This window comes from Saccharopolyspora sp. NPDC002578, from assembly GCF_053592695.1.
This window is the reverse complement of the sequence record NZ_JBSFWJ010000028.1, coordinates 1-57,671: the sequence shown is the minus strand read 5'-3', so window position 1 is coordinate 57,671 and position 57,671 is coordinate 1. Positions and strand designations below refer to the sequence as shown.

At 71.9% G+C, this 57,671-nt stretch carries 48 protein-coding genes and 1 riboswitch (1 of these 49 running past the window's edge); of the genes, 29 read left to right on the top strand and 19 right to left on the bottom strand.

Going from position 1 to position 57,671, the window contains the following annotated elements; genetic code table 11:
- On the top strand, nt 1–576 hold the 3' end of the coding sequence (locus ACWD38_RS15590) for a cytochrome P450 (protein WP_184481043.1). Its footprint begins 714 nt before the window's first position; the window shows 576 of its 1,290 coding nt (coding positions 715–1,290); its start codon lies off the left edge, out of view; it ends in the stop codon at nt 574–576.
- On the opposite strand, the gene ACWD38_RS15585 is transcribed toward ACWD38_RS15590, so the two are convergent.
- The 5 genes from ACWD38_RS15585 to ACWD38_RS15565 all read right to left on the bottom strand — a co-directional run bounded on the left by ACWD38_RS15585 (nt 577) and on the right by ACWD38_RS15565 (nt 7,481).
- Nucleotides 577–1,104 carry a cyclodeaminase/cyclohydrolase family protein gene (locus ACWD38_RS15585; RefSeq protein WP_450124308.1) on the bottom strand — a complete coding sequence of 176 codons (528 nt, stop codon included), beginning with the start codon at nt 1,102–1,104 and terminating at the stop codon, nt 577–579.
- A gap of 11 nt (nt 1,105–1,115) precedes the next feature.
- Nucleotides 1,116–2,813: a formate--tetrahydrofolate ligase gene (locus tag ACWD38_RS15580; protein ID WP_450124307.1), complete on the bottom strand. Its 1,698-nt coding sequence runs from the start codon at nt 2,811–2,813 to the stop codon at nt 1,116–1,118.
- On the bottom strand, nt 2,810–3,652 hold the full coding sequence (locus ACWD38_RS15575; protein ID WP_184481036.1) for a methylenetetrahydrofolate reductase: 843 nt from the start codon (nt 3,650–3,652) through the stop codon (nt 2,810–2,812). Before ACWD38_RS15575 ends, ACWD38_RS15580 begins: the two co-directional genes overlap by 4 nt.
- A gap of 19 nt (nt 3,653–3,671) precedes the next feature.
- Complete coding sequence (locus ACWD38_RS15570; protein ID WP_184481034.1) at nt 3,672–4,871, bottom strand: glycine cleavage T C-terminal barrel domain-containing protein; 1,200 nt, start codon at nt 4,869–4,871, stop codon at nt 3,672–3,674.
- A 123-nt stretch (nt 4,872–4,994) separates the two neighbouring features.
- Nucleotides 4,995–7,481, bottom strand: a complete 2,487-nt coding sequence (locus ACWD38_RS15565; RefSeq protein WP_450124306.1) for a GcvT family protein — start codon at nt 7,479–7,481, stop codon at nt 4,995–4,997.
- Nucleotides 7,482–7,815: 334 nt separating this feature from the next.
- Between ACWD38_RS15565 and ACWD38_RS15560 the strand changes: the two genes are divergently transcribed.
- The 5 genes from ACWD38_RS15560 (at nt 7,816) to ACWD38_RS15540 (ending at nt 13,837) form a co-directional block, all read left to right on the top strand.
- A complete protein-coding gene (locus ACWD38_RS15560) occupies nt 7,816–9,075 on the top strand; it encodes a sarcosine oxidase subunit beta family protein (RefSeq protein WP_450124305.1) in 1,260 nt (419 codons plus the stop codon).
- A 12-nt stretch (nt 9,076–9,087) separates the two neighbouring features.
- Complete coding sequence (locus tag ACWD38_RS15555; protein WP_184481028.1) at nt 9,088–9,330, top strand: sarcosine oxidase subunit delta; 243 nt, start codon at nt 9,088–9,090, stop codon at nt 9,328–9,330.
- Nucleotides 9,327–12,137: a glycine cleavage T C-terminal barrel domain-containing protein gene (locus ACWD38_RS15550; RefSeq protein ID WP_450124304.1), complete on the top strand. Its 2,811-nt coding sequence runs from the start codon at nt 9,327–9,329 to the stop codon at nt 12,135–12,137. The genes ACWD38_RS15555 and ACWD38_RS15550 overlap by 4 nt, the downstream gene beginning before the upstream one ends.
- Nucleotides 12,115–12,717: a sarcosine oxidase subunit gamma family protein gene (locus ACWD38_RS15545; RefSeq protein ID WP_184481023.1), complete on the top strand. Its 603-nt coding sequence runs from the start codon at nt 12,115–12,117 to the stop codon at nt 12,715–12,717. Before ACWD38_RS15550 ends, ACWD38_RS15545 begins: the two co-directional genes overlap by 23 nt.
- Before the next feature lie 373 nt (nt 12,718–13,090).
- Nucleotides 13,091–13,837: an IclR family transcriptional regulator gene (locus ACWD38_RS15540; protein ID WP_450124314.1), complete on the top strand. Its 747-nt coding sequence runs from the start codon at nt 13,091–13,093 to the stop codon at nt 13,835–13,837.
- 222 nt (nt 13,838–14,059) lie between these two features.
- Here ACWD38_RS15540 and ACWD38_RS15535 read toward each other — a convergent pair whose 3' ends face one another.
- On the bottom strand, nt 14,060–14,545 hold the full coding sequence (locus ACWD38_RS15535; protein WP_184481021.1) for a YkgB family protein: 486 nt from the start codon (nt 14,543–14,545) through the stop codon (nt 14,060–14,062).
- Between the two features lie 233 nt (nt 14,546–14,778).
- Between ACWD38_RS15535 and ACWD38_RS15530 the strand changes: the two genes are divergently transcribed.
- Nucleotides 14,779–15,408, top strand: a complete 630-nt coding sequence (locus tag ACWD38_RS15530; RefSeq protein ID WP_343071508.1) for a TetR/AcrR family transcriptional regulator — start codon at nt 14,779–14,781, stop codon at nt 15,406–15,408.
- 46 nt (nt 15,409–15,454) lie between these two features.
- Here the strand turns inward: ACWD38_RS15530 and ACWD38_RS15525 are convergent, their stop codons facing one another.
- Entirely contained in the window at nt 15,455–17,026 is a 1,572-nt protein-coding gene (locus ACWD38_RS15525) for a Na+/H+ antiporter (protein WP_450124303.1), read from the bottom strand.
- 141 nt (nt 17,027–17,167) lie between these two features.
- Nucleotides 17,168–19,060, bottom strand: a complete 1,893-nt coding sequence (locus ACWD38_RS15520; RefSeq protein WP_450124302.1) for a S9 family peptidase — start codon at nt 19,058–19,060, stop codon at nt 17,168–17,170.
- Nucleotides 19,061–19,280: 220 nt separating this feature from the next.
- Between ACWD38_RS15520 and ACWD38_RS15515 the strand changes: the two genes are divergently transcribed.
- A complete protein-coding gene (locus ACWD38_RS15515) occupies nt 19,281–19,547 on the top strand; it encodes a UBP-type zinc finger domain-containing protein (protein WP_450124301.1) in 267 nt (88 codons plus the stop codon).
- Between the two features lie 7 nt (nt 19,548–19,554).
- On the opposite strand, the gene ACWD38_RS15510 is transcribed toward ACWD38_RS15515, so the two are convergent.
- Complete coding sequence (locus tag ACWD38_RS15510; RefSeq protein WP_184481015.1) at nt 19,555–20,700, bottom strand: hypothetical protein; 1,146 nt, start codon at nt 20,698–20,700, stop codon at nt 19,555–19,557.
- A gap of 194 nt (nt 20,701–20,894) precedes the next feature.
- Here ACWD38_RS15510 and ACWD38_RS15505 point away from each other — a divergent pair, with 194 nt between their 5' ends.
- The 3 genes from ACWD38_RS15505 to ACWD38_RS15495 are packed head-to-tail and all read left to right on the top strand — an operon-like array spanning nt 20,895 to nt 22,842.
- Complete coding sequence (locus tag ACWD38_RS15505; protein ID WP_450124300.1) at nt 20,895–21,524, top strand: DUF4383 domain-containing protein; 630 nt, start codon at nt 20,895–20,897, stop codon at nt 21,522–21,524.
- Complete coding sequence (locus ACWD38_RS15500) at nt 21,521–22,195, top strand: DUF1990 family protein (protein ID WP_450124299.1); 675 nt, start codon at nt 21,521–21,523, stop codon at nt 22,193–22,195. The genes ACWD38_RS15505 and ACWD38_RS15500 overlap by 4 nt, the downstream gene beginning before the upstream one ends.
- Nucleotides 22,192–22,842 carry a DUF1990 family protein gene (locus tag ACWD38_RS15495; RefSeq protein WP_184481009.1) on the top strand — a complete coding sequence of 217 codons (651 nt, stop codon included), beginning with the start codon at nt 22,192–22,194 and terminating at the stop codon, nt 22,840–22,842. The genes ACWD38_RS15500 and ACWD38_RS15495 overlap by 4 nt, the downstream gene beginning before the upstream one ends.
- Here the strand turns inward: ACWD38_RS15495 and ACWD38_RS15490 are convergent.
- The 6 genes from ACWD38_RS15490 to ACWD38_RS15465 all read right to left on the bottom strand — a co-directional run bounded on the left by ACWD38_RS15490 (nt 22,763) and on the right by ACWD38_RS15465 (nt 27,987).
- On the bottom strand, nt 22,763–23,191 hold the full coding sequence (locus tag ACWD38_RS15490) for a hypothetical protein (RefSeq protein WP_184481007.1): 429 nt from the start codon (nt 23,189–23,191) through the stop codon (nt 22,763–22,765). The two genes, ACWD38_RS15495 and ACWD38_RS15490, sit on opposite strands and share 80 nt — an antisense overlap.
- Nucleotides 23,192–23,514: 323 nt before the next feature.
- Entirely contained in the window at nt 23,515–24,339 is an 825-nt protein-coding gene (locus tag ACWD38_RS15485) for an SAM-dependent methyltransferase (RefSeq protein WP_184481005.1), read from the bottom strand.
- A gap of 173 nt (nt 24,340–24,512) precedes the next feature.
- The gene (locus ACWD38_RS15480) at nt 24,513–24,698 is read right to left on the bottom strand and encodes a DUF397 domain-containing protein (RefSeq protein WP_184481003.1); all 186 of its coding nucleotides are present in this window, start codon (nt 24,696–24,698) and stop codon (nt 24,513–24,515) included.
- Nucleotides 24,695–25,552 carry a helix-turn-helix domain-containing protein gene (locus ACWD38_RS15475; protein WP_184481001.1) on the bottom strand — a complete coding sequence of 286 codons (858 nt, stop codon included), beginning with the start codon at nt 25,550–25,552 and terminating at the stop codon, nt 24,695–24,697. Before ACWD38_RS15475 ends, ACWD38_RS15480 begins: the two co-directional genes overlap by 4 nt.
- Nucleotides 25,553–26,050: 498 nt before the next feature.
- Nucleotides 26,051–26,737 (bottom strand): biliverdin-producing heme oxygenase, encoded by a 687-nt coding sequence (locus ACWD38_RS15470; RefSeq protein WP_450124298.1) that lies wholly within the window; start codon nt 26,735–26,737, stop codon nt 26,051–26,053.
- Between the two features lie 323 nt (nt 26,738–27,060).
- Complete coding sequence (locus tag ACWD38_RS15465; protein WP_184480993.1) at nt 27,061–27,987, bottom strand: siderophore-interacting protein; 927 nt, start codon at nt 27,985–27,987, stop codon at nt 27,061–27,063.
- Between the two features lie 73 nt (nt 27,988–28,060).
- Here ACWD38_RS15465 and ACWD38_RS15460 point away from each other — a divergent pair, with 73 nt between their 5' ends.
- The 3 genes from ACWD38_RS15460 to ACWD38_RS15450 are packed head-to-tail and all read left to right on the top strand — an operon-like array spanning nt 28,061 to nt 29,782.
- Nucleotides 28,061–29,059 (top strand): ABC transporter substrate-binding protein, encoded by a 999-nt coding sequence (locus ACWD38_RS15460; RefSeq protein WP_450124297.1) that lies wholly within the window; start codon nt 28,061–28,063, stop codon nt 29,057–29,059.
- Nucleotides 29,060–29,117: 58 nt separating this feature from the next.
- Nucleotides 29,118–29,264, top strand: a complete 147-nt coding sequence (locus ACWD38_RS15455) for a hypothetical protein (RefSeq protein WP_184480989.1) — start codon at nt 29,118–29,120, stop codon at nt 29,262–29,264.
- Complete coding sequence (locus tag ACWD38_RS15450; protein WP_343071507.1) at nt 29,261–29,782, top strand: flavoprotein; 522 nt, start codon at nt 29,261–29,263, stop codon at nt 29,780–29,782. Before ACWD38_RS15455 ends, ACWD38_RS15450 begins: the two co-directional genes overlap by 4 nt.
- Before the next feature lie 38 nt (nt 29,783–29,820).
- On the opposite strand, the gene ACWD38_RS15445 is transcribed toward ACWD38_RS15450, so the two are convergent.
- Complete coding sequence (locus tag ACWD38_RS15445; protein ID WP_450124296.1) at nt 29,821–30,204, bottom strand: hypothetical protein; 384 nt, start codon at nt 30,202–30,204, stop codon at nt 29,821–29,823.
- A gap of 134 nt (nt 30,205–30,338) precedes the next feature.
- Here ACWD38_RS15445 and ACWD38_RS15440 point away from each other — a divergent pair, with 134 nt between their 5' ends.
- The 3 genes from ACWD38_RS15440 (at nt 30,339) to ACWD38_RS15430 (ending at nt 31,994) form a co-directional block, all read left to right on the top strand.
- Complete coding sequence (locus ACWD38_RS15440; protein ID WP_450124295.1) at nt 30,339–31,232, top strand: helix-turn-helix domain-containing protein; 894 nt, start codon at nt 30,339–30,341, stop codon at nt 31,230–31,232.
- Complete coding sequence (locus tag ACWD38_RS15435) at nt 31,192–31,389, top strand: DUF397 domain-containing protein (protein ID WP_450124294.1); 198 nt, start codon at nt 31,192–31,194, stop codon at nt 31,387–31,389. Before ACWD38_RS15440 ends, ACWD38_RS15435 begins: the two co-directional genes overlap by 41 nt.
- A gap of 131 nt (nt 31,390–31,520) precedes the next feature.
- Nucleotides 31,521–31,994 (top strand): hypothetical protein, encoded by a 474-nt coding sequence (locus tag ACWD38_RS15430; protein WP_450124293.1) that lies wholly within the window; start codon nt 31,521–31,523, stop codon nt 31,992–31,994.
- Between the two features lie 83 nt (nt 31,995–32,077).
- Here ACWD38_RS15430 and ACWD38_RS15425 read toward each other — a convergent pair whose 3' ends face one another.
- Together ACWD38_RS15425 and ACWD38_RS15420 are read right to left on the bottom strand one after the other, a co-directional pair.
- Nucleotides 32,078–33,151, bottom strand: coding sequence for a ribonucleotide-diphosphate reductase subunit beta (locus tag ACWD38_RS15425; RefSeq protein WP_184480983.1), 1,074 nt, complete (start codon nt 33,149–33,151; stop codon nt 32,078–32,080).
- Between the two features lie 32 nt (nt 33,152–33,183).
- On the bottom strand, nt 33,184–35,994 hold the full coding sequence (locus ACWD38_RS15420; RefSeq protein WP_450124292.1) for a ribonucleoside-diphosphate reductase subunit alpha: 2,811 nt from the start codon (nt 35,992–35,994) through the stop codon (nt 33,184–33,186).
- Between the two features lie 122 nt (nt 35,995–36,116).
- Nucleotides 36,117–36,343, bottom strand: a riboswitch (cobalamin riboswitch).
- 208 nt (nt 36,344–36,551) lie between these two features.
- Between ACWD38_RS15420 and ACWD38_RS15415 the strand changes: the two genes are divergently transcribed.
- Nucleotides 36,552–38,255, top strand: a complete 1,704-nt coding sequence (locus tag ACWD38_RS15415; protein WP_450124291.1) for a bifunctional metallophosphatase/5'-nucleotidase — start codon at nt 36,552–36,554, stop codon at nt 38,253–38,255.
- A gap of 2 nt (nt 38,256–38,257) precedes the next feature.
- On the opposite strand, the gene ACWD38_RS15410 is transcribed toward ACWD38_RS15415, so the two are convergent.
- Nucleotides 38,258–39,634 (bottom strand): helix-turn-helix domain-containing protein, encoded by a 1,377-nt coding sequence (locus tag ACWD38_RS15410; protein ID WP_450124290.1) that lies wholly within the window; start codon nt 39,632–39,634, stop codon nt 38,258–38,260.
- A 207-nt stretch (nt 39,635–39,841) separates the two neighbouring features.
- Here ACWD38_RS15410 and ACWD38_RS15405 point away from each other — a divergent pair, with 207 nt between their 5' ends.
- The 11 genes from ACWD38_RS15405 (at nt 39,842) to ACWD38_RS15355 (ending at nt 57,525) form a co-directional block, all read left to right on the top strand.
- Nucleotides 39,842–40,603, top strand: coding sequence for a DeoR/GlpR family DNA-binding transcription regulator (locus ACWD38_RS15405; protein ID WP_184480974.1), 762 nt, complete (start codon nt 39,842–39,844; stop codon nt 40,601–40,603).
- Between the two features lie 86 nt (nt 40,604–40,689).
- On the top strand, nt 40,690–43,506 hold the full coding sequence (locus tag ACWD38_RS15400) for an AAA family ATPase (RefSeq protein WP_450124289.1): 2,817 nt from the start codon (nt 40,690–40,692) through the stop codon (nt 43,504–43,506).
- Nucleotides 43,507–43,943: 437 nt separating this feature from the next.
- Nucleotides 43,944–46,514, top strand: a complete 2,571-nt coding sequence (locus ACWD38_RS15395) for an AAA family ATPase (protein ID WP_450124288.1) — start codon at nt 43,944–43,946, stop codon at nt 46,512–46,514.
- A gap of 11 nt (nt 46,515–46,525) precedes the next feature.
- Nucleotides 46,526–49,381 carry an AAA family ATPase gene (locus ACWD38_RS15390; RefSeq protein ID WP_450124287.1) on the top strand — a complete coding sequence of 952 codons (2,856 nt, stop codon included), beginning with the start codon at nt 46,526–46,528 and terminating at the stop codon, nt 49,379–49,381.
- Nucleotides 49,382–49,807: 426 nt separating this feature from the next.
- Complete coding sequence (locus ACWD38_RS15385) at nt 49,808–50,494, top strand: helix-turn-helix transcriptional regulator (protein WP_343071506.1); 687 nt, start codon at nt 49,808–49,810, stop codon at nt 50,492–50,494.
- Nucleotides 50,495–50,710: 216 nt separating this feature from the next.
- Nucleotides 50,711–51,652, top strand: coding sequence for a 1-phosphofructokinase family hexose kinase (locus ACWD38_RS15380; RefSeq protein ID WP_450124286.1), 942 nt, complete (start codon nt 50,711–50,713; stop codon nt 51,650–51,652).
- A gap of 64 nt (nt 51,653–51,716) precedes the next feature.
- The gene (locus ACWD38_RS15375; RefSeq protein ID WP_184485554.1) at nt 51,717–52,808 is read left to right on the top strand and encodes a PTS mannitol transporter subunit IICB; all 1,092 of its coding nucleotides are present in this window, start codon (nt 51,717–51,719) and stop codon (nt 52,806–52,808) included.
- A complete protein-coding gene (locus ACWD38_RS15370) occupies nt 52,805–53,281 on the top strand; it encodes a hypothetical protein (protein WP_450124285.1) in 477 nt (158 codons plus the stop codon). The genes ACWD38_RS15375 and ACWD38_RS15370 overlap by 4 nt, the downstream gene beginning before the upstream one ends.
- A complete protein-coding gene (locus ACWD38_RS15365; RefSeq protein WP_184480964.1) occupies nt 53,271–53,756 on the top strand; it encodes a PTS sugar transporter subunit IIA in 486 nt (161 codons plus the stop codon). The genes ACWD38_RS15370 and ACWD38_RS15365 overlap by 11 nt, the downstream gene beginning before the upstream one ends.
- A complete protein-coding gene (locus tag ACWD38_RS15360) occupies nt 53,753–54,793 on the top strand; it encodes an alcohol dehydrogenase catalytic domain-containing protein (protein ID WP_184480962.1) in 1,041 nt (346 codons plus the stop codon). Before ACWD38_RS15365 ends, ACWD38_RS15360 begins: the two co-directional genes overlap by 4 nt.
- A 74-nt stretch (nt 54,794–54,867) precedes the next feature.
- On the top strand, nt 54,868–57,525 hold the full coding sequence (locus ACWD38_RS15355; RefSeq protein ID WP_450124284.1) for an ATP-binding protein: 2,658 nt from the start codon (nt 54,868–54,870) through the stop codon (nt 57,523–57,525).
- Nucleotides 57,526–57,671: the final 146 nt, after the last annotated feature.

Sequence of the window (57,671 nt, the reverse complement as noted above, 5' to 3'; positions counted from 1 at the left end):
CTGTCCGGGCTCGTGCACGGCGACGCGGACCCGGCGCTGACCGATCTGGAACTGGTCGACATCGCCACCACGCTGCTCACCGCCGGGCACGAGACGACGGCGAACATGCTCGCCCTCGGCACCTTCGCGCTGCTCGAACACCCCGAGCAGCTGGCCGCGCTGCGCGCCGACCCCGCGCTGGTGGACGGCGCCGTCGAGGAGCTGCTGCGCTACCTCTCGGTGCTGCACCTCGGCACCACCCGGGTCGCCACCGAGGACCTCACGCTCGGCGGTGTCGACATCGCCGCCGGGGACACCGTCCTGCTGTCCATCCCCGAAGCCGACCGCGATCCGGAGCACTGGCCCGAGCCCGACCGGCTCGACGTGGCCCGGCCGCGCAGCCCGCACCTGGCCTTCGGCCACGGCGTGCACCAGTGCCTCGGCCAGCAGCTGGCGCGCGTCGAGATGCGCATCGGTTACGCCGAACTGCTCGACCGCCTGCCCGGGTTGAGCCTGGACGTGCCCGCGGGCGACGTGCCGCTGCGCACCGACATGATCGTCTACGGGGTGCACGAACTCCCGGTCACCTGGCGGTGATCAAGGGGAGCGGCGGGCCGCCGCGGCGGCGTGGGCGTCGGCCTCGTCGGCCGCGCCCGGGTCCGCGCCCGCGGCGGTGAGGTTGATCCGCGCCAGGATCGCCGCGCCGCGAGCGCAGGCCGCCGCCAGCGCGGCGGCGGTGTGCGCGTCGCCCCGCAGCGCGGGCGTCGCCTCGGCCGCCACTTCGGCGGCGAGCGCGGCGACCTGCTCCGCCAGTGCGGCCAGCGCGGCAGGCGGTCCCGCCGCCCCGACCAGCGCCGCCGCCAGCGCCGCGCTCCGGCCGGGATCGTCCCGGTCGCGGCGCTGCGCGGCGAGCACCTCTCGGTAGGCGTCGGAATCCGCGCCCGCCAGCTCCGTCGCCCGCTGCCGCAACGCTTCCGCCTGCGCCGCCCGCGTGGGGTCCCGGCGCAGCCGGGCCGTCATCGCGAGCAGCCCGGCCGCCGCTGCGGCGGTGACCGCGCCGACGACACCGCCGGTGGCGGACGGCGTCGGCGCGGCCACCTCGTCCAGGAAGTCCCGCACGCTCACGCCGAGATCGGTCAACTCAGCCCCACGACCTGACCGTGCTCGTCGATGTCGATGCGCTCCGCCGCCGGATGCGACCCGAGGCCGGGCATGGTGCGCATGTCACCGCAGATCGGGTACACGAACCCCGCTCCGACCGAGGCCCGCACCTCCCGCACCGGCAACGTCCAGCCGGTCGGAGCGCCCAACAGCCCCGGATCCGAGCTCAACGACAGGTGCGTCTTCGCGATGCACACCGGCAAGGTGCCGAACCCGTTCGCCTCGTAGTCCCGCAGCGAGCGGGCCGCGGCCGGGGTGTAGGACACGCCGTCGGCGCCGTACACCTGCCGGGCCACCGTGTCGATCTTCGTGCGCAGGTCCGCGGAATCCGGGTACAGCAGCTGGAAGCGGCTCGGTTCGGAGGCGGCCTCCACCACGGCCTCCGCCAGTTCCTTCGCGCCCTTGCCGCCGTCGAGGAAGTGGCTGCTCACCGCGACGCGCGCGCCAGCGGCCTCGGCGACCTCGCGGATCGCCGCGTGCTCGGACGGGTGGTCGGTGGGGAACGCGTTGACCGCCACCACCGGCGACACCCCGTGCAGCCGGATGTTCTCGATCTGCTTGCGCAGGTTGTCCGCGCCGGCCAGCACGTCGTCGGGGTTCTCCGCCAGCAGCTCCGGCGGCAGTGGGCGGCCCGCCACGATCCGGTGGTTGCCGGAGTGCGCCTTCAACGCGCGCACCGTCGCCACCAGCACCGCCGCGTCCGGGCGCAGGCCCGAGGTGCGGCACTTGATGTTGAAGAACCGCTCCGCGCCCATGTCCGCGCCGAACCCGGCCTCGGTCACCACGTAGTCCGAGCAGCGCCCGGCGATGCGGTCGGCCACCACCGAGGAGTTGCCGTGCGCGATGTTGCCGAACGGCCCGGCGTGCACGAACACCGGAGTGTTCTCCGTGGTCTGCATCAGGTTCGGCTTGATCGCCTCCCGCAGCAGCACCGTCATCGCCCCCGCCGCCCGCAGCTGCTCCGCGGTGACGGGGGAGCCGTCGCGGGCGTAGCCGACGACGATGCGCCCCAGCCTGCGCCGCATGTCGTGCAGCGAGTTCGACAGCGCCAGCACCGCCATCACCTCGCTGGCGGCGGTGATGTCGAACCCGGTCTGGCGCGGCGCTCCGTCGGCGGGCCCGCCCAGGCCGGTCACGATGGAGCGCAGGTCCCGGTCGTTGACGTCGAGCACCCGCCGCCACGTGATCCGCTGCGGGTCGATGTCGAGCTCGTTGCCCTTGTGCAGGTGGTTGTCCAGCATGGCGGAGAGCAGGTTGTGCGCCGCGGTCACCGCGTGCATGTCCCCGGTCAGGTGCAGGTTCAGCGCCTCCATCGGCACCACCTGGCTGTAGCCGCCGCCGGCGGCACCGCCCTTGATGCCGAACGTCGGGCCCATCGACGGCTGCCGGATCGCCACCGCCGAGCGGTGCCCCAGCAGCCGCAGCGCCTGCCCGAGCCCGACGGTGGTGGTCGTCTTCCCCTCGCCCAGCGGGGTGGGCGTCACGGCGGAGACGAGGACGTACTTGGCCGCCGGGCGGTCGGCGAGCTCCTCGATCGCGTCGAGGGACACCTTCGCCACCTGCCTGCCGTACGGTTCCAGCAGGTGCGGGCCGATGTCGAGCTGCGCGGCGATCTCGTCGATCGGGCGGAGCGCCGCGGCTCGGGAGATGTCCAGGTCGGACGGGATGGTCATGCGGGAACCTCCTGGATCCGGGCGAGGGCGTCGTCGCGCCACTGGACGGTCCGGTCGAGTTCGTTGAACGTGAACAGGTGCCACCCGGCGATGCCCGGGGCGGGCTCGTCCAGGTGCGGCCAGAGCCCGTCGAGCAGCGCGTCCGGCGTGTACGGCGCGAGCAGCTTCGTGACCAGGCCGTGCTGCTTGCGCAGGAACCGCAGCGATTCGCCGAGGCCGATCTTCATCGACACCCGCAGCAGCTTCGTCACGTCCACCGCGCCGGGCAGGCCGACGTGCACGGGCAGCAGCACGCCGCGCGCGCGGACCTCGCCGAGCCATTCGGCGATGCGGCGCGGGTCGTAGCAGATCTGCGAGACCACGTAGTCCGCGTGGCGCGCCTTGTCCGCCATGGCCCGGATCGTGACCTCGTCGGACAGGAACGCGTGCCGCTCCGGGTAGCCGGTGATGCCGACCTTGCCCGGCTTGCGGTCCAGCTCCGCCATGGCCCGCAGCAGCGCGAGCGCGTCCGGGAATTCCCCGGCGGGCACCGGGGAATCGCCCGCGATGACGAAGACCTCGTCGCTGCCCAGCGCCGCCGCGCGGTCCAGCAGTTCGGCCAGCCGCGCCCGGTCCGGGACGGAACGCGCCGCCAGGTGCGGCACCACGTGGAACCCGGCCGCCGCCAGCCGGGCCGCGACGTCCATCGTCGCGTCGAGGCCCTTCGCGGCGGAGGCGGTGACGGTGACGGTGCTGCCCGCGGGCAGCACCGCCGCCCGCTCCGCCGCTCCGCGCACCGGCAGCACCTCGAACCTGCTGCGGCACAACATCTCCTGCAGCCGCTGAGTGCTGGTGTCCATCAGCTCGACCCCCGCTCGCTCACGCCGTGGCCGTGCGTTCGAGGTGCTTGGGGATGTCCTTGTTGGGGTCGTGGAAGGGCTTCTCCACGACGATCGCCTCCTGCGGGCCGTGCTGGGTGTGCACCACCAGCTCGGTGCCCGGTTCCTGGTAGGCGACCGGCACCATGGCGAAGCCGATGTTGCTGTCCAGCCGGGGGGAGTGGCAGGCGGAGGTGACCTCGCCGATGCGCAGGCCGTGCGGGTCGTGCACGTCGAACGGTTCGATCATGCTGCCGTCGTTGAACGAACCGACGCCCGGTCCGCCCATGCGCACGCCGACGAGCTTGCGCGCCACCCCTTCGGCCTTGATCCGGGTCAGCGCCTCCTTGCCGAGGAAGTCGGCGTCCTGGTCCAGATCCACCATCCACGTCTTCTCGAAGCCGTAGCCCGCCTCGAACGGGTTCGTCTCGTAGGTGATGTCGCAGCCCCACGACAGGATTCCCGCTTCGATGCGGCGGATGTGGCACGGCCCGATGACCTGCATGCCGTGCGGCCGGCCCGCCTCCCAGATCGTCTCCCACAGCTTCACGCCGTCGCGGGTGGCGTTGTGCAGGTAGATCTCGTAGCCCAGCTCGGCGGTGTAGCCGGTGCGCGAGACGACGACCTGCATGCCGTTGAGCTCGCGGTCCACCGCGTAGTAGTAGGGAACGTCCAAGATGGACTCGCCGAACAGGTCGACCATCACGTCCCGCGACTTCGGCCCCTGCACCTGCACCGGTCCCACGTCGGGTTCGCGGATGTGCACGTCCATGCCCAGGCCGTGGGCCAGTCCCTTCGCCCACAGCAGCACGTCGCTGTCGGCGAGCGAGAGCCAGAAGTGGTTCTCCCCCAAGCGAAGCAGCACGGGATCGTTGATGATGCCGCCGTCCTCGGCGGTGACGAACACGTACTTGCACTGCCCGACCTTGCACTTGGTGAGGTCGCGCGGCACCAGCATGTTGGTGAACTCGAACGCGTCCGGCCCGGTGATCTCCACCTGCCGCTCCACGCCGACATCCCAGAGCGTCACCCCCTCCAGCAGCGCCCAGTACTCCGCCACCGGGTCGCCGTAGTGGCGCGGGTGGTAGGTGTGGTTGTAGACGCTGTAGAGGCTCACGCCGTGCTGCCGGGAGGCGTGGAAGAACGGCGACTTGCGCAGCCGGGAGTACTGCAGAATTCCGGGGTTCGGATTCACTGCCATCAGGGGTTCTCCTTTGCGGTGAGCGATCTGTCCGGCCCGGTCGGGGTGCGCGGCGGCGCACCCCGGCGGTGAGCCGGGCGACGTGTGGACTTCGGGTACCGCGATGCGGGTGAGCGGGGGCGCTCAGCGCCGCATGCGAGCCATGTCGGGGTCGAACACCGGGTCGGCGACGACCGCGGCGGGATGTCGGCGGTCGAAGTAGGACACCCGCAGCGGAGTGCCCGGCTCGGCCAGTTCGGCGGGCAGCCACGCGTAGGCGAGGCTCATGTCCGCGCTGTGGCCGTATCCCGCGCTGGTGGTGAAACCGACCGCGTCGCGGCCGGTCTCGGGGAACACCGGCTCGGCGCCCATCAGCACCGTGCCGTCGGTGACGTGCAGGCAGCACAACCGCCGCCGCACCGGTCGTTCGCGGCGCCGCAGCAGGGCGTCGCGGCCGACGAAATCTCCCTTGCCGGGTTTGACGGCGAACGCGAGACCCGCCTCGTCGGGGTCGTGCTCGCTCCACATGTCCGCGCCCCACGCGCGGTAGCCCTTCTCCAGCCGCATCCCGTTGAACGCGGCGCGGCCGGCGGGGAAGATCCCGTGCTCGGCGCCCTGCGCGGCCAGCAGGTCCCAGAGCCGCCCGCCGAACTCGGCGGAGGTGTAGAGCTCCCAGCCCAGCTCGCCCACGTAGGACAGCCGCAGCGCGACGACCGGCACTTCGCCGACGAACAGGCGCTTCGCGCGGAAGAACCGGAACGCCTCGTGCGACACGTCGACGTCGGCCAGCGGGGCGAGCACCGCGCGGGCGTCCGGCCCCCACAGGCCGATGCAGCAGGTGCCGCCGGTGATGTCGCGGACGAAGGTGGTGTCGTCGGCGTGCGCCCGCAGCCAGGCGACGTCGCGCGGGCCGTTGCACCCGACCTGGAACTCGGTCTCCGACAGCCGGGCCACGGTGATGTCGCCGCGGATGCCGCCGGTGTGCTCCAGCATCAGCGTGTAGGTGACGTAGCCCGGCGCCCGGTCCAGCTTGCCGGTGGTGAGCCGGTCCAGGAGCCCCAGCGCGCCGCGCCCGCTCACCTCGCAGCGGGCCAGCGAGGTCATGTCGAACATCGCCACGCCCTCGCGGGCGGCCTGGTGCTCGGCGGCGGCGATCGGGGAGAAGTAGCGCCCGGCCCACTCGCCGGGGACGACGATTTCCCGCCCGGTGACGAGGGATTCGTTGGACTCGTACCAGTGCGGCCGTTCCCAGCCGTTGGCCTCCAGGAACAGCGCGCCGAGACGTTGCTCCCGCTCGTGGAACGGCGAGGTGCGCAGCGGTCGCGGGTGCAGCGGGGGCTGCTGCGGGTGCACCACGTCGTAGACCTCGCGGAAGCTCTGCGCGCTGCGCTCGGCCACGTAGGCGGGGCTGTGCGCGAAGTCCTCGAAGCGGCGCAGGTCGGCGGCGCGCAGGTCGATGCCGGGGGAGCCGTCGGCCATCCACTCGGCCATCGCCCGGCCCACCCCGGCCGAGTGGGTGATCCACACGGCCTCCGCGACCCAGAACCCGGCGACCTCCCGCGACGGTCCCAGCACCGGCATCCCGTCGGAGGTGAACAGGAACAGCCCGTTCATGCCCTCGGCGATCTCGGCCCGCTCCAGCGCGGGCAGCAGTTCGCACGCGTCGTCCCACGGCTGCTTGAAGTCCTGCGGGGTGAACGGGTGCACCGAGGCCATGCCCGCCCAGGCGCCGCCGCCGGGCGGCGCCTCTGCGCCGTCGCCCGCGGCGGTCGGGGTCAGCTCCTCGGCGCGCACCGGGATCACCCGGTGCTGGTAGGAGCCGATGCCGTAGCGGTCGTGGATCTGCCGGAAGTACATCGAGGCGTCCTGGTGCCGCAGCAGCGGCTGCGCCACCTCGTCCCCGCCGTGCTCCTTCGCCGCGCCGAGTCCGGAGATCGGGCCGGTCACCGCGTACTGGTGCGCGAGCGGCTGGACCGGGATGGACACCCCGGCGAGCGCGCCGATCTTCGGCCCCCAGATGCCCGCGCAGCACAGCACTTCTTCCACTTCCACGGTGCCGGCGCTGGTGCGGACCGCGCGGACCCGGCCCCCGGAGACGTCGAAGCCGGTCACCTCGGTGCGCCCTTCGAACCGCACGCCGAGCCGGGCCGCCTCCCGTGCCATCGCCTCCGCGGCCCGGACGGGTTTGGCGATGCCGTCGCTCGCGACGTGCAGGCCGCCGAAGACGCGGGAGTGCTCCACCTGCGGGATGCGGTCGGCGACCTCGCGCGGGCCGATCAGCTCGGCGGGCACGCCCCACGCGGCGGCGAGGCCGCGCTTGCGCTTGAGGTCTTCCCAGCGCCGCGCGGTGGTGGCGACCTCGATGCCGCCGACCTGGTGGAAGCACGGTGCGCCGTCGAGGGTGTCGGTGGTGAACCGCTGCACCGTGTAGGAGGCCAACCGGGTCAGCAGCTCGGAATTGTTGGTCTGGAAGACCAATCCCGGTGCGTGCGAAGAGGAGCCGCCGGTCGCGAACAGCGGGCCCTGGTCCACGACGAGCACGTCGGTGATCCCGGCGCGCGCGAGGTGGTACGCCGTGGAGCAGCCGACGATGCCCGCTCCCACGATCAGGATTCGTGCCCTGCCGTCCATGTGCCGCCCCCTGGCTCACGACGCTGCTGCCGGGTCCGCTGCTTCCCCGGAGAATTCGGCTCGATCACACGCATGTCGTCCTCGCGCGCCCGGCCGGAGTCCCCGCGGCGACCCCCTGGAGGGTTGTTGCGCTAGTCACAACTGGCTGCGTTAAACGCAACAGTGCGCTTGCGCGCCGGGATGCGTCAAGCACACGAGAGGGCGAATTTCGTTGGAATGATCGGCTTTTCTCGATCCGAGCCGACGCGGCCGATCCCGGTTGTCGGCGTGACCGTGCGTGGTTAGCCTCGGCTGCACCAGGACTTCAGGCGTTCCTCGCCCAGTGGGTGATCAGATGCGATCCCGCCATTCCCGCACTCCTGACGGCACCGCGCCGCGCGCCGAGCGGTTGCCTGATCCGCCCGCCCGGCTGTGGCGCTCGGCGGAACCGGGGCGCTCCTACGACGTGGTGATCGTCGGTGCCGGCGGGCACGGGCTGGCGACCGCGTACTACCTCGCCGCAGAGCACGGGATCCGGGACGTGGCGGTGCTGGAACGCGGCTGGCTCGCGGGCGGGAACATGGCCCGCAACACGACGATCATCCGCTCCAACTACCTGCTCGACGAGAGCGCCGCGCTCTACGGGCACGCCCTGGACCTGTGGGAGCGGTGGCCCGCCGAACTGGACTACGACTTCCTGCTAAGCCAGCGCGGAGTGCTCAACCTCGTGCACACCGAACAGGAGGTGCGCGACGCGCGGCGCCGCGCGTTCGCCAACGGCCTCAACGGAATCGACGCGGAGTTCGTCGGTCCCGACGAGGTCGCCGCGCTGTGCCCGATCCTCGACGTGTCCCCGGACCGGCGTTACCCGGTGCTGGGCGCGACGTGGCAGGCGCGCGCGGGCATCGCGAAGCACGACCACGTGGCGTGGGCGCTGGCGACGCGGGCGAGCGAGCTCGGCGTGGACCTGATCGAGCAGTGCGAGGTCACCGGGTTCCGCACCGACGGCGAGCGGGTCACCGGGGTGCGGACCTCGCGCGGGGACATCGCCGCGGGCCGGGTCGGGCTGGCCGCCGCGGGCCGCACCAGCGAGCTCACCGACACCCTCGGCTGGCGGATCCCGGTGCAGAGCCACCCGTTGCAGGCGCTGGTCTCCGAACTGCTGGAGCCGGTGCACCCGTGCGTGGTGATGTCGAACCACGTGCACGTCTACTGCAGCCAGGCGCACAAGGGGGAGCTGGTGCTCGGCGCGGGCATCGACTCCTACAACGGTTACGGGCAGCGCGGCTCGGTGCAGGTGATCGAGCGGCAGCTGGCGGCGGCGCTGGAGCTGTTCCCGATCTTCGCGCGGGCGCACGTGATCCGGACCTGGGCGGGTGTCGTCGACGTCACCCCGGACGCCTCGCCGATCATCGGGCCGACGCCGTTCGAGGGGCTGTACGTCAACTGCGGCTGGGGCACCGGGGGGTTCAAGGCCACGCCGGCCGCGGGCCGGGTGTTCGCGCACACCGTGGCGACCGGCTCGCCGCACCCGCTCGCCGAGCCCTACGGGTGGGAGCGGTTCCGCACCGGCGCGCTCATCGACGAGCACGGCGCCGCCGCCGTCGCGCACTGATCGGAGGGTGTGATGTTGCTGATCCCCTGTCCCTGGTGCGGGAACCGGGACGAGGTCGAGTTCCGCTACGGCGGGCAGGCACAGGTCCCGTACCCGGTGGACCCGACCTCGCTGGACGACGCGGCCTGGGCGGATTACCTGTTCGTGCGGGACAACCACTGCGGCAGCTACGCGGAGCGGTGGGTGCACGCGGACGGCTGCCGCCGCTGGTTCGACGTCGTCCGCGACACCGCCACGAACGAGTTCGCGCCGTGACCCGGCTGCCCTCCGGCGGGCGCATCGACCGCGGCCGGACCGTCGAGTGCGAGGTGGACGGCGTGCCGTTGCGCGGACATCCGGGCGACACGCTGGCCTCGGCCTTGCTGGCCGCCGGGCGCCTGGAGGTGGCGCCGTCGGTGTACCTGGGCCGCCCGCGCGGTGTCCTCACGGCGGATCCGGGTGAGCCGAACGCGCTGGTGCAGGTGCTCGACGACCCGGAGCCGATGGTCCCCGCGACCGAGGTCGAACTGCGCGACGGGCTGGCCGCGCTGAGCCTCTCCGGCGTGGGCCGCGCCGATCCGGGCGGTGCGGCGCGCTGCGAGAAGCGCTACCGGCACGCGGACGTGGTGGTGATCGGGGCGGGGCCCGCCGGGATCGCGGCGGCGCTGGCCGCCGGGCGGAGCGGCGCCCGGGTGTACCTGGTGGAACGACACCGCGAGCTCGGCGGCGCGCTGCTGGACGGCGACGAGCGGATCGACGGGGTGCCGGGCGCGGAGTGGGTCGCGCGCGCGGCCTGCGAGCTCGCCGCGCGACCGGAGACCCGGGTGCTGACCCGCGCGACGGTCACCGGGCACTACGACCACGGATACCTGCTTGTCGCAGAGCACTCCGCGCCGGAGCAGCGGCCGCCGTGGCAGCGGTTGTGGCACCTGCGCGCCCGGCGGGTGGTGCTGGCCACCGGCGCCCGCGAGCGGCCCGTCGCGTTCCCCGGCAACGATCGCCCCGGCGTCCTGCTCGCCGGGGCGGTGCGCCGCTACCTGCGGCGGTTCGCGGTGCTGCCGGGCGAGCGCGCCGTGGTGGGCACGACCGGGGACAGCGCTTACGCGACGGCGCTGGACCTGGTGGCGGCGGGCGCGTCGGTCCCGCTGCTGGTCGACGCCCGCCCCGAGCCGCCCGCGGCGCTGCTGGCCCGGGCTCGGGACGCGGGAGTTCCGGTGCGGACGGGTGCGGCGGTGATCGGCACCTCCGGCGAGCGGTGGGTCTCCGCGGCGCGGGTGTCCGCCCTCGACGACCGGGGGCGGCCGGTGGGGCCGGTGGACGTGCCGGAGTGCGATCTGGTCGCGGTCGGCGGCGGGTGGAATCCGGCGGTGGAGCTGAGTCGCGATCCGCTGGTCTGGGACGCCGAGATCGCCGCGTTCGCGCCGGACGGGGATGCGGCGGTGGGCGCGGCGCGCGGTTCCTTCGGGCTGCGGGACTGCCTGGCGCAGGGGTTCGCGGCCGGTGCCGCCGCGGCCGCCGCGACCGGTTTCCCCGTCGTGGCGCCCCCGATCCCGCCGGTCGACGCCGATCCGGCGCCGGCCCGCGTTCGTCCACTGTGGATGATTCAGGGCGATGAGGAGTCGAGTTTCGTCGACCTGCAAAGGGATGTGACCGTCGCCGACGTCCGCCGCGCCGTCGACGCGGGGCTGCGCTCACCGGAGCACGTCAAGCGCTACACGACCCTCGGAACCGGCAGCGACCAGGGCGCCACCTCGAACGTGCTCGGCCTGGGCGTGCTCGCCACCCTGCTCGGCATCGAGCCGGGCGACCTGGGCACCACGGCGTCCCGCCCGCCGGTCCGGCCGATGCGCTTCGAGCTGCTGGCCGGGCGGGATCGCGGTGCGCTGCACGACCCGGTGCGCACCACCCCGATGCACGACTGGCACGTGCGGGCGGGCGCGGTGTTCGAGGACGTCGGGCAGTGGAAGCGCGCCCGCCACTACCTGCGGCCGGGCGAGGACATGGCGGCCGCGGTGCTGCGGGAGTGCACCGCCGCCCGCACCGGAGTGGCCATGATGGACGCGACCACCCTCGGCAAGATCGACGTGATCGGGCCGGACGCGGGGGAGTTCCTCAACCGCGTCTACACCAACGGATTCGCGAAGCTCACCGTCGGCAAGGCCCGCTACGGCATGATGTGCACCGCCGACGGCATGGTCTTCGACGACGGCGTCACCATGCGGCTGGCGCCCGAGCACTACCTGATGAGCACCACCACCGGCAACGCGGCGGCCGTGCTGGACCGGCTGGAGGAGTGGCTGCAGACGGAGTGGCCGCAGCTGTCGGTGCACTGCACCTCGGTGACCGAGCAGTGGGCCACGATCGCCGTCGCCGGGCCGGATTCCCGCACTGTCCTGGCGCGGGTGGCGCCGGAGCTGGACGTCTCGGCGGCCGGGTTCGGCTTCATGGAGTTCCGCGACGCGGTGCTGCGCAACGGGATTCCCGCGCGGATCAGCCGCATCTCGTTCTCCGGGGAGCTCGCCTTCGAGATCAACGTGGCGTCCTGGTACGGGCAGGCGGCGTGGGACGCGGTGTTCGCCGACGGCGCCGACCTCGGCATCACGCCCTACGGCACCGAGGCGATGCACGTGCTGCGCGCGGAGAAGGGCTTCGTGATCGTCGGGCAGGACACCGACGGCACGGTGACGCCGCTGGACCTGGGCATGGACTGGGTGGTCTCGAAGCGCAAGAGCTTCATCGGCGACCGCTCCTTCGCCCGCCCCGACACCGCCCGTTCGGATCGCAAGCAGCTGGTCGGGCTGCTGCCGGTGGACCGGGACGCGCTGCTGCCGGAGGGCGCGCAGCTCGTCGAGCCCGACGCGACGCGGACCCCGCCGGTGCCGATGCTGGGGCACGTGACCTCCAGCTACCGCAGCGCGGCGCTGGGCCGCACGTTCGCGCTGGCGCTGGTCCGCGACGGCAGGCGCCGCGTCGGCGAGGTGCTGCACGCGCCCATCGGCGGCGCCGACCTCGCCGCCGAGGTCACCGATCCCGTCTTCTACGACCCGGAAGGAGCCCGCCGTGACGGTCACCAGCCCCGCTGAACCGGGAACCACCGGGGCGGCCACCGCGGACCTGCGCCGCAGCCCGTTGGCGGCCCGCGCCGCCGAGCTCGCGGAGCACAGCGCCCGCAGCGGCGTGCTGCTCGCGGAGGAGCCGTTCCTGACCCAGGTGAACCTGCGCGCCGCGCCGGACGCGCTGGACCGGCTCGGCGGGGCCGTCGGAATTCCCCTGCCGCGCGGCGTGAACGAGGTGCGCGGCACCCCGGAACGGGCCGCGCTCGGGCTCGGTCCGGACGAATGGCTGATCATCGCCCCGGACGGCGCGGCAGGCGGCGTCATCGACGGCCTCGTGGCCGCCGGAGCCGGTTCGGCGGTGGACGTGTCGGCGAACCGCACCACCGTGCGGCTCGCCGGGCCCCGCGCGCGGGACGTGCTGGAGCAGGTGTGCTCGCTGGACCTGCACCCGCGCGCGTTCGCGGCGGGCGGCTGCGCGCAGACGCTCGTCGGCCGCACCCAGGCCGTGCTCTGGCAGCTCACCCCGGAACCCGGCTACCGCCTGCTGGTGCGCGGCTCCTTCGCCGGATACCTGGCGGACCTCCTGATCGACGCGCTCCCGAGCTGATCTCCCGCCTGCCGGAGTCCGCCCCCGCCGCGGTGGCGCGGAGGGCCGGTACTGCGCAGGTGCTTCCGAGTACCGGCCGCGCGATCGAAATGGAATGCGACTTCGCGAGAATTCGCGGCGACGCTGATTTCCGGCGTCGGGAATCGGGTTGAAATCCCAGCGCACCGGGATGTTCGCGCGGGTGAACCCGCGCGTTGCGGCGGTCGGCCGTGCGGGATTTTCGCAGGTGGAAGGCGTGCGCCGACACCCGTCCGATTGTTGCGCAATCAGCAACTCGGTGTAGGGTTCGAGAGGAAAATTCCCCGCAACGGATACGGTTGAACCCGTGGTCAACGCAGGACGATCTCCCAACGGTGAACGGTCCGGCGCACTAGTGCAGTCGGTGGACCGGGCGGTGAGCGTGCTGGAACTGCTGGCACGCCACGGCGAAGCAGGAATCACCGAAATCGCCGTCGAGCTCGGCGTGCACAAGTCCACCGCCTCCCGCTTGGTCAGCGTGCTCGTCTCGCGCGGCCTCGTCGAGCAGCTCGGGGAGCGCGGCAAGTACGTCATCGGCTTCGGCGTGGTCCGGCTCGCCGGTGCCGCCACCGACCGGATGGACCTCTCCCGGCTCGGCCGCCCGTTCTGCGAGTCGCTCGCGGGCGACCTCGGCGAGACGGTGAACATCGCGGTCCGCGACGACGACGTGGCCATCAACATCAGCCAGGCCCGCGGCACCGCCTCCGTGACCGCGCACAACTGGGTCGGCCAGCGCACCCCGCTGCACGCGACCTCCAGCGGCAAAGTGCTGCTGGCGCACGCGCCCGTCGACGACCAGGACGTGCTGCTCGACGGCGACCTCGCGCAGTACACCCCGCGCACCGTCACCGACGCGGCCGAGCTGCGCGGCGGATTCCAGCTCATCGTGCGCGACGGCTACGCCACCAGCTACGAAGAACTGGAACTGGGCCTGAACGCGGCAGCGGTCGCCGTGCACCGCCACGACGGCGAAGTGGTCGCCGCCCTCAGCGCCTCCGGCCCCTCGTACCGCTTCTCCCGCAAGCGCATGCGCGAAGTCGTCGGAGCCATGAAGGTCGCGGCCAAGGAACTATCAGGCCAACTCGGCTTCCTGGAGGAATGAGCTTTATACGGCTCGTTTTGCTCGTGTGGTCGGGTGGCGGAACCTCAGGCGGTCTGTCGCTGCGGGATCTTTTTCCCAAGTGGCTCCGCCACGAGGGAAAAAGCCGTCCTCGCGACAGACCGCCTGAGAACCCGCGGGTGGTCGGCTTTTGGACGTGGGCTATGTGCTTCGCACATACAGGCACGGCCTTCGGCCGCAAAGCGGGCTTGGTGCTCGGTGGGGTCAGTGGTGGGTTGCTCGGGTGGCTTCGCCGAAGGTCCACAGTGATGCGCCTAGTAGTACTACGTCCTTGAGCAGGAACTGGCCGACGTCGGCTGACAGGAACGGGAATCCGCCGGTTGCCGAAGCGGGTGTGGTGAGCAGGAAGCTCAGCGTTCCCAGGAAGAGCAGTGCGGCCAGGGCGCTGCCCGCCGCGGACGCCCTGGGCCACAGCGGCCGGGTCGCTATGAGCAGCGCCGTTCCCACTTCCACCACTCCCAGCGCCCCGGCGAACGTTCGGACGCCGACGATCTCGTAGAGCCAGGCCATGAGCGGGTGGTGCGCGACGAGCGGGACGATCGCCTCCGCCTCGTAGGCGGTGAACTTCAGCGCCCCGATCCAGCCCACCACGAGCACGAGGCCGTACCTCGCGACCGCTTCCCCGGCCGTCACCGCGAATTCCGCCGCGCCGGTGAAGCGTCCCGGCCGGGCGGTCTGTGATTCGATCATGGTTCACGCCTCCTTGAGCTGGAGCAGCAGGCCGAGGGTGTTCGCCCCGAAGGCGGCCTCGTCGTTCGCGTGGAACTGGCGCATGACTGCGGCGATGTCTGCCACGACGCTTCCCCTCGTCCGGTTCGAATGAGCCAAGAATGTACCAAGCGATACATTTTTACAAGGGAAAGTGTTCCCTAGTGGGGATGAGGTAGACTCAAGTGTACCGTTCGGTACAAAGAGAGGATCGCGTGGTCGACGAAGCACGCGCATCGGCCAAGCCGAAGCGCCTCACCGCGAAGGGCGCCGCGACCCGCGAGCGCATCGTCCGCTCCGCCGCGGAGCTGATGCACGAGCAGGGCGTCGAGAGCACGAGCCTCGACGACGTCATCGCGGTCAGCGGAACCGGCAGGTCGCAGCTCTACCACTACTTCGCGGACAAGTCCGAGATCGTCGACGCCGTCGTGGAGTTCCAGATCGGGCAGGTGCTCGGCGCGCAGGAGCACCTGCTGCGCAACGCGACCTCCATGAGCGGCCTGGACCGGTGGCGCGACGCCATCGTCACCGCCACCCGCAGCCGCAAGGGGTCCCACGGGTGCCCCATCGGCTCGCTGTCCAGCGCGCTGTCCGACTCCTCCGAGACCGCCCGGCTGGCGATCGCGCGGGGATTCGACCGCTGGGAGGGCGAACTGCACGCCGGCCTGCGGCACATGCGGCAGACCGGCGAACTGGCGCAGGAGGCGGATCCGGCGGCCCTGGCCACCGGCCTGCTCGCCGCGCTCCAGGGCGGCTACCTGCTGGCCCAGGCGCGGCGGGACGCGAGCAGCATGCAGATCGCGCTCGACACCGCCCTCGACCACATCCGGTCGTTCACCCGCTGAGCTCGCAGCATCCGGCGGGAGCGTCGATCAGTCCCGCGAGCCGTCGTCACTCGCGCTGCAACATCATGTCTTCGAGGTCGAGTTCGTGGAGGACTCGGCGCAGCACCTCGTCGTCGATGCGGCCTTCGTCGCGGAAGCGCACGAACACGTCGCGTTCCGCGGCGAGCATCTCCGCGCGCAGCCTGCGGTAGGCGGCGCTGGGGCTCTCGCCGACCTCCGCGTCGGAGCGGCCGAGCCGTTCCCAGGCCCGGTTGCTGCGGCGTTCCGCGGCGCGGCGCAGGTGTTCGGTCACCTCCTCCGGCGGCTCCTCGTCCTCGGACAGCTCCTCCAGCCTGCGCCGCGCCGCGAGGGCCGCGTTGTGCGCGGCCTCCGCTTCGGCGAGCGCGTCCGTGTAGTTCTCCTGGCCGCGGACCCCGAGCGTCCGGATCACCCAGGGCAGCGTGGCCCCGTGCAGCAGCAGCGTCCCCAGCGTCACGAAGAACGCCAGGAACAGCACTTGGGGCCGCTGCGGGAACATCGCGCCGGACGAGGTGAACTGCGGGATCGCCGCCGCCGCGGCCAGCGACACCACGCCGCGCATCCCGGCCCAGGACACGACGGCGCCGTAGCGCCACGGCGGGGCGCTGCCGCGGCGCAGCAGCAGTTCCGGCAGCTGCATCGTGGTGAACACCCACAGCGCGCGCACCAGCACGACCGTCGCGGTCAGCGCGAGCCCGACCAGCACCAGCGGGCCCAGCTGCCCCGCCACGCCCTCGGTGACGCCGCGCAGCTGCAACCCGATCAGCGCGAACACCAGCGCCTCCAGCAGCGTGTCGGCCGCCAGCCACACCGCCCGGTCCTGCAACCGCACCGAGGCGCTGCCCGTCGGCGAGCGCTGCCCCAGGTAGAGACCGGCGACGACCACGGCGAGCACCCCGGACGCCCCGATCTCCTCCGCCAGCAGGTACGCCGCGAACGGCACCAGCAGGCCCGCCGCGCTCTCCAGCACCCCGTCCGAGAGCGCCTGCCGAACCCGGTGCACCACCCAGCCCACCGCGAAACCCACGACGAGCCCGCCGACCGCGGCCAGCAGGAACACGCCCACGCCCGCCGGCAGCGAGTACCCCGTCCCGATCACGGTGGCCACGGCGACCCGGTAGGCGGTGAGCGCCGTCGCGTCGTTGACGAGGCTTTCGCCGCTGAGCACCGTCATCACCTTGCGCGGCAACCCGAGCCTGCGGCCGATGGACGTCGCCGCGACCGCGTCCGGCGGCGCCACCACCGCCCCCAGCACGAGCGCGGCGCCCAGCGGCATCGCGGGCACCAGCCACCACGCCACCAGTCCGGTGACCACCGTCGTGACGAGCACGGCGCCCAGCGCCAGCGAGCCGATGGGGCGGGCGTTGGCGCGGAATCCGTGCGTGGAGCTGGTCAGCGCCGCCGAGTACAGCAGCGGCGGCAGCACCAGGACGAGGATCAGCTCCGGGTTGATCGAGTAGTCCGGCACGCCGGGCACGAACGACAGCGCGAGCCCGGCCAGCACCAGCACCAGCGGTTCGGACAGGCCCCACCTGCGGGCGAGGGCGGTGATCGCCAGCGCTACCGCCAGCAGCACCATCAGATCCGGGAACAGGTGCATGCGTCTCCGTCCTCCCAGCGGCTGCGCTCCGCCGGAAGTCTAGGGACGCGGGAGCACTGCTGCGCCTCGCCGACCCGCTGCGCCACGAACGCCTCCGGCGGACTCGCGCAGCGGGTCGGCGGCGGGACGCGCCCGCGCTCGTCAGAGGTGTTCGGCGAAGTGCCGTTCGATCGCGCGGTACAGGCGGATCTGGTTCTCCGGATTGGCGAAGCCGTGGCCCTCGTCCTCGGCGACGAGGTATTCGACGGGGACCCCGCGGGCCCGCAGCGACTCGACGATGTTGTCGGACTCCTCCTGGACCACGCGGACGTCGTTGGCGCCTTGGGCGACCAGCAGCGGCGTGCGGATCCGGTCGACCATCGTGATCGGGGAGCGGGCCAGCATGTCCGCTTCCTGCGCGGGGTCCGCCGGATCGCCGACGTAGCGGTACCAGTTGTTGGCCATGTGCGGCCGGACGAACGGCGGCAGGGTCCGCATGAAGTTCGCCAGGTCCGAGATGCCCACGTAGTCCACGGCGGCGGCGAAGCGGTCGGGGGTGACGGTGACGCCGACGAGCGCCGCGTAGCCGCCGTAGGAACCGCCGTAGATGCCGACGCGGTCGCGGTCGGCGTAGCCCTGCTCCACCGCCCAGTCGGCGGCGTCGATCAGGTCGTCGTGCATCTTCCCCGCGAGCTCGCCGATCGCGCTGGTGAGGTGGCGCTTGCCGTAGCCGGTGGAGCCGCGGAAGTTGACCTGCAGCACCGCGTAGCCGCGGTTGGCCAGGAACTGAACCGACGGGTCGTAGCTCCACGTGTCGTGGGCCCACGGGCCGCCGTGCACGAGCAGCACCAGCGGCAGCCGCTCGGGTTCGACGCCGACCGGCAGCGTCAGGAACCCGTGCAGCGGCAGCCCGTCGCGGGCCGGGAAGCGGACCGGCGTCATCGGGGCCAGCTCGGCCGGATCGAGCTCCGGGTACGGGCGGAACAGCAGCCTGCTCTGCCCGGTGCCGTGGTCGTAGAACCAGGTCGCGCCGGGTTCGCGGTCGTGGCTGAAGGAGACGACCCAGCGCTGCTCCGACTCGTCCGAGGACACCGAGCTCAGCACGCCGTCGGAGAGCTCGGACAGCGCGGCGTGCACCTCCGCGAAGTGCGGGTCCAGGACTTCGATGATCGGCCGGTCGCCGACGAAGCGGGCCGCGATGACCTCCCCGGTCCGCTTGCTGGTGAACACGGTCGGCGGCAGCCCGGCGCTGATCGGTCCCAAGGTGCACAGGCTGTGGCCGTCCACGGCCGCGACGACGGTCTCCTCGCCGGTCGTCCGGTCGATGCGCACGAGCCGGAGGTCGTCGGAGTCCTGGTAGACGCCCACGAGCAGGCCCTGCCCGTCGGGCGTCACCAGCTGCGGGTGCACGCCCACCGGGTGCTCCGGACCGCCCAGGCGGCGCAGGAAGCGCAGGTCGCCGGTGGCGGGGTCGACGGCGTGGAACTCGTGGGTCCCGTCGTCGGCCACCGTCGAGTAGAAGGCGGGCCGCGCGTCGCGGTCGACGAGGTAGCCGCCCCGCGGATCGGACTGCTCCACCAGCGTCGTCGTCTCGCCGGTGGCGACGTCGATCCGGAACAGGTCGAAGTACAACGGCCGCCGGTTCATCGAGACGAGCACGCTGCCGGGGGCGGACTTCATCGGCTCCACGCCGAGCATCCGCGATCCCGGCGGCAACGGGGTCAGGTCGACCGCGGGTTCGCCGGGCGCGTCGAGGTCCACGCGGTAGAGGTGCCAGTCCTCGTTGCCGTCGGTGTCCTGCTCGTAGAGCAGCCAGCGCGGGTCGTCGGTCCAGTGGTAGGCGTGGATGCCGCGCCGGGTGTCGTGCGTGACGCAGACCGCGTCCTCGTGCTGCTCGTCGATGCCCCGGATCCACACGTTGATCCGCCCGTGCGCCGGCGCCAGGTAGGCGAGCCGCGTGCCGTCCGGCGAGATCGACGCCCCGGCGAACGAGGGGTCCGCGAAGAACTCCTCGGCCTCGATGCGCCTCGGCGGGGCGCCCAGCTGCGTGGTCATGCGGTGCTCCGATCGGTCTGCCCGGCCGGGGGAGTGGCGCCCCGGCGGGGTCGGGTGGTCTGTCGAAGCCGACGAAACACCCGGCCGTCGCGGCATGCTCAAGGCTGCGCGGGCGTGTTCCCGGTCATAGCGGGGCGCGCGTCCGCCGGGCTCGCCACGGGGCGCGTCGGGGCGGGACAATTCCCGCAGGAGTTCCGGCGACGAGCGCGGGAGGTGGCCGGTGGCCGCATGCGAGCACTTGGAGCGGGCGACGGGACGCGAACCCGAACCGGGTTCCCGGACGGCGTGCGAGGACTGCGCGCGACTGGGGCTGGACGTGTGGGCGCATCTGCGGCTGTGCACCGAATGCGGGCACGTCGGCTGCTGCGACTCCAGCCCGAGGCGGCACGCGACGGCCCACTTCCACGACTCCGGCCACCCGGTGATCCGCTCGTTCGAACCGGGCGAGTCGTGGTCTTGGTGCTACCGGGACGAACGCCTCGGCTGAGGGGTCCTCAGGGCGAGATCGTGGCGTCGTCGGGGTGGCCGAACCTGCCGTAGCGGCGTCGGATGGCGTCGGCGAAGTCCTGCTGGCCCGCGCCGTCGAACAGGGCCGCCAGGCGGGTGGCGAGCTGGGTGCGGTCGGTGTCCTCGGATTCCGGGCTGAGCTTGTCGATCAGTCCGTGCACGTGGTCGATGGCGCTGTGCTCGGCGTCCTCGGGCAGGCCTGCGGCGGAACCGGCGGAGAGCTGCCCGTAGGAGAAGAACTGGCCGGAGTCCAAGGTGCCGCTGAACGACAACGAGTCGCGCTGGAACGGCAGCCCGTCGCGGAACGGGGCCTGCCGGGACGAGGGCACCAGGTGCCGGAACTGCTCGGCGATCTCGGTGCCGTTGGCCGCCGCCGACAACTGGGCGAGGGTGCCGATGAGCTCGGCGGCGCGTTCCACGTCGTTCTCGTTGCGCGCCAGCCACCACACGATGGCGCTGCCGGTGTCGCGCAGCACTTCGTCACCGAGGTAGGCGCGCTTGCTGCGCTCGTGGTCGCGTTCCCGGTGCCACAGCTGCTCGTCCTTGCGGACCTCGGCGAGCCGCCGCAGCCGGTCGGTGTCGTCCTCGGGCAGCGTCAGCGTCACCTCCGCGGCCCAGGTCTCCACGTGCCCGTGCTGGTCGCGCTGCACCGCGCCGAGCGCGCCCGCCAGCTTGTGCGCCACCACGTCGGCCCCGCCGGGATGTTCGACGGAGGTGATCTCGCGGGCGCGGGTCAGCAGGGTGTCGACGGCCAGCCCGGCCGGGTTCTCGTGCGCCACGCCGACCGCGTCGACCGGGCGCCGCCACCACACCGTCGCGCCGAACACGAACCGGTAGTCGTCCTCGGAGCTGGGCAGCGCGACGTCCCGCACGAGCCGCTGCCGGGGCGGTTCCGGCTCGGGCTCCGCGGGTGCGGCGGGCCGTTGCTGCTGCACGACCAGCGCCTCCCGCAGCTCCTGCTGCCGGTGCAGCTGGACCAGCCGCCGCGCGTAGGCGCCGACGCAGGCGAGCAGCCCGGCGGCGATCAGCAGCCAGGCCCACAGCGGCCAGCGCAGCGCCAGGACGAGCACGGCGGGCACCAGCGCGGAACCGGCGGCGAGCGCGGCCAGCAAGATCTTGTTGTCGCGGCTCATCGTCCGGCCACTCCGCATCGGTCGCTGTCACGGCGCCGACCACTGTATGGCGGGTGATCATCGCTGCGGTACCCGGCGTCCGGGCGATGCGCGGAGCCCGGTGTAACCGGTTCGGATACCGGGTAGCCGCAGAGCATAATCACGGGTTCCGGGGGTGGGTGATGAGACGCGGGAGAACGGTTCAACCGCATCCGGTGCACACGGTTCACCGGATCGGCGCGGTGCTGCTGGGACTGGGGTTGTGGGTGTTCGGCATCCTCGGGCTGGCTCGCGGGCTGGAGTTCTTCTCCACCCGGGGGCACGTGGTGCTGGGGTTGTCCAGCAACGGGCTGCTGTCGGTGATCTCCCTGGTGGCCGGCGCGGTGCTGATCGGGTGCGCGGCGTGGGGCGGCAGGCAGGCGTCCACGGTGACCACGTTCGTGGGGGCGTTGTTCCTGCTGTCCGGGCTGGTGCACTTGGCGATCCTGAACTCGCCGCTGAACCTGCTGGCGTTCCGGATGCCGAACGTGCTGTTCAGCCTCGTGGTCGGGCTGATCTTGCTGTGCACCGGCCTGTACGGGCGGTTGTCGGGCGGGTTGCCGCCGGACAACCCGTACCGGCGGGAGCATCCGATGCGCACCCGCCGCCCCGACCCGGAGGAGCAGCTCGAAGACGAGCGGAAACCGGTGGAGACCGAGGAGCAGCAGTACCGGGATGCGGAGATCGCGATGGGCGAGGGCCACCCCACTCCGGAGCAGACCCAGCTCGTGATGCGAGACCAGGCGCGGCGCCGCGCGGTGGAGCGGGCGCGCGCCCGTCGCCGCACCGAGGGAAGGCACGTGTGATCCTCCCGTGGCTGTGGCGCTGGCCGCCGGGACTGCTGCTGGCCGTGCTGCGCGAGCTCACCAGCGACGTCCCGGTGCACCTCGTGGAGTGCGCCGAAGAGGTCCACCCGCCGGAGCCGCCGAGCCCGGCGACGGACCTGCAGCTGCCGGAGGACGGTTGCGGCCCGCTGTTCCACCGCCGCTACTCCGCCGACATCGATCTGCACCTGCGCGGTGCGGAGGAGGTGATGGCGCTGTTCGTCGCCGCCCCGGACCGGATGGTGCCGGGCGAGGTGGCGGTCTTCGACCCGGAGGCCGATCACGTGGATCTGCGTCCGGGCGACGACCTGGTGGTGCGGATGCCCGGCCCGTGGAACGGCCCGGTCCGGGTGCTGGACGTGACGCCGACGTCGTTCCGGCTGGCCACCCGGCGGGGTCACCTGGAGGCCGGGCAGATCGAGTTCCGCGCCGCCGATCGCGGGATGCGGCTGCTGTTCGAGATCGAGTCCTGGGCGCGCAGCAGCGGCTGGGCGGCGGACCTGCTCTACGACCGCCTGCACTTGTCGCGGAAGATCCAGTCGTACATGTGGGTGCGGTGCTGCGTCCGGGTCTGCGCCGCGTCCGGTGGCCGGTTGCGCAACGGTGTGGAGATCTACACCGGCCGGGGCGAACCGGCCGGGGAGCGGAGGTGAGCGTGACCGGTCTGCGGTGCGACGACGACCCGCACTTGAGCCGGGAACTCGAACGGCTGCGGACGTTGCCGGTCAACTTCGACGTGCACGCCGTCGATCCGGAGCAGCCCGGTCCGAAGTGGAAGGTGGACGACTTCCGGCAGCCGTTGCCGGGGGAGCCGCCGGGGCCGCCGTTGTCGGGCGGGCCTTGGGAGCGGGCGTGCGCCCTGGCGCGGGACTACAAGTTCGCCGATCCGACCGTGGTGCGCCGCGCCTGCCGTTCCTCGGACGACCTGGTGGGCTCGGAACTGCTGTTGGAGACCGATTTCCACGGGCTCGTGTTCATGCTGCCGTGCCGGGTCGGGTCGGTCACCGACACGACGCGCGACGGGGAGCGGGTGTGGGGGTGGAACTACCGCACGCTGCGGGGGCATCTGGAGCAGGGGCAGATGGACTTCCTGGTGCGCAAGGATCTCGTCAGCGGCGACGTGGAGTTCCGCGTGCACGCGTTCTCCCGAGCGGCCTCGATCCCGAATCCGGTGGTGCGCTTGGGTTTCGCGCTGTTCGGCCGGAGCACCCAGCTGCGGTTCATCCGGAGCGCGTGCCGCCGGATGGCCGAGTTGACGGAGCCAGTAGCTCGGCGAGGCGGTCGCACTCCGCCACCGTGACGGTCACGGCCGGATGCCGCAGCAGGCCCAGCGGTTCGATGCCGGGCATCGGGTCGGCGAACCGGACGCACAGGCCGCGTTCTCCGTTGGTGGCGCAGGTCAGCCCGCCGTCGGTCGCCGACATGCGCGCGGGCCCGGCCGTGGTCAGCAGGCAGTACGGGCCGGTGATGGCGGTGCCGATGATGTTCGACCGCCCGGTGCGCAGGCACCACGGCCCGAACCGCACGGTGAACTCGCTGCCGCTGACCCGCACCCACGTGGTCGGCGGCGCGACGCCGAACGGCAACCCCAGCACCCGGTGCGCCCGCCCGAACCGGAACGGGAACACCTCCACGACATCCGACCCCATGCCCCCGGCTACCCAGGAACGACACCAACCGCACCTGGATCTCCCCAAGGTGAGCGGAGTCCTGAGCCCGCAGTCGCCCCGGCGAATTCGTGGGTGTTTGCCCTGCCAGCGGCCGAAGGCCGTGCCTGGCGGCCGAAGGCCGTGCCTGTATGTGCGAAGCACATAGCCCACGTCGAAAAGTCCTCACCCGCGGGTTCTCAGCTGCTTCCTCGCGAGGACAGCTTTTTCCCTCGTGGCGGAGCCACTCGGGAAAAAGATCCCGCAGCGAGGAAGGCACTGAGGTTCCGCCACCCGGACACCCGAGCAAGACAAGCCGTCAACACTCAAGGCTTCCGGCCGATGGCCGCGGCTACGCAGTGCGCCGCCGCGGGCAGCGGTGTGAGCCGAGGCCCGTCCGGCCACCAGTCGTCGGTGACGACGAGGCCGGGGTCGAGCAGGTCCAGGCTCGCCAGCATCGCTTCGATTTCGGCGCGGGTGCGGAAGAATCCGGATCCGAGTCCGGTGGCGAGCAGCTTCTGCACCCGGTGCGCGTGTTCGCTGTGCTCGTCCTCGGGGTCGAGGAAGTGGTTGAACGCCACGAACGAACCGGACGGCAGCGCCGCCACGTATTCCCGCACGATGTCGGCGGCGGGCCTGCCGCGTGCCGCTTCGTCGTAGTGGTGCAGCGTGCCGACGTGCAGCAGCGCGAGAGGGCGCGTGAAGTCGAGCTTGTCGCGCACCAGCGGGTCGTCGAGGACCCGGCTGGGCTCGAAGATGTCGGCGTCGAGGAAGTGGCTGCGATCGTTGTCGGCCAATAGCGCTCTGCTGTGCGCGGCGACCGTCGGATCGTTGTCCACGTACACCACTTGGGCTTCCGGGTTCACGCGCTGGGCGATCTGGTGGGTGTTCTCGGCGGTCGGCAGTCCGGAGCCGCAGTCCAGGTACTGGTCGACGCCGGCTTCGCGGGCGAGGAACCGCACGGCGCGGATGAGGAACGCGCGGCTGGTCAGGGCGATGGTCCGCGCTTCCGGGACCGCTTCGTTGATGCGCCTGCTGAGTTCGCGGTGGACTTCGAAGTTGTCCTTGCCGCCGAGCGCGCAGTCGTAGACCCGCGCCAAGCTCGGCCTGCTCGTGTCGATGGCATCCGAGGGGTCGGACGGTATCGGCATGGCAACCTCGCAACGGCATCGGGCTCGAAGATCGGCATCACCTAACCGTTGCGAGTTCCGCCGCGGATCCTCCTCTCTGGACCGCGTGAGCAGGGTTTTCGCGGCGGACTCTCTCGATCGTTGTGCGTCTTGATCGCGATGCACCGGTGGTCGCGCCGTCCGCCCGGCCTCCGTCAGAGGCAGCGGACGGTGCGCAGGAAGCGGGACCACTGCGCCGGTGTGGTGCTCAGGTGCCCGGCGGCGCGGTTCTTGGTGTCGCGCACCGCGGCACCGCCGCCGGGCAGGCCGCCGACTTCGACGCAGTTGGTCTCCTGGCTGCTGTGCGAGGACTTGCGCCAGCCCCGCGGCGCGACGTTCATGCCGGGACCTGTTCGCGCGCGGCGATCTCGGCGATGAGCTTGCGGGAGTCCTCCCTGCTCAGCGCGACCCGTTCCAGTTCGTCGCGGGCGGAGCGGAACGCGTCGACGGCGTCCTCGTCCTGCAGGAACGCCGAGGAGCGGTGGTGTTCGAGGTGCACGACCGGGTCCGCTTTCGCGAATTCCAGCAGCACGAAGGGGCCGGCGTGCGCGGGCGTCCAGCCGGCGGTGGCGGGGATGATCCGGAGTTCGACGTTGTCGCGTTCGGCGACTTCGTCGAGGAACCGCAGTTGGTCGTGCCGGGCGCCGGGCACGCCGATGGGCTGGTGCAGCACGGATTCGAGGATGAGCGCGGTGTACTTCGCCGGTGCGCGCTTGCGGGTGATGATGTCGCGGCGTCCCTGCCGCATCGCGACCCGCTTGTTCGCCTCCCGCTCGGGGATGCCGGTTTCCATGATCGCGCGGGTGTACTCGGCGGCCTGCAGCAGGCCGGGGATGAGCAGCGGCGCGACGTCGGTGATCTTCGTGGCGGTGCGTTCGAATTCCAGCAGCGTCGCGAGCTGGTCCGAGCCGCCGGTGGCGCCCACGCTCAGCGCCGGTGCCGGTTCGGCGGCGGCCTCGCGCGCGAGCTTGTGCATACGGGCCTGCGCGGTGCTGCTGACGCCGAGCACCACGCACACGGCGGACACGGATTCGGCGGACGGCACCCGATCGCCGTGCTCCCAGCGCACCAGAACGGAGTGCGAGACGTCCAGGATCGAGGCGAGGCCCCGCAACGTGAGCCCTTTCTTGCGGCGCGCGTCGCGCAGCTCGGCGCCGAGCACATAGGCCCGCGGTCGTGGTGGAGTTGCGGTCATGTCGCTGAATGCTAATCCATTGTCCGCGACATCGGCGATCATCCGAAGGAGTCATTGCCGTGAGGTCTCGGATTCTGGCATTCTGATTTCCTTCTGGTCCTGATCTTCGCGTGGCGTTCGAATTGCGAACTCGACCCGATCCGGGACGTCCGGCGCGCCGCGCGGCGCATCTCGCGATCTTCGTGAAAACGGCTGTGTGCTGGGATATCGGCATGTCGCGCGTTGATCGTGCGGTTCGATCGAGCCGCCACCCGATGCGCGTGATTGAGGACGAAAGGTGTCCGGAGGCCTAAAACGGATCTCGTTTCCGCCGCCCCGTCCGAGTCGCCGCGGGCGGCTGTCGCCGGCATGTCCCCGGCTGCGGCTCCGCGCTGAATCGGTCCGGACAATGCGATCCAGCGTAGTGCAAGTGTTTCCACTGAATTCCGCATCAGTGCGGAATTCAGTGGAAACGTTGCATTGGTGCGTCCGAGTCCTTTCCGCGCCCCGAAACCGCGCTCAGCGGCGCTGGCGCGGAATTCGCGGGGGCAGCCGCTCGCCGAGGTCGGCGAAGACCGCCTCGTTGAGGCGGTACGCGAGCCGCACCTCGGCGATGATGCGCCGCTGTTCGGACTCGTCCCAGCCCGCGGTGTCCAGCAGCAACCGGTAGGCGTTGCGCACGCCCGCGCTGCTGGGGACGTCGTCGAAGGTGAGGAAGGCGAATCCCCGGTCGTCGGGCGGGTTCAGGCTGCGCCGCATCGCGGAGCGGATCAGCTGGCCGCCGGAGAGGTCGGCCAGGCAGCGCGTGTAGTGGTGCGCGACGAATCCGCCGGGCCAGGTGAAGCACGCCTCCTGCAGCCGCTCGCGGTAGCGCTCGGTGGCCGCGCTCGGCTTGATCACCTCGCGCCAGTCGGGGCCTAGGTAGTGGTGCAGGTCGGTCGCCAGGTGTGCCGACCTGAGCAGCCGGTCGCTGATGAACGGGCCCGCGACGACGTCGCTGCGCATCGCCTCCGCGGCCTGTTCGAGCACTTCGTAGACGAAGTAGTGCTGCCCGAGCATCACGGCATAGGCGTCGGCTTCGAGCTCGCCGGCGAGCAGGGTCCGCAGGAACGGCAGGGATTGGACGTGGGCGTGGTCGGCGCGGGTGTCGGACCTGAGGCGGGCGGCGAAGTCGCTGCGTACCGGTTGCTGCGCTGGCGAGGACACTCGAACCTCCGACAGTTAGGTAAGCCTTACTTAACTCGGAGATCGTGACACGGGGAGGGGGTGGCTGCCAAGGGTCGCCCGCGGCCGTTGGCAAGGAGTCCTTTCAGGGCGACCTGCGCAGCTGGTCGCTCAGCGGAACCTCAGCGGCTTCCTTGCTGCGGGATCAGCTCCCTACGTCACGAAATCGCTGTCCTCGCGAGGAAGCCGCTGAGAACCCGCCGGTGGTCACCTTGCTCAAGCCGGTCGCTGCTCAGCGGCTCCGCCGCTGACGAGGCACCGATCAAAAGATCATTCCGAAAGGTCGATCAGTCCTTTGTGGATGATCAGCTGCGGCCTTCGCGCCAGTAGCCCATGAACGCCACCGAGGCGCGCGGCACGCTGTGCTCCTGGACCAGGAGCCGCCGCAGCCGTTTGATCACCGCGGCCTCGCCCGCCAGCCAGCCGTAGAGCTCGCCGTCGGTGGAACCGGCCTCCGGGACCTCCCACAGGGTGACCGCGTCGACGTCCACGTCGTCCAAGCCCGCGGGTTCGGCGCGGCGCGGTCCGAGCTCGCCGAGCGCTCCGGTCACCGACTCCTCCAGCAGCGCCCCGTGCGGCAGCGAGCCGTTCGGCCGTTGCCGCACCAGCCAGCGGACCTCCACGCCGCGCGGTGCGCGCCAGTCCTGCACGTCCTCGGCCGTCGGCACTTCGGCGCACACGACGCCGCGCGAGTCGGCGGGCAGCGATTCCACGATCGCCGCCATCGCCGGGACCGCGGTCTCGTCCCCGGCCAGCACGAGGCGTCGCGCGGTGCGCGGGGGCGACCACTCGCAGCCCCACATCCGGCCGGTGCCCGGCCGATCCGGTCCGAGCAGCGCCACCTCGTCGCCCGGTTCGGCCGTCGCGGCCCAGGTGGAGGCGGGGCCGCCGTGCCCGGAGTCCACGCCGTGCAGCACGAAGTCGATGTCGAGCTCGGCGGGCCGTTCCCGGTACGCGCGGACCGTGTAGGTGCGCAGCGTGGGGCGGGTCTCGTCGGGCATGGCCTGCCAGCGGGTGTACCAGCCGTCGCCGCCGGGCATGTCCACGAGGGTGCGGCCGGGCAGCGGCAGGATCAGCTTCACGCGCTGGTCGCCGCCGCCGATGCCGAAGCGGTGCAGCTCGTCGCCGGTGAACGTGATCCGCACGAAGCTGGGGCCGAGGCGTTCGGTGCGCGCCACACGCGCCTGGAACATCACGTACTCGGGGCGCAGCACCTCGGGCCGCTGGACCATCGTCGCACCTCTTCGCCGCATCGACTCCGCCGGTTCGTAGGCTAGCCTAACCTCACCGCGAGGAGGGTGGATGATGGTGAGGACAACACGCGTGGCCGGATTGGCGTTGGCGGTGGCCGCGCTGGCGGGCTGTTCCGCGCCCGCGCCGCAGGATTCGGCGGGTGGCTGGACCTACGTCGACGACCGCGGTGTCGAGGTGCGCAGCGACGAGGTGCCGCGCCGGATCATCGCGCAGGTCTCGGCGGCGGGTGCGCTGCACGACTTCGGCGTCCCGGTCACCGCCACGTTCGGTCCGCTGGTGCGCGACGACGGCACCACCGAGCCGGAGGCGGGCAGCGTCGACCCGGCGGCGGTCACCGACGTGACCGGCCCCGGCTACGGCGAGCTGAACCTGGAGCGCGCGGCGGCCCTGCGCCCGGACCTGCTGGTCAGCGGCAAGTACGCCGAGTTCGACGGCCTCTGGCACCTCACCGTCGAGCAGGAGGACCGGGTGCGGGAGTTCGTGCCGACGGCCGGTGTCGAGCAGTCCGGCCGCTCGCTGCCGGAGACCATCACCGCCTACAAGGAGCTCGCCCGCTCGCTCGGGTCCGATGTGGACTCCGAGCGCATCCGCGCGGACCAGGCCCGGTTCGACGCGGCGGCGGAGCGGTTGCGCGGCATCGGCGAGCGGATGCGCGCGCAGGGGCGCAGCATCCTCGCGGTCGGCGGCACGAAGCAGGAGTTCTTCGTCGTCGTCCCCGACCGCAACCCGGACCTGGACTACTACGTGCGGGAACTGGGGCTGCCGATCCAGACCCCGGCGCATCCCGACACGGCGGGCGGTGGTTACTTCGAGCGGCTCGCCTGGGAGAACGCCGGCGCCTACACCGGGGACGTCCTGATGTGGGACACCCGCGAGGCCTCGCTGCCGCCGGAGCGGATGAAGCAGAACCCCGTCTTCGCCGCGCAGGAATCGGTGGCGCGGGACCGCTTCGTCGAGTGGGACGCCGTCGCCCCGTTCAGCTACGCGAGCTACGCGGACATCATGACCAAGCTCGCCGAGCAGCTGGAGGAGCACACCCCTGTCGGATGACGCCGAACGGACGCCGCGGCTGGTGCATCCGAACCAGTGCTGTGCCCGTCCTCGCCCGGTGGGAGGTGCGGTTTCGCCGGATGAGCGGCAGACCGCGCCGGAGGTGTTGGGGTACAACGTGATCGTGCTGGAGACGCCGATCGGGTTGCTGGACGAGGAGCGGAGGTCGGCGATGTCCGGCCCGGACGCGGGAGTGCGGTGGTGAGCGGGCAGGTGCTGCACCTGGTCGGTACGGCGGCTCCACCGGTCCGGCAACTGCCGGAACTGGTGCGCATGCTGGGCTCCGCCGGGTGGACGGTGTGCCCGGTGCTGTCGGAGACGGCCGCGTCCTGGATCGACGTGCCCGCGCTGGAACGCGCGGCGCGCATCCCGGCCCGGATCGCCGCGCGCCGCCTCGGCGAACCCGACCCGTTCCCCGCGGCGGACGCGGTCCTGGTGGCGCCGCTGACGTTCAACACCCTCAACCAGTGGGCGATGGGCGTGAACGACACGGCGGCGCTGGGCGTGCTCAACGAACTGCTCTGCCTCGGAGTGCCGATCGTCGCCGCCCCGTGCGTGAAGTCGGTTCTGCGCCGCCATCCCGCGTACGCCACGAACCGGGCCCTGCTGGAGCAGGCGGGAGTCCGCTTCCTCCCGCAGTCCGACACCCTAGTGCGAGCCCCGGACGGCACCGCCACCTTCGACCTGGAAAAACTCCGCGCAGCGGTGCCGATCCCGGCCTGAACCCCGGTGTCCATCAGCACCGCCGCGCGGTCGCCCCTTCAGTCGTCCTCATCCGCTTCGGTGGGGGTGGCCTTGTCGGGGTCGTACCAGACGATGTGCGGCCGGATGTGCGTGCCGAACCGGTATTCGCGCAGGCATGCCTCGGCGGTTGCGGCGGTGCTGTGCGCCCGTTCCTGCACGGAGACGACCTGCACGTGGTCGTCGAGCGCGAGGCCCCAGGCCGCGATGCACCCGTCGACCCGTTCGCCGTACTCCTGCACGACGGCGAACACGCGCGGCACCGAATCGGCCACGATGCCCGCCATGATCTCGGAGAACGTCCGCTCGTCGCACAACGGCCGCATCCCGGTCGGATCGGTCACGAACGCGTCCAACGGATGCGGTCGCGATCCCTGGTGCTGCGGCGTTTCACGCTTGATCATCTTTCCTCCAGGAAATACACCAAAAGTTCGCTTGCGGCAACGTTGCTTACAGATGACAACACCTCGTATTGATCAGTGGCAATTCCACGATCGAGCGAAGGAAGATGCTGGTCAGATCGCATATTCTGTGTTGCATGACCAGCAACACTCGGCCGCCGAAGGCTCGTGCCCTCGGCAGTGCACTACGGCAGGCGCGTGAAACTCGGCGAATGAGCTTGCGCGGGCTCGCGAGAGAACTGGAGAAGGACCCTGGCGTGGTGTCCCGCTGGGAAACAGGCGAGCGAACGCCGAAACCGATCGATGTGGCCCAGGTCCTGACGCTCTTGGGGGTAACGGGCGACAAGTACGACGAGATCGTGGGGTTGGCTTCCGGAACCACAGAGAAGCATTGGCTGGCGGTGACCCTGCCGGAGCAACGGCAGCAGATGACGACTCTGCTCGACTACGAACGGTCGGCCACTTCGATCACGGAGGTCGCTCCGCTGCTGATGCCGGGGCTGTTGCAGACGGGTGCTTATACGCGGGCGATCATGTCGGCCGGTGGTGTCCCAGAGGACGAGGTCGAGACTCGGGTAGCGGTGCGCCTCGGCCGGGCGGACACGATCAGGAGGAGCGACCCGGTGCCCTACCTGGCGCTCATCGGGGAAGCCTCCCTGCGGCAGGTGATCGGTAGTCCGGAGATCATGACCGAACAGCTGCAGCATCTGATCAACGCCGCGAAGTTGCCGAACGTGGATCTGAGGATCCTGCCGTACCGAAGTGGATGGCATCCGGCGTTGGAGGGGCCGTTCTTCTTCATCGAGACCGAATGCGGTCTGCCGGTGGTTCAGCTGGAGAACAGGCGCTCCGGCCTCTTCCTGCACGACGGGCCAGATGTTGAGATCTATCGGCAGGCCATCGATGTGGTGGTTCAGGCTGCGATGGGTCCGGCGGAATCGGCCGAACTCATCGCGCAGGTGAAGAACGAGCGTGAAAGGTACGAGGACGATGCCAGAAGTTCCCTCGCGGTGGCGGAAATCGAGTCGTAGCCAGAACACGACGGCGTGCGTTGAAGTCGGTTTCACGACGACCGGCTCGGCGGCCATACGTGATACCAAGGACCGTGCGGCCGGGTACTTCCTTGCTGATCCTGGGCAGTGGTCGGAATTTCTCTCAGCGCTCAAATCCGGCCGCTACGAGTGCTGATCCGCTCGTCCTGACGAGTGTCGGCGTGCACGGGCCGGGTCGGGCTCCCCGTCGCTGGGTGCGGCGGTCGGCCCGATGGTCCGTGCGCGGTGTGGTCATCACTTGAGCACGATGGAACGGAAGGGGAACAGGTGCGCATCGGGATCACCGGGCACACGAATCTGACCGCGGAGACGAGTCGTCTGGTGCGCAAGGCGCTCGAAGCCGAGCTCGCCGGACGTGCCGATGTGGTCGGCATGAGCTGCCTCGCGCGCGGCGCCGATCAGATCTTCGCCCGCGTCGTGCTCGACGGCGGCGGGACGCTGGAGGTCGCGCTGCCCGCGGCCGACTACCGCGAACGGAAGGTGCAGCCGGACAACCTCGCCACCTTCGACGAGCTCATCGCCGAGGCGAGCACCGTGCGCACCATGCCGTTCGCCGAGTCGAACAGCGCTGCCTACATGGCCGCCAGCGAGCACATCCTCGACTCCGCCGACGCGGTCTTCGCAGTGTGGGACGGACGACCGTCCCCCGGCCAAGGTGGCACCGCCGACGTCGTGGACGCGGCACGGGAACGCGGCCTGCCGGTGACCGTCGTGTGGCCGGAAGGCGCCGAACGCGACTGACGTGCATCCGCACCGCGATGTTCGGCCCGACCTGGAAGCGGGCGGGCCGCCCACCGGTTGGATGGGCGGCCCGTCGGTTTCGCTCAGTCCCAGGTGAGGGATGAGCCGGACTGGTACTCCGTCACTCGGGTTTCGAAGAAGTTCTTCTCCTTCTTCAAGTCCATCGCCTCCGACATCCACGGGAACGGGTTGTCGACCTCGGCGAACACCGGCGCCAGGCCGAGTTGGGCGCAGCGGCGGTTGGTGATGAAGTGCATGTACTGCTCGCACAGCTCGGCGTTGATGCCGAGGATGCCGCGCGGCATCGTGTCGCGGCCGTAGGCGACCTCCAGGCGGCACGCGTCGGTGAGCATGCCGCGCACCTCCTGCTGGAACTCCTCGCTCCACAGGTGCGGGTTCTCCAGCTTGATCTGGTTGATGCAGTCGATGCCGAAGTTCAGGTGGATCGACTCGTCGCGCAGGATGTACTGGTACTGCTCGGCGATGCCGACCATCTTGTTCCGCCTGCCCAGCGACAGGATCTGCGCGAAACCGGTGTAGAACCACATGCCTTCGAAGATCACGTAGAAGGCGATGAGGTCGCGCAGGAACGCCTGGTCGCGGTCCGGGCCGCCGGTGGCGAACTCGGGGTTCTCCAGGTTCTGGGTGTGGCGCAGCGCCCACTCGTCCTTCTCCGAGATGGAGGGGATCTCGCGGTAGGCGTTGAACAGCTCGCCCTCGTCGAGGCCCAGGCTCTCGCAGATGTACTGGAACGTGTGGGTGTGCACCGCCTCCTCGAAGGCCTGGCGCAGCAGGTACTGGCGGCACTCGGGGTTGGTGATGTGCCGGTACACGGCGAGCACGATGTTGTTGGCCACCAAGGACTCCGCGGTCGCGAAGAAGCCCAGGTTGCGCTTGAGCATCAGCCGCTCGTCGTCGGTGAGCCCGTCGCGGGAGCGCCACAGGGCGATGTCGGCGTGCATGGAGACCTCGGTGGGCATCCAGTGGTTGTTGCAGCCCGCGAGGTACTTCTCCCAGGCCCAGCCGTACTTCAGCGGCAGCAGCTGGTTCACGTCGGCCTGCGCGTTGATCATCGCCTTGTCGTCGACGTTGATCCGGCCGGCGCCGCGGTCGATCTCGCCGAGGCCGGTGGCGTCGGGGGTGTGCAGGGAGGTCATCGGCACTCCAGGGGTCGTGGTCGTCGAGGCGGTCACTGGCAGGCTTCGCACTCGGGGTCGTCGATGGCGCAGGCCTGCGGGGACGCGGCGGGCGCGACGGGGGAGACGGCGTTGAGCTTGCCGTCGGTGCCGCGCAACGTGGACTTCTCCACGTGCGTCGCGCTGCTCGACCGCAGGTAGTAGGTGGTCTTGAGGCCCTTGCGCCACGCGAGCCGGTACAGCTCGTCGAGCTTGCGGCCGCTGGGCGCGGCCATGTACAGGTTCAGCGACTGCGCCTGGTCGATCCACTTCTGGCGGCGCGACGCGGCCTCCACCAGCCACCGCGGCTCGATCTCGAACGCGGTGGCGTACAACGACTTCAGCTCGCCGGGCACCCGGTCGATCGGGGCCAGGTCGCCGTCGAAGTACTTCAGGTCCTGCACCATCGCCTCGTCCCACACCCCGGCGGCCTTGAGATCGCGCACCAGGTCGGCGTTGAGGACGGTGAAGTCGCCGGACATGTTCGACTTCACGTACAGGTTCCGGTACAGCGGCTCGATGGACTGGCCGACGCCGCAGATGTTCGAGATCGTCGCCGTCGGCGCGATGGCCAGCACGTTCGAGTTGCGCATCCCGTTGGCGCGCACCCGCTCCCGCAGTCCGTCCCAGTCCAAAGTGGACGAGTGGTCCAGGTCGACGCCGGTTTCGCGGGCCTGCTCCAGCAGCCGCAGCGAATCGATCGGCAGCACCCCCCGGCTCCACAGCGAACCCTCGAAGGACTCGTACCGGCCGCGCTCGGCCGCCAGGTCCGAGGACGCGCCGATGGCGTGGAAGCTGATGTGCTCCATGCTCAGGTCCGCGAACTCCACCGCGGCCTGCGAGGACATCGGGATGCGCTGCGCGAACAACGCGTCCGAGAAGCCCATCAGGCCCAGGCCCACGGGGCGGTGGCGCATGTTCGAGGTCCGCGCCTCCGGGATCGTGTAGAAGTTCACGTCGATCACGTTGTCCAGCATCCGCACCGCCGTGCGGGTCGTGCGGCGCAGGCGCTCCACGTCCAGGCCGTCGGGCGTGACGTGCCGGGCCAGGTTGATCGAACCGAGGTTGCACACCGCGACCTCGTCGCCACCGGTGTTCAGCGTGATCTCGGTGCACAGGTTCGAGGAGTGCACCACGCCGGTGTGCTGCTGCGGCGAACGCAGGTTGCACGGGTCCTTGAAGGTGATCCACGGGTGACCGGTCTCGAACAGCATCGTGAGCATCCGCCGCCACAGGTCCACCGCGCGGACCCGGCGGAACACCGCCAGCTCACCGCGCTCGGCGGCGGCCTCGTACTCGCGGTAGCGCTCGGCGAACGCGGTGCCGTAGAGGTCGTGCAGGTCGGGGACCTCGTCCGGGGAGAACAACGTCCACTGCTCGTCGGCCTCCACGCGGCGCAGGAACTCGTCCGGGACCCAGTTCGCCGTGTTCATGTCGTGGGTGCGCCGCCGGTCGTCGCCGGTGTTCTTGCGCAGGTCGAGGAACTCCTCGATGTCCACGTGCCAGGTCTCCAGGTACGCGCACACCGCGCCCTTGCGCTTGCCGCCCTGGTTCACCGCGACCGCCGTGTCGTTGGCGATCTTCAGGAACGGCACCACGCCCTGCGAGGAACCGTTGGTGCCCTTGATGTGCGCGCCGGTGCCCCGGACCGGGGTCCAGTCGTTGCCGAGACCGCCCGCGTACTTCGACAGCAGCGCGTTGTTGCTGATGCCGTGGAAGATCCCGTGCAGGTCGTCGTCCACCGTGGTCAGGAAGCAGGACGACAGCTGCGGGCGCGTCGTGCCCGAGTTGAACAAGGTCGGCGTCGAGCACATGAAGTCGAACGACGACAGCAGGTCGTAGAACTCGACGGCGCGCGCCTCGCGGTCGTCCTCGCGCAGCGACAGGCCCATCGCGACCCGCATCAGGAACGCCTGCGGCAGCTCGAACCGCACGCCCTGCTCGTGCAGCAGGTAGCGGTCGTAGAGGGTCTGCAGGCCGAGGAAGCCGAACGCGATGTCGCGGTCCGCGTCCAGCGCGGCGCCCAGCCGGGCCAGGTCGAACCGCGCCAGCTCCGGGTCCAGCTGCTCCAGCTCGATGCCGCGGCGCACGTAGTCGGCGAAGTAACCGGCGTAGCGGTCCCGCATCTGCACCTGGTCGGCCTCGGCGGGCTCGTCCGCGACGAAGCTCAACGCCTCCCGGCGCAGCTTGTCCAGCAGCAGCCGCGCCGTGACCAGCGAGTAGTTCGGTTCGCCCTCGACGAAGGTGCGGGCGGCCATCGTCAGCGACTCGGCGAGCTCGGCGGAGCCGATGCCGTCGTAGACGTTGCGCCGGACCTCCCGCAGCACCCGATCCGCGTCCACATCGGACAACCCGGAGCAGGCCTGCTCGACGACGGTCGACACCCGGGCCCAGTCCAGCGGCACGCGGATGCCGTCCGGGCGCGTCATCGCCAGCTCCGGCGCGGTGTCCGCGGCCTGCTCCGGGGTCTCGCGGGCCTGGGCGTGCTGCTCCCGGTAGAGCACGTAGGCGCGGGCGACGCCGTGGTGGCCGCCGCGCATCAGCGCGAGCTCCACCGCGTCCTGGATCTGCTCGATGTGCACCAGGCCCTCGGGGCCGGCGTGGCGCAGCACTCCGCGCGCGGCCTGCTCCGACAACTCCGCGACGACCTGGTGCAGCCTCGACGACGAGGCGGCCGAATCCCCCTCGGCCGCCAGGAACGCCTTGGTCAGCGCCACGGAGATCTTCGTTTCGTCCCAACCGGAAACGGTCCCGTCGCGCCGCAGCACCCGCACTCCCGCGGGTACCGCGGTGGCTGCTGACGGCCGGGTCGTGGACTCGGTCACTGGCTCTCTCCCTCGCAAGCTCGGACACCTGCCCGGGACGGCTCGGAGCGTGCGAGGACCGCGGCGCGCACGGCACCGCTCGTCCCGCGACCCTCCCGCGAGGTCCCGGACGGCGCGCACCCCTCGTGCGCGCACCGATGGCAGGTCTTCGGACTCACGGGCACCCGGCGTCCTCGACGCCGGACCTACTGGCCGTCGCTTCCCGAGCATCGCGCTCAGTGCTGCACCACCTCTGGAGGTGGTGACGGCGGTCGTTCCCGTTCACCGCTGCGGGGCAGTCCCGGACTCGCACCGGGTTCCCTGTTGTCACACCGGGCGATCCCGGTGAACCATCAGCGGGCGCCACACTACATCTAGCGTTCGGCGCTGATCCGGACCCCATCATCGTCGGCGTGGCGGAAGACTTGTTGATGTCGCACGCATCACCCGGACGGGGAGCGCGAGGTTCGTGCGGGACCAAGTCCGAAGCGGTGTGTGATGCGGATTCGCTGGTGGTCGCGGCCGTCGTTCGGGCAGACTCCTGTTCCGAGATCACCGGTCCGGAAGGAACTCCGATCATGCGCGCCTCCCGCGTGCGACGCGGACTCGCCGTCGTCGCCACCGCCCTGGCCACCGCCGCGATGGTCCCCGGCGCCGCCGCCGGGCAGGCGCCGCCGCGACCGGACACCACCGACGTGCGGCTGATCACCTTCAACGACCTGCACGGCAACCTCGAACCGCCCACCGGCTCCTCCGGCGAGGTCGAGCTGCCCGACGGCTCCGTCGTCGAAGCCGGGGGAGCGGCCTACCTCGCCGCGCACCTCGACCGGCTGCGCGCGCAGGCGCCGAACTCGCTGGTGCTCTCGGCGGGCGACAGCGTCGGCGCCTCCCCGGTGAACTCCGCGCTGTTCCACGACGAACCCACCGTCGAATTCCTCAACTCGCAGGACGTGCGCGCGCACGTCGTCGGCAACCACGAGTTCGACGAGGGCTACGCGGAACTGCAGCGGTTGCAGAGCGGTGGCTGCCACCCGGAGGACGGCTGCCGGTTCCGGGATTCCTTCGAGGGCGCGCACTTCCCGTACCTCGGCGCGAACGTGTCCTTCGAGGACGGTTCCCCGGCGCTGCTGCCGTTCACCGTGCAGGTCTCCGGCGGCGTGCCGATCGGCGTCATCGGGGCCACCTTGGAGGAACTGCCGAGCGTGGTGAGCCCGGAGGCCGTCGAAGGACTGCGGTTCGGCGAGGAGGTCGCCGCCATCGACCGCACCGCCGACGCGCTCGACCGCTTCGGCATCAAGGCGCAGGTCGTGCTGCTGCACCAGGGCGACGAGGCCACCGGCGGCGGACCGGACTCCTGCGAGCTCGAACCGGGCGGCCCGGCGACGCGCATCGCCACCGAAGCCTCGCCGAAGGTCGACGCCGTGTTCAGCGCGCACAGCCACCAGCAGTACAACTGCACCGCCACCGACCCGGCCGGGGCGCCGCGCCCCGTCGTGCAAGGAGCCTCGTTCGGCCGGTTGCTCTCGGTGCTCGACCTGAGCATCGACCGCGCCACCCGCGACGTGGTGCGGGAGCGGAGCTCGGCGCGCAACGAGATCGTCACCCGCGACATCGCACCCGACGCGGAGACCGTCGCGCTGGTGGAGGAAGCGCGGGAGAAGGCCGCGCCGATCGCGAACCGCGCCGTCGGGACGATCACCGGTGACCTGCTCAAGGCCGCCGCGCCGTCCGGGGAATCCGCGCTCGGCAGCGTGATCGCGGACGCCCAGCTGGAGTCGACCGCGGCCGGTGGCGCGCAGCTGGCCCTCACCAACCCCGGCGGCGTCCGCGCCGACCTGCCGCACGCCTCCTCCCCGGCGGGTGAGGGCGACGGCGTGGTCACCTACGGCGAGGCGTTCGCGGTGCAGCCGTTCGGCAACATCATGCAGACGATCACGCTCACCGGCGCGCAGCTCAAGAACGTGCTGGAACAGCAGTGGACACCGGAGGGCGCCACGATCCTGCAGGTCTCGGCAGGAGTGCACTACGAGTACTCCGAGTCCGCGCCGATCGGCTCGAAGGTGTCCGGGCTGACGCTGCACGGCGAACCGGTCGCTCCCGACGCCCTGTACCGGGTAGCGGTGAACAACTTCCTGGCGGCGGGCGGCGACGGCTTCACCGGTTTCGCCGAAGGCACCGACGTCACCGGTGGTCCCGTGGACCTCGACGCCCTGCTCGGCTACTTCGCCGCCCACCCCGGCGTCGTCCCACCGGCACCGGACCGGATCACCGCGACGGACTGACGTCACCGGCGCACGGCGCGGGGCGCGATCACCGAATCTATGCCCTGCGCGAGTTCCTCCGCGCAGTCGTGCCAGGGGTGCCGGGAGTTCGCGATCTCCGCGCACCGGGCCCGCAGCCCGGCGAGGCGGCCGTGCAGCCGCGCGCTGCGCACGCCGCCCGCGAGCAGCACCGAACGGCGGCCGTGGCGGATCGCGGCACCGTGGTCGCCGAGGGCGAACTTCGCCTCGGCGAGGCTCGCCAGCTCGAACACCGCCGAGCGCACCTCGCCCGGTGCGCGCGCGGCCACGGCGCGGGACAGGTGCAGCGCGGCGGATTCGAACTCGCCCATCGCGAGCTGTATCGACCCGGTCATGCCCAGCAGGTCCGCCTCGCCGAACCAGCGGAACAGCGGGTAGTCCGCGTCGATCTTCGCCGCCGCGTGCAGCCCGCGGCCGTGGTCGAGCAGGCGGCGCACCGAGTCGCCGCGTTCTCCTTGCGCGGCGGCCCACGCGGAGTTGAGCTGCAGCACCGAACTCACCAGCGCCGAGGATTCGGCGCGGATCGACCCGAGCTGGAACAGCTTCAACGCCGAGTTCGCGTCCCCGAAGTGCAGCTCGGCGCGGCCCGCGGCGTAGAGCGTCCGGGCGATCGCCAGCGGGTCGGCGCCGTCGCGGCCGAAGTCCAGCGCCCGCCCGAAGTGTTCGTGCCCGCTGGCCAGCAGCCCGTTCTCCACGGCGGTCCAGCCCGCGGTGGCGTGCAGCTTGCACAAGGTCGCCAGCAGCTCGGAGCGGACGCCCTCGCGCATCGAGGACTCCAGCATCAGCTCGGCGCGCCGGGTCGCGGCGGCGACGGTGCCGTACTGCCCGACTCCGCCGTAGCGCTGGTCGATCCTGCGCAGTGAGCCGATCAGCTCGTCCAGCGCCGCCACGTCCGACGCGCCGACCCGGCCGGGCGGGGTGCGCAGGAGGTCGGGGTACCGCAGCTCGGCGGGCAGCCGGAGCGCGGATTCGGCCGGTTCCGAGTGGGAGCCGAGCACGAGGGAACCGGCGTAGGACAAGAACTTGCGGCGCTTGGTCTGCTCGTCCTCCTCGTCCGGCGCGACGTCGGAGGCGCCGCGCTCGGTGGTCGCGGGCCGCTGCTCGCCGGCGAGTCCCATCCAGCCGCGCGGGATGCCGAGCCCGGTGGCGATCCGGGACAGCAGTTCGTAGCTGCGCACCGCGCGCCCGTTGAGCACATCGCTGACCTCGCTCTGCGCCTGCCCGGTGAGCTGGGCGATGCGGCTCTGCGAGACGCCGTGCGCGCGCAACGCGCGGTAGACGGTGCCGATGTCGCGCACTGCGAGGGCGTCGCGGACCTCGGCGCACCGCCAGACCGCCGACGGGATGTCCTCAGTTGGCACCGGGCCACCCTATACTTAATGTGATCATCCGAATGCGGAGAGTAAAAAGATCACCGGATCGGATCTCCCGCGCTTCGCAACCCCGCAGCGCCCCGGCGAACGCCAAGCAAAGCAACAAGAAACCACATCCGAGCATTGTGCCCGCGTGCTCGGCGCCGGTAATCTCCGCCGGACCGGGGGATCTCACGGCGGGAGAGCGAAGCGGTCATGTACGCCGAAGAACGGCATTGGGCGATTCTGGAGCTGGCCCGCAAGGAAGGCCGGGTCGACGTCGCAGCGCTCGCGACCCGCTTCGACATGACCACCGAAACCGTGCGCCGCGACCTCACCGTGCTCGAACGCCGCGGCGTGCTGCGCCGGGTGCACGGTGGCGCGATCCCGGTGGAGCGCTTGGGTTTCGAGCCGAACGTGCCCGCCAGGGACTCGGTGATGACCGCGGAGAAGAACCGCATCGCCAAGGCGGCGCTGGAGCTCGTGCCGGAGGAAGGCGCCATCCTGCTCGACGCGGGCACCACGGTGGCCCGGATGGCGAACATCCTGCCGACGGACCGGGAGCTGACCGTGGTCACGCACTCGCCGACGACGGCGCTGACGCTGTCCGGCCGCGGCAACATCACGCTGATGCTCGTCGGCGGCAGGCTGCGCGGGCGCACGCTCGCGGCGGTCGACGGCTGGGCGCTGCACGCGCTCGGCGACATCTACGTGGACGTCGCGTTCATGGCCACCAACGGGCTGTCCCTGGAACGCGGGCTCACCACGCCGGATTCGGCGGAATCGATGGTCAAGCGGGCGGCGATCTCGGCTGCCCGGCGCACCATCGTGCTGGCGGATCACACCAAGGTCGGCAACGACCACTTCGCGCGGTTCGGCGAGCTGGCCGACGTCGACACGCTCATCACCGACGACGGCCTCGACGAGCAGGTCGCCGACGAGATCCGCCGGGCCGGGCCGCGTGTCGAAACGGTCTGAACCGCGCGGCACCGGGACGGCCCGGTGCGCGTGCCACGAAGTCGATGCAGTCCGTCCGCCTGGGGGCAGATCGGAAGGAGCCCCGCATGGTGGCTGATCAGCTCGTGCAGGCAGGCCCGCCGGGCGACCTCGTCGGCAGGGACGACGAGCTCGACCGGATCGCCGAGGCCGCGCGGCTCGCGGCCACCGGGCGGGGACGGGCCGTGCTGCTGCGCGGACCCGCGGGCATCGGCAAGACCGGCGTGCTGCTGAGCGCGCTGGAACGGCTCGGCGACAGCGCCACCCGGACGCTCACCGCGCACTGCCCGGAGACGGGCTCCGGTGCCTACCGCACCGTCCGCGCCCTGTTCGCCTCGTTGCAGGGCACCGAGTTCGAGGGCAGCGCCCGGCTCGCGCTGCCCGCGCTGGCCGCGGAGCAGGCCGCGGGCGAAACCGCCTCCGGCACCTACGCGGTGCTGCACGGCCTGCACTGGCTGGCGGCCGACCTCACCGCCGAAGGACTGCTGGTGCTGGCCGTCGACGACGTGCAGTGGTGCGACGAGAACTCCCTGCGCTTCCTCGCCTTCCTGCTGCGCCGCGCGGAGAACCTGCCGCTGCTGGTGCTGCTGACGCAGCGCGTCGACGGGGTCGCGCAGGCCGACGCGCTCGGCGAGATCGCCGCGATGCCGTTGTGCGACACCGCGGACCTGCCCGCGCTGGAACCGGAGGCGGTCGCGGAGCTGCTCACCGGCGCGCTGCGCGAGCCGCCCGGCGCGGACTTCGCCGCGCGCTGCGCGCAGGTGACCGGCGGCAACCCGTTCCTGATCAACAGGGTGCTGCGGCGGTTGCGGGAGGACCCCGCGGGCGCGCGCACCGACGTGGAACGGCTCGACGAGCTGGGCCGCACCGTGGTGCTGCGCTCGCTGCTGGACCGGTTGTCCGACCGCGCCATGGCGGTGGCCCGCGCGGTCGCGATCCTGCCGGGCGAGCAACTGGAGCTGATCGCCTCGCTGGCGGGCATCCACCAGCGGATGACGGCGACGGCGCTGCGCGAGATGCGCGAGCACGACCTGGCCGTGTCGGCGAGCGGCGCCGGGTTCGTGCACGACTTCGTCCGCCAGGAGGTGCTGGAGCGCACCCCGCCCGCCGAGCTGGACCGGCTGCGGGAACGGGCCGCGATGCTGCTCAACGACGTCGGGCGCCCGGCGGAGGAAGTGGCGGTGCTGCTGCTGGCGCTGCCCGGCGAACCGAGCCCGTGGATGGCGGGGGTGCTGCGCGACGCCGCGACGCGAGCCGAGCAGCGCGGAGCTCCCGGCGTGGCGGCGCGCTGCCTGGAACGGGTGCTGCTGGTGCACGGGTCGGACGTCGCGGTGCTGACCCAGGCCGCGCGGGTGGCGGAGCCGGTGACGGGGCTGCGCTACCTGGAGCGGGCGCTGGAGCTGATCGACGATCCGCGGGCGCGGGTGCCGATCGCGGTGCAGTACGCGGTGTCCTCGTTGACGGCGCAGAACTCGGTGCGCGCGTTCGAGGTCGTCTCGGCGGCGCTGGACGAGCTCGACGCGGTGCTCGGCACGGACCCGGGCGACGTGGACCGGACGCTGCGCACGCTGGCCGAGTCGGTGCTGCTGATCTCCGGGATGGACGAGAAGTCCACGCTGTCGCGCATCGAGACGCGGTTCCGCAACGTGGTCCCGCCGCCGGGGGACACGTCGGCGGAACGCCAGCTGCTGAGCATGCTGGCCGCGCTGGGCACCTTGTTCAACCGGCCGGCGGCGGAGGTCGCCGAGCAGGCGCGGCAGGTGCTCCGGATCGACGACATGGAGGGCGGCGGCTGGGCGTTCATGGGCGCGGCGCTGCCGCTGTACCTCGCCGACGACAACGAGTCCGCGCTGGCGGCGCTCGGCAAGCTCATCGAGCACGCCCAGCGCTCCGGCCAAGCGTGGACGTACTGCCTGGCCATCAGCACCCGCGCGATGGTGCACCACTGGACGGGCGACCTCACCGAGGCGCTGGCCGACGCGCAGACCTGCCACGAGGTGCTGGTGCAGGAGTCCTGGGCCGAGGCGATGACGATGCCGCAGATCGCGCTGGCCGGGGCGTTGACCGCGCAGGGCGAGCCGGCCCGCGCGGAGGAGCTGCTCAACGGGATCACGCGCAGCCGCTTCGAGGACTTCTCGATGGAGTACCACCAGTTCCTGATGGCGAGCGCTCGCGCGCGGGAAGGCGCGGGCGACGCGGAGGGCGCGCTGGAGCGGTTGTTCCGGTGCGCGCAGAGCCTGCGGGAAGCGGGCATCGCGAACCCGGTCTTCGCGCCGTGGTGGTTCGACGCGGCGCGCATCCTCGGCGACCTGGGCAGGCTCGACGAGGGCATGCAGGCCGCGGAGCACGGCGCCGTTCTGGCGCAGCAGTGGGGAACCCGGCGCGCGCAGGGCATGGCGCTGGCGGCGCGCGGTGCGGTGACCGAGGGCCGGGCGGCGGTGCCGTTGCTCTCGGAAGCGGTGCGGGTGCTCGCCGACTCGCCGGGAAAGCTGGAGCACGCGAAGGCCGAGCACCTGCTCGGTCGCGCGCTGCTGCGGGTGGGGGAGCCGGAGGGCGCGCGGGAGCACCTGCGCTCGGCGCTGGACCTGTCGGTGCTGCGCCGTGATCACGCGCAGGTCGCGGCGTCGTCGGCGGCGCTGCTGGCGGCGGGCGGACGGCTGCGGCAGGGCACGGATTCACCGGTGCACGCGCTCAGCGGCAGCGAGCGCCGGGTCGCGGCGCGGGCCGCGGAGGGGGCGACGAACCGGGAGATCGCGGAGTCGCTGTTCCTCACCGTGCGGACGGTGGAGCTGCACTTGACCAGTGCCTATCGCAAGCTCGGCGTGCGGGGCCGGGCGGAGCTCGCGGGTGTGCTGGACAACGATCCGGCGGTGTCGGTTCCTTGATCGGTCCGCTCGCGGCCGGCGTAGGCGAGGGGAATCCCCGGGGTGTGCGATTCGCTGAATCGGTCGCGAACGCAACGACCATCGCAGTGCTGTCCTCTCATGTGGGAATCACTTTGGTTCGTGCACGAGAAAGCCAGGTTGTCACTCCAACGGGTGATACGCTGAGTGCCGATTCGGCCCTGGCTGCATCTTTTCGAGCTACGGGAGGTTGGTGTGGTCGATCTCCCGCAGCTCGCCGCGAATCGGATTGAGCGTTGTATCGGTTTACGAATCCCTGGTGGCAGCATTCCTGATGTTGTTATCACGCACCGTGATGAGGTCCTTCCCGGATTTCACTTGGGGTTGTTTCCGAATGTCTTTCATGTTCGCTCGTTCGTTGTCCGAAACGGAACCGGATCGCGATCCGGGACCCACGCCGAGCCGGTCGGAGCGTGCTGATGGTCGCCGTCCACGACGCCCCTGAAGCCCGTTCCGCGTTCCCCGGCGGCCACCACTTGGTGGGGCGCGACGCCGAACTCCACGTGGTGGGGGAACTCGTCGACGACCTGCGCCGCGGTCGATCAGGATTGCTCACCATCAGCGGTGCCCCCGGAACCGGGCGCAGCGCGCTGCTGGAGTCGATGCTCGCCGACGCCCGCGCGGCCGGGCTCAACACCGCCGCCGCGCAGACCTCGCCGCTGGAGACCGACGTGCCCTACAGCACGGTGGCCCAGCTGATCGCGCTGCTCTGCCCGCCCGACCAGCTCACCCGGATCAGCTCCGCGTGGGCCGAGGGCGCCGCCAACAACGCGCCGATCCCCTACCTGCGCAAGCACTTCCTCGGCCTGGCGCGGGACCGCCCGCTGCTGTTCGCCGTCGACGACCACCAGTGGATCGACCCGTGGTCGCTGGCCTGGTGCCACGCCATGGTCCGCCACCTGGACCAGGCGCCCATCCTGATGGTCCGCACGGTGCGCGACACCGCGCCCGAGACGCCGGGCGGCGCGCGCTGGGACGAGGCCGTGCCGCTGACCCCGAGCCGGGTCCGGCTCTCCGCTCTGTCCACTTCGGACGTCGCGGAGCTGCTGTCCCGGCACGGCCCCGTCGACGAGGAGTTCAGCACCGCCGCGACGGCCGCCACCGCGGGGAACCCGGCCGTGCTGCGGACGGTGCTCACCGAGTTCGAGCAGGCCGGGCTGGGGTTCGAGGCCCGGCACGTGCCGCGGCTGCGGGTGCACGCCGCTGACGCCGTCGCCGGACTGGTCGGGCGGACCCTGCGCGGGCTGCCCGCCGACCACGTCGCGCTGCTGCGCGCGATCACCTTCTGCGGCGGCGAATTCGACTTCGACCTCGCCTGCGCGCTCGCCGGTCTGCACGGGCACGCGGCGCAGGAGGCCCGCACCGCGCTGTGGCACCTGGGCCTGCTGTGCGAAGAGGGGACCGACGGCCCGCGGGTGTCCACCGCGGCGGTGGCAGCGGGCGTGTTCGCCGAGATGGACCCCGCCGAGCGCGAAGAACTGCACGCGCGGGCCGCGGAGATCGGGCACCGGGCCGCCATCGAACCCGCGGCGCTGGCCGAACTCCTGCTCAGCGCCCCGCAGATGCGCAAGCGGTGGGTGGTGGACACGCTCGTCGAGGCCAGCGAGCAGCACCGCAGGGAAGGGCGCTACGAACGCGCCACCGAACTGCTGCGGCGCGCCCTGCGCGAACCCGTGCCGACCGCGAGCAGGCAGCGGTTGCTGGCGCAGCTCGCCGCGATCGAGGTCGCGCAGGCGCCCGTCGCCAGCGACGGCAGGCTGCGCCAAGTGCTGGCCGACGCCGCGGGAACCGGGGACACCGGACTGCTGGTGCGCGCGGCGGACCTGCTGGTCAGCCGCGGCGACGCGGAGACCGCGCGGCGCGAACTCGCCGCGGTCTGCGCCCGCACCCGGCACCCGGCGCTGGACGCGCTGGGCTGGCTGGCCGACGAGGAGTGCGGGCCGGAGCAGGAACTGCTCGCCACCCCGCTGCCGCCGCTGCCCGACGAACCCGCCGACGCCGCGCAGGCCGGAGTGCTGGCCTGGCGCTACGCCCGGCTCGGCCGCCGCCCGGACCTCGTGCGCACGCTGGCGCGGGAAGCGTTGTCCGGCAGGGGCAACGATTCCCCGCTGGGACCGCGGATCGCCGCGTGCCGCGCGCTGGCCTCCCGCGACGACCTGGAAGAGGCCGCCGCCGGGCTCACCGCGGTCATCTTCGACGCGGGCCGTCGCGGTGCGCGCGCCGCGGCGGCGCACGCGCTGGTGCAGCGCGCGATGCTCGGCGTCAAGGACGGCCGCTGTCCCGCTGCCGCGGCCGACCTGGCCGCGGCGGAGCGGGAACTCCCGCTGCACTGCCTGCATCCGGCGATGCTGCCGCAGCACCTGGCCACCAAGATCGCCGCGCTGCTGCGGCGGGAGCAGGTCGCGGACGCCGAGCGGGTCGCCGAGATCGAGCTGCCGCTGGGCGCCGAACGCGGCATGGCGTTCGCCTACCTGCTGCACGCCCGCGGTGAGCTGAAGCTGGCCACCGGTGATCCGGCGACCGCGCTGGGCTACTTCCAGGAGTGCGGCCGCATCATGCGCGCCAAGGAGTGGCTGAACCCGGCGGTGCTGTCCTGGCGGATGCCCGCCGCCATCGCGCAAGGCCGCCTCGGCGAAGCGCGCGCCGCGACCCGGCTCGTCGGCGAGGAGCTCGAACTCGCCGAGCGCTGGGGCATGCCGGGCCTGCTGGAACCGGTGCACCGCACCGCGTTGTCCGCGCTGGCCGTGGCCGGGTCCGGCTCGTCCGGTCCCGGGGCGGCCGGTGTTCCCGCGATGGGAGCGGCACTGCCCGCGGCCCTGTCGGTGCCGGAGCGCCGCGCCGCGAGCCTCGCCGCCCGCGGACTGTCCAACAAGGACATCGCCGAGGAACTGGGCGTGACGGTGCGGACCGTGGAGCTGAGGCTGACGAAGTCCTACCGCAAGCTCGGCATCGACGGCCGGTCGCAACTGCCCGCCGACCTGGGCGAGTGAGGTCGGCGCGGATGCTCGTCGAACGCGAGGCGGAACTCGCGGTCCTGGACTCCGCCGTGCGGACCGTCCGGCGCGGTGCCGGCTCGCTCGTGCTCATCAGCGGCGACGCGGGCAGCGGCCGATCGGTCCTGCTGCACCGGCTGCGGGAACTTGCCGCCGCCGAAGGCGCGCACGTGCTCGGCGCCAGCGGTGCCGCCAGCGAGCGCTCGTTCCGGTTCGGGCTCGCGCGGCGGTTGCTGCACGGCCTGTCCGAATTCGCCAGGGAGCCCGGAACCGACGAGCACCCGGCGCACTCCGCTCCGGCGCCGGACGCGGCGCTGCCGCCCGCGGACGAAGATCCCGGCGCCGACCCGGCCACCGTTCCCGTCTCGGTGCTGCACGCCCTGCACGCGTTGCTGGTCAGCACCAGCTCGCGGCACGCGGTGGTGCTGGCGGTCGACGACCTGCACTGGGCCGACGACGCGTCGCTGCGCTGCCTGGCGTACCTCATCGCGCGGCTGCGCGGCATGCGGGTGCTGATCGCGGTGGTGCTCGACCCCGACACCGGGCGCGATCGGGCCGCGCTGACCCGCGAGATCATCGCGGCGGCCGATCACCGGGTGCGGCCGGGACCGCTGTCGGTGGCGGCGACCGGCACCCTCGTGCGGGACCGGCTGGCCGCCGAACCCGCCGCGGACGCCGACGGGTTCGCCGCCGTGTGCCACGAACTCACCGGCGGCCACCCGCGCGACCTGGTGAGCCTGCTCGACCAGGCCGCCGCGCGAGGCCTGCGGGCCGGACCGGGATCGTTGCCGCTGCTGCGCGCGCTCGCCGAAGGCGACCGCAGGCGCCGGTTGGTGCGGGCGCTGTCTACGACGGAGCTCGCCGCCGACGTGGCCCGCGCCGTCGTGGTGCTCGGCGAGCACGCCGACCCCACGTTGGTGCAGCGCCTGTCCGGGCTCACGCCGGGCGGCTACGAGCAGGCCCTGCGCGCGCTGGAACCGTGGTTCCGGGTGCGCCCGGACCGGATCGAGGTCGCGGTGCCCGACGACCGCGGCGGGCTCGCGGCGGAGATGCTGGTCGACGACGTGATCGCCGCCGTCGACGAGTCGATGGCCGAGAACGACAACACCCGGCTGCACCTGCGCGCGGCGGCGCTGCTGCACGGGCACGGCTACCCGCCGGAACCGGTGGGGGACCAGCTGCTGCTGGTGAACTCCACGTTGTCGAGCTGGGGGGTGCAGCGGTTGCGGGAGGCCGCCTACACCGTGCTGCCCCGCTCACCGGAGGCCGCCGCCCGCTACCTGCGGCGGGCGCTGCTGGACCTCGACTCCGGCGGGATGGGCCGGGCGCGGCTGCTGGCGGAGCTCGGCTCCGTCGAGCTGGGTTTCGACCTGCCCGCCGCGATCCGGCACATCACGCAGTCGGTGCCGCAGCTGCGGGAGACCCGCGATCGGGCCGGGGTGCTGGGGCGGCTCCCGCTGACGGTGGCGGGCGCGGTGCCGCAGGTGGCGGAGATGATCCGCACCGTCGCGGCCGAGCACGGCCCGGCGGAGCAGCTGGAGGGCCCGGACCGGGAACTGGCGCTGCGGCTGGAGGCGCGGGCCCGCTACACGGTGCTCGACGATCCCGCGTCGCACGCCGGGGTGGCCGCTCGGATGGCCGAACTGGACGCCCGGCAGCGCGCCCCCGGAGCGGCGGAGCGGGAACTGCGGGTGGTGCTGCTGTCGTCGATGGCGCTGACCGGCTCGCCGCGGGCGGCCGAAGTGGCGGCGATGGCGCGGGAACTGCTGGCGCAGGAACCGGCGAACTCCAGCGCGGAGACGCATTCGGTGCTGCGCTACCTGCCGGCCATCCTGCTGTCGGCGGGGGCGCCGGAGGGGCTGGAGTCGTGGCTGGCGCTGGCCGCCGACCACGCCCGCCGCCAGCGGGCCACCGGCATGGAGGCGCTGGTGGCGGCGCAGCGCAGCCTGGTGCTGCTGGACGCGGGGCAGGTCGCGCAGGCGCGGCGCAGCGCGATGACGGCGCTGGACCTCGCCGAACCGGACCTGCCCGAGTCGATGGCGGCGCCGGTGTTCGTGATGGGCGGCGTGGCGCGCAGGCTGCGGGACCGCGAGCTCTCCGAGCGGGTGCTGCGGTTGCCGCACTCACCGGACGATCTGCGGGCGATGGCGACCCGGCGGCTGGTGCAGAGCGGCATGGCCCTGGAGGACGGAGATCCGCATTCGGCGTTGACGCACCTGCTGGACTGCGGCAGGCGCTTGGAGCAGGCCGGGTGGTACGGCCCGGCGCCGTACTCGTGGCGGCCGACGGCGGCGCTGCTGCGCCACCGGCTCGGTGACATCCGTGCCGCGGTGGAGCTCGCGGAGGAGGAGCACGCGCGCGCTCGGGACTGGGGCGCGGCGGCCCCGCTGGGCCGGGCGTTGCGGGTGCGGGCGGTGGTGACCGGCGGCGGGCGCGGCGTGGAGATGCTGCGGGAGGCCGTGCAGGTGCTGCGGCCCGCCGCGGACCGGCTGGAGCTGGCGAGCGCGCTGGTCGCCCTCGGCGAGGCGCTGCAGGAACGGGACCCGGTGGAGTCCGAGCTGCTGCTGGCCGAGGGCGGTCAGCTCGCGGCGCGCTGCGGGGCGCCGTGGCAGCCGGGGATTCCGCCCGCCGCGCATTCCGATCGCGCGACCGGCCCCGTGGAGCTCTCCGGCGTGCTGACCCGAGGTGAGGAGGCGGTGGCGAAATCGGCCGCGCTGGGCCGCACGAACCAGGAGATCGCGGACGAACTCCGGGTGAGCAGGCGCGCGGTGGAAAAGCACCTCACCGCCGCCTACCGAAAATTGGGCATCGATGGCCGCGCGGATTTGGCGAATGCGTTGAGCGCGGATCACCGGGACGGTTGAGCCCGGTTCGCGTCCGCGGCGGCGGCAACGCCGTGCGCGCTGGGTGATCATGGTGATCACAGGTGGTCGCGAGAAGTGGGAGCGTCGGCCGGGAAATGTAGCGGAGCGGTCACGTGATGTTGGTTCGTGTCCGCCCCTGTGGCGGCCCACATGGCTCCGCGCCGTACCCGAACCCCCCTCCGAGGTGCGGTACGGTTCGGTACCGGAGTTCGGAAATGCCTGTTCATCGGCCACCGAACCGAAGGGGGCCGCACCGAACCGAACCAGGACCGGACTTGACCGCAGGCTTAAGGACGGCGGAGGTGCGCTGTTGACTTGCTTGGTTTTAGATCAATAGTCTGATGATGTCGTTGAATTCTGGTAATGAATTCGAATAAATGATGGATCTGCGTTTCTCGCCAGCCAGAGAGGAATGGTCGATTTCCTATGACATCCAGCGGCACCATGCGAGCGCGAGCCACGCCTGCCGGAGCGACAGACGATTCCGGTGACGATTACCGGGACATCTTCCGGTCGTTGTTCGAGCAATCCGGGATGTGCATGGCCAACCTCGACTCGGGCATGCGGGTGCTGGAGGCGAACCGGTACTTCTTCAAGCAGTTCGGCCGCGGCGCCGCCGACGTGCGCGGGCGCAGCTTCTACGACTTCCTGCACCCCAGCGTGCGCGGCAAGTTCCAGTACCAGTTCGGCCGGCTCACCGAGGGGCGCAACCCGCGGTTCGTCGAGCACGCGGTCGCCATCGGGGCGAAGGACGCGCTGTTCGGCGGCGAGCTCACCGGCATCGCGGTGCCCGGCAAGTCCGGTCGCGTCGAGGGCGTGATGGTCCTGCTGCAGCCCGACGAGGCCCAGCGCTCCGCCATGGTCGGTGGCAAGGAGAAGCTGCTCAGCGAGGTCGACGCCCGGATCCTGGAAGGAGTCGCGGCGGGCGAGTCCACGGTGCAGCTGGCCGCGAAGCTCTACCTGAGCCGGGGCGGCGTCGAATACCACGTGACGACGCTGCTGCGGAAGCTCAAGGTCACCAACCGTCCCGCCCTGGTCTCGAAGGGCTACTCGATGGGCATCCTCGGGGTCGGCCAGTGGCCGCCGCGCGTGCTCCCGGAGTACGTGAAGTGATCGGCGGCCCCGTCGGGGGGCTCGCCCGCGCCGGATACGGCGCGATCGGACGGACCCGGTCCGGCCGGAGATCTTTCGGGAAAACCTGAGATCCGCTGTGCATCGGTTGCCCGCGGGGTGATCGAGCTGCAAGGTCAACTTTCCGGTGCCGGCCGCTCGCGCTCCGCGCTGAGCAGCCGCACCGGGTGCTAGTCGAACCAGGGGAGGGCTGTGCGCGTGATCGTCACCGTCACGGCGAACCCCAGCCTCGACCGCACCGTGCAGGTGCGCAAACTCGTCCGAGGCGGCCTGAACCGGGCCTCGTCCATCCGGGTCGACCCCGGTGGCAAGGGCATCAACGTCGCTCGCGCGCTGGCCCTGCACGGCGTCGATGTGCGGGCGGTCGTCGCGGCCGGCGGCATCGAGGGCGAACAGCTCGTCGCGCTGCTCGCGGGCATCAGCATCGACGTCGTGCGGGTGCCCGCCGTCGGACCCGTCCGCATCAACATGAGCGTCGTCGAACCGGACGCCACCGTCACCAAGTTCAACGAGCCCGGTGCGCTGCTGGACGACGGTGACGCCCGAGCCTTGGCCGAAGCGGTGCTCAGCGGGGCCGAAGGCGCGCACTGGGTCGTCATCGCGGGCAGCCTGCCGCCCGGAGTGGACAGCGCCTACTACGCCGGGCTGATCCGGATGGTCGGCTCGCTCGGGGTGCCGGTGGTCGTCGACACCAGCGGGCCCGCGCTGCGCGAAGCGGTGCAGGCGGGCCCGGCCCTGGTGAAGCCCAACCTGCGGGAGCTGGAGGAGACCGTAGGTCACCCCATTACAACGATCGGTGGCGTGGCCGACGCCGCCGACGAGCTGCTGGAGCTCGGGGCGGGCACCGTCCTGGCCAGCCTCGGAGCCGATGGAGCCCTGCTGCGCGGCCACGACGGGAACTGCTACGCCGAAGCGCCCGTGACCGCGCAGAACACCGTCGGCGCCGGGGACGCTTTACTCGCCGGATATCTTTCCGAAGGCTGCGGTGGTCTGCCCGCGCTGGTCACCGCGGTGGCCTGGGGCGCGGCAGCGGCCTCGCTGCCGGGTAGCGCCATGCCGCAACCGCACGACCTGCGCCCGGACCTGGTGCGCGTCGCGTCCCGGGTGCCCTGGGACCGTCGGCTGCACCGGGACCCCTGAGCGCGGGGAGGCGGTCGGCGAGGCAGAGGACAACGGCGTCGGCGAGGTACGGGAAGTGACAACCATGTCAGGGACGGTCACCGAAGATTCGAGATCGAAGGCGCAGGCGCAGCGGGCTCGCGTCGTAGTGCAGCGTTTCGGCGGGCAGCTGGCCGGCATGGTCATGCCCAACATCGGCGCGTTCATCGCCTGGGGGCTGATCAGCGCGCTGTTCATCCCGTCCGGCTGGTGGCCGAACGCCCACCTGGCGCAGCTCAAAGAGCCGATGATCACGCTGCTGCTGCCGGTGCTGATCGGCTACACCGGTGGCCGCCAGGTGCACGGGCAGCGCGGCGCGGTGGTCGGCGCGGTCGCCACGATCGGCATCGCGATCGGCGCCGAGATCCCGATGTTCCTGGGCGCGATGATCGTCGGACCGCTGGCGGGCTGGGTGCTGCGCCGGTTCGACGGCACCGTCGGCAAGCGGGTGGCACCGGCGTTCAAGATGCTGGTGGACAACTTCGCCTCCGGGATCATCGGCGGCATCTTCGCGGTGCTGGGGCTGCTGGCAATCGGGCCGCTGATCGAGAGCGTCACCGTGGCGCTCGGCCACGGCGTGCAGGCGTTGCTGCACATGCACCTGCTGCCGCTGGTGGCGATCATCGTGGAACCGGCGAAGGTGCTGTTCCTCAACAACGCCGTCAACCACGGCGTGCTCGGCCCGCTGGGCGTCTCGGAGTCGCTGGCGCACGGCAAGGCCATCGAGTTCCTCGTCGAGCCCAACCCGGGGCCGGGCTTCGGCGTGCTGCTGGCGATCACCGTGTTCGGGCCGGCCGCGATGCGCGCGACCGCGCCGGGGGCGCTGGTCATCCAGTTCCTGGGCGGCATCCACGAGATCTACTTCCCCTACGTGCTGGCCGCGCCGAAGTTGCTGCTGGCGACCATTTCCGGCAGCGCGGCCGGGCTGTTCGTGTTCAGCGTGACCGGAGCCGGTCTGGTCGCCACGCCCTCACCGGGCAGCGTGGTGGCGCTGCTGGCGGTGACGCCGAAGGGCGGCTATCTGGGCGTGATCGCCGGGATCGCGGTCTCGGCGGTGGTGTCGTTCCTGGTGGCCTCGGTCGTGCTGAAGCTCGGCAGGCGCGAGGACGGCGTCTCGACCGGTGGAGCGGTCCGATGAGCGCCGGGTCGGCGGCGTCGCGCTGGTTGCGCGCGATCGGCTTCGCCCAGCGCCGGGTTCGCGGATCGCACGACGAGCTGCGGGAGGAGCCCGTGCCGCCGAGCGAGGTCGAAGACGCCCGGCGGGAAGGAGAGGAGCGCTCGATGGGCACGATCGAAGGTTCTGCGGTGCACAAGGTGGTCATCGCCTGCGACGCGGGGATGGGCAGCAGCGCCATGGTCGCCGCGCAGCTCGCGGGCAGGCTCAAGCCCTACGACGTGAAGGTCTCGCACGCCTCCGTCGGTGACATCCCGGCCGACGCCGACCTGATCCTCTGCCAGGAGACGCTGCTGGAGCGGGCGCGGCGGGAGGACACCGGTTCCGCGGTCATCCTCGGTTTCCGCAGCTTCCTCGGCGACCCGGTCTTCGACGAGGTCGAGCAGGCCGTGCGCGAAGGCGGACCCCTCGGGGACGGCGGCAACCGTGGTCGTTGAGGCCCGTCCGCCCCGCCCGCTCGCGGTACGGCTGGGCCGGACCGCCGCGGGCTGCGCCGACGCCATCGACCAGTGCGGCAGGCTGCTGGTCGAGACGGGCGCGGTGGACGGGCCGTACGTCGCGGCGATGCACGAGCGGGAACGCTCCATGACCACCCACCTCGGCGAAGGCGTGGCGATCCCGCACGGCACCACCGAGTCCCGCCGCTTCGTGCGGCGCACCGCGCTGGTCGTGGTCCAGTTCCCCGGCGGCGTGCGCTGGAGCGACGGGGCGACGGTCCGGCTGTGCGTGGCCATCGCGGCGGGTGCGTCTCCGGCCGACGGGTCCCCTGATCCGGCGGGCGCGCAGCACCTGGGCGTGCTGGCGGCGCTCGCGACGGTCCTGATGGATCCGGTGCGGGCGCGCGAACTGCGCGAGGCGCCGGACGAGGCGACGGTCGATCGGCTGTTGCGGTCCACTGAGGAGGACAGGTGAAGGTCGCACGTTTCTACGCCCCCGGCGACATCCGGATCGAGCAGGCGCCGGAACCGGAGGCCGGGCCGGGTGAGCTGAAGCTGCGGGTGCGCAACTGCTCCACTTGCGGCACCGACCTGAAGATCATGCGCCACGGGCACCACCACATCGATCCGCCGCGGGTGATCGGCCACGAGATCGCCGGTGAGGTGGTCGCGGTGGGCGAGGGCGCGCAGGGCTTCGCGCCGGGCGACCGGGTGCAGGTGATCGCGGCGATCCCGTGCGGCGAGTGCGGGTACTGCAAGCGCGGCAGGCAGACGGTGTGCCCGAACCAGCGCTCGATGGGCTACCACTACGACGGCGGTTTCGCCGAATACCTCACGGTTCCGGAGCAGGTGCTGCGAGTGGACGGGGTGAACGTGCTGCCCGACGGGCTCGACTTCGCCGACGCCTCGGTGGCCGAACCCCTCGCCTGCGTCCTCAACGGGCAGGAGCTCGCCGGGGTGGGGCCGGGCGACGTGGTGGTCGTCGTCGGCTCCGGCCCGATCGGCTGCCTGCACACCCGGCTGGCGCGGGCCCGCGGCGCCGCGGCGGTCTACCTCGTGGAGCTCAACGCGCAACGCCTGGAGCAGGCGGCCGGACTGGTCCGCCCGGACGCGACGATCCACGCCGCGGAGACCGACCCGGTCGCCGAGGTGCTGCGGTTGACCGACGGCATCGGCGCCGACGTGGTCATCACCGCGGCGGCCTCCGGCGAGGCCCAGGAACAGGCGCTGCAGATGGCGGCGCGACGCGGCCGCATCAGTTTTTTCGGTGGTTTGCCCAAGGATTCACCGATCATCGACTGCGATTCCAACGCCGTGCACTACCGTGAGCTCACGATCGTCGGAGCCAACGGGTCCACCCCGGAGCACAACCGGCGGGCGTTGCGGTTGATCGCTTCCGGCGAGGTCCCGGTGCACGACCTCATCACCCACCGGCTGCCGCTGGACGGCGTGCTGGACGCGATCCACACCGTCAGCACCGGCGCGGCGATCAAGGTGACCATCGAGCAGTGATCGCGTGCCCAGGGCCCGCGGTTCCGGTGATCCGGACCGCGGGTCTTCGGCGTTGACGGGAAGGGAGCGGCGAAGTGCTGCGGGAACGGGAGAGCGAGACCACGTTGCTGCGCGCGTCCTTGGAGCGGGCGCGCCACGGCGACGGTGGTCTGCTGGCGTTCTCCGGCCCGTTCGGCATCGGTCGCTCGGCGCTGCTGGCCGAGGCCGCGTCGACCGCGCGGGAGCAGGGCGTGCGGGTGCTGCGGGCCGTGGCCACCACCCCGGAGCGCGACATCCCGTTCGGCGTGCTGACGCAGTTCTCCTGCTGCACCACCGAATCCGAGGTGGGACCGGACTTCACCACGATGCGCAACGGGTTGCTCACCTCGAGCGAACCCGTGCTGCTGCTCGTGGACGACCTGCAGTGCGCGGACGTGGAATCGCTGCGCTGGATCGACCGGTTGTGCCGTGCGGTGGCGGACTCGCGCGTGCTGGTGGTCGTGGCGCACCGCGACGGGCAGGCCGCCACCGACCCGGCGGTGTTCGCCCGCGTGCTCGACCGCGCCGCGCACCGCCGCGCGCTGGCCCCGCTGAGCGCCGAAGGGGCCGGCGCCGTCGTGCGGGACGTGTTCGGCGTGCCCGGCGACGCCCGGTTCGTCGCCGCCTGTCACCGGATGTCGCACGGCAGGCCGCTGCTGCTGCAGGCCATCGCGTGCGGTCTGCGCGACAGCGGCAAGCGCTCCGACGAGTCCGATGTGGACGCGGTGTGGTCGTTGCGGCCGTCGGTGGTGGCGGAGCGGGCCAGGGCGGCGCTGCGCGCGCAGCCCGAACCGGTGCTGGCCACCGCGCGCGCGGTGGCGCTGCTCGACGCCGCGGAACCGGAACGCCTCGCGGAACTGGCCGAGCTCGCCCCGGAGGCGTGCGCTGCCGCCATCGACGCGCTCGTCGCGCTGGGCGTGCTCACGGACCCGCAGCGCCCCCGCTTCGCGCACCCGGTGATCAGCGACGTGGCGGAGGGCGGGTTGACGCCCGCGGAACTCAGCGAGTGGCACCGCAGGGCGGCCCGGCTGCTGCAGACCGACCAGCGGCCGGTGGAGGTCGTGGCCGAGCACCTGTTGGCCTCGGACGCCTCGCAGGGCGAGTGGGCCACCGGCGTGCTGCACGCCGCCGGGCGGCGCGCGCTGGACCGGGGCGACGTGCCCGCGGCGATCCGCTGCCTGCGGCGCGCGCTGCTGGCCTGCCCCACGGCGGGCGCGGAGCGCTCGGTGCTGCTGGCGGACTTGGCGGAGGCGGAGCGCTCCAGCGCGCCGGTCGCCGCGATGCGCCACCTGTCCCAGGCGCTGCCCCGGTTCGCCTCCACCGGGCAGCGCGCGGCGGCGCTGGCGGAGGTGCCGCCGATGCTGCTGGCGGTGGCGCCGCTGTCGATGCACGCGGCCTTCGAGGAGTACCGCGCGCACGAGGAGCTGGAACCCGCGGTGGCGCTGGCCATCGACACCCGGATGCGCGCGGCCCGGTTCGGCGACCCCAGCTGGTGCGCCGACACCCGCGAACGGTTCGACGCCTTGAACCCCGACGACCAGGTGGATCCGGAGCGCGCCGCGGTGCTGCTCTACGCGGCCACCCTCACCGGTTCCGACGTGAAGGCGGTGCTGCCGTGGGCGCGCCGGGCGCTGGCGAGCGGAACCGAACCGCGCCAGGCGTTCGGCACGGTGACGCTCGCGGCGCGGGCACTGTCGCTGGCCGACGAGGTCGGCGAGGCCGACGCGTGGATGGCGGAGGTGACCGCCGCGCTGGGCGACCGCGGCGAGCGCGCCGCCGAACGCCTCATCATCGACGCCGAGCGGGCCGCCGCGCTGGTGCGGGCGTGCCGGTACGCGGAGGCGGTGGCGCTGGCGGAGAGCACGCTGCGCCGCTGCGACCCGGCGCTGGTCTCGGTGGTGTCGCGGTGCTTCGAGACGCTGGCGACTGTCGTCCTCGACGCGGTGGACACCGGCGCGGCGGCTCGGGTCCTGGCCCGGCACCGGGACTGGGACCAGGCCGTGCAGGTGTGGGTGCGGGAACTGCGCGACGCCGCGCTGGCGGTGAGCCTGCAGGACTTCGGTTCGGCGCTGGAGCACCTGCTGGAGTGCGGGCGCGAACGGGAACGGCTCGGCTGGACCAACCCGTGCCTGCTGCCGTGGCGGAGCTGGGCCGCGCTGCTCTACCACCGCTTGCAGCGCACCGAACCGGCCGTCGAACTGATCTCCGAGGAGTACCGGCGGGCGGTGGCCTGGGGCGCCCCCAGCGGCGTCGGGCGCGCGTTGCGCGTGTGGGGCGCGGTCACCGAGGGCGACGCGGGATCGGAGCTGTTCCGGCGGGCCGTCGAGGTGCTGGGCGGCGGCGGACCGGCGTGCACGTTGGAACTGGCCAAGGCGCACCTGATGCTGGGGCGCAGGCTGCTCGGCTCGGACCGCCTCGATGCCGCCGCGCACCTCAACGAGGGCGACGAGCTGGCCGCGTCCTGCGGGGTGCCGAGGTTGCGCTCGGTGGACGAGATCGCGGGCGACGGCCCCGGCACGCAGGCCGAGCTGACCCGCGCGGAACTGCGCATCGCGAAGCTGGTGGCCGGTGGCCTGGGCAACCAGCAGATCGCCACCGAACTCGGCGTCAGCTCCCGCGCGGTCGAGAAGCACCTCACCAAGGTCTACCGCAAGCTCGGCGTAGCAGGCCGAGCCGGCCTCGCCGACCTCGCGGACTCTCTTGACGCGGGGTGAACGGTCCTTTCGGAGTGACCTGCGTAAGTGGTCGTTCAGCGGAACCTCAGCGGTTTCCTCGCTGCGGGATCTTTTTTCCAAGTGGCTCCGCCACGAGGAAAAAAGCCGTCCTCGCGAGGAAACCGCTGAGAACCCGCCGGTGGTCG

Coding starts and splice junctions, on each gene's coding strand:
- ACWD38_RS15580 (WP_450124307.1), bottom strand. CDS start 2,813: ATGACCATCCCGTCCGACCTGGACATCTCCCGAGCCGCGGCGCTCCGC.
- ACWD38_RS15575 (WP_184481036.1), bottom strand. CDS start 3,652: ATGGACACCAGCACTCAGCGGCTGCAGGAGATGTTGTGCCGCAGCAGG.
- ACWD38_RS15570 (WP_184481034.1), bottom strand. CDS start 4,871: ATGGCAGTGAATCCGAACCCCGGAATTCTGCAGTACTCCCGGCTGCGC.
- ACWD38_RS15565 (WP_450124306.1), bottom strand. CDS start 7,481: ATGGACGGCAGGGCACGAATCCTGATCGTGGGAGCGGGCATCGTCGGC.
- ACWD38_RS15560 (WP_450124305.1), top strand. CDS start 7,816: ATGCGATCCCGCCATTCCCGCACTCCTGACGGCACCGCGCCGCGCGCC.
- ACWD38_RS15555 (WP_184481028.1), top strand. CDS start 9,088: ATGTTGCTGATCCCCTGTCCCTGGTGCGGGAACCGGGACGAGGTCGAG.
- ACWD38_RS15535 (WP_184481021.1), bottom strand. CDS start 14,545: ATGATCGAATCACAGACCGCCCGGCCGGGACGCTTCACCGGCGCGGCG.
- ACWD38_RS15525 (WP_450124303.1), bottom strand. CDS start 17,026: ATGCACCTGTTCCCGGATCTGATGGTGCTGCTGGCGGTAGCGCTGGCG.
- ACWD38_RS15520 (WP_450124302.1), bottom strand. CDS start 19,060: ATGACCACGCAGCTGGGCGCCCCGCCGAGGCGCATCGAGGCCGAGGAG.
- ACWD38_RS15510 (WP_184481015.1), bottom strand. CDS start 20,700: ATGAGCCGCGACAACAAGATCTTGCTGGCCGCGCTCGCCGCCGGTTCC.
- ACWD38_RS15490 (WP_184481007.1), bottom strand. CDS start 23,191: ATGGGGTCGGATGTCGTGGAGGTGTTCCCGTTCCGGTTCGGGCGGGCG.
- ACWD38_RS15485 (WP_184481005.1), bottom strand. CDS start 24,339: ATGCCGATACCGTCCGACCCCTCGGATGCCATCGACACGAGCAGGCCG.
- ACWD38_RS15480 (WP_184481003.1), bottom strand. CDS start 24,698: ATGAACGTCGCGCCGCGGGGCTGGCGCAAGTCCTCGCACAGCAGCCAG.
- ACWD38_RS15475 (WP_184481001.1), bottom strand. CDS start 25,552: ATGACCGCAACTCCACCACGACCGCGGGCCTATGTGCTCGGCGCCGAG.
- ACWD38_RS15465 (WP_184480993.1), bottom strand. CDS start 27,987: ATGGTCCAGCGGCCCGAGGTGCTGCGCCCCGAGTACGTGATGTTCCAG.
- ACWD38_RS15460 (WP_450124297.1), top strand. CDS start 28,061: ATGGTGAGGACAACACGCGTGGCCGGATTGGCGTTGGCGGTGGCCGCG.
- ACWD38_RS15445 (WP_450124296.1), bottom strand. CDS start 30,204: ATGATCAAGCGTGAAACGCCGCAGCACCAGGGATCGCGACCGCATCCG.
- ACWD38_RS15440 (WP_450124295.1), top strand. CDS start 30,339: ATGACCAGCAACACTCGGCCGCCGAAGGCTCGTGCCCTCGGCAGTGCA.
- ACWD38_RS15435 (WP_450124294.1), top strand. CDS start 31,192: ATGCCAGAAGTTCCCTCGCGGTGGCGGAAATCGAGTCGTAGCCAGAAC.
- ACWD38_RS15425 (WP_184480983.1), bottom strand. CDS start 33,151: ATGACCTCCCTGCACACCCCCGACGCCACCGGCCTCGGCGAGATCGAC.
- ACWD38_RS15415 (WP_450124291.1), top strand. CDS start 36,552: ATGCGCGCCTCCCGCGTGCGACGCGGACTCGCCGTCGTCGCCACCGCC.
- ACWD38_RS15405 (WP_184480974.1), top strand. CDS start 39,842: ATGTACGCCGAAGAACGGCATTGGGCGATTCTGGAGCTGGCCCGCAAG.
- ACWD38_RS15400 (WP_450124289.1), top strand. CDS start 40,690: ATGGTGGCTGATCAGCTCGTGCAGGCAGGCCCGCCGGGCGACCTCGTC.
- ACWD38_RS15395 (WP_450124288.1), top strand. CDS start 43,944: ATGGTCGCCGTCCACGACGCCCCTGAAGCCCGTTCCGCGTTCCCCGGC.
- ACWD38_RS15390 (WP_450124287.1), top strand. CDS start 46,526: ATGCTCGTCGAACGCGAGGCGGAACTCGCGGTCCTGGACTCCGCCGTG.
- ACWD38_RS15385 (WP_343071506.1), top strand. CDS start 49,808: ATGACATCCAGCGGCACCATGCGAGCGCGAGCCACGCCTGCCGGAGCG.
- ACWD38_RS15375 (WP_184485554.1), top strand. CDS start 51,717: ATGTCAGGGACGGTCACCGAAGATTCGAGATCGAAGGCGCAGGCGCAG.
- ACWD38_RS15370 (WP_450124285.1), top strand. CDS start 52,805: ATGAGCGCCGGGTCGGCGGCGTCGCGCTGGTTGCGCGCGATCGGCTTC.